Here is a 56,491-nt window from a genome sequence, read left to right as displayed (position 1 = left end):
CCGATGGCCGAGGTCACCTATCACAGCCTGCAGCATCTGAGCGAGGAAGACATCCGCGCGATGGCCGTCTATCTGAAGTCGCTGCCTGACCAGGGCGGCCGCAAGACCGGCCCGAGCGCGACGCCGAACCCGAAGGTGTTCGCGCTCGGCAAGCAGATCTATGCGGACAAGTGCGCGATCTGCCACGGCGACAATGGCGAAGGACAGTTGCCGCACTACCCGCCGCTCGCGGGCAACCAGTCGATCGAAATGGACTCGGCCGTCAATCCGATCCGCATCGTGCTGAACGGCGGCTTCCCGCCAGGCACGAAACGCAATCCGCAGCCGTTCGGCATGCCGCCGTTCGGCCAGGAGCTGAACGACGCCGAAGCGGCCGCCGTCGTCACGTTCATCCGCACCGCGTGGGGCAATCACGGGCTGCCGGTGTCGGCCCGCGAGGTCAACGAGCTGCGCAAGGCGCCGCTGCATTGAGTTGCCGTCCCGACAGCGCTATACGAAAGCGCCGCATAGGAGAACCATCGACATGAAAGCGAACGACCCGCCCAGCGCCGCCCCGCCGACCGACGACGAAGTCGAACACGTCGTCGCGGCCGGTCCGCGCGGCGCGATCGCGCTGGCCGGCGTCGCCACCGTCATCGTGATGCTGATCTGGTTCGCCTTCTACTTTTTCGCGTTTCTGCCGCGCGGCATCATCCACTGACCATGTCGACCGACTCTTCTCATCAACCGGGTAGCGGCCACGCGGTCGCATTGCGCGCCGAGCGGCGCTGGGCCATCTTCGCGGTCGCGATGATCGTGCTGATGCTAGCCGTTGTCGTGTTCGTGGGCGTGCATTGGTCGATGATGCCGCCGTCGCGCGTCGAGACGATCGATCCGTCGCGCCTGCAGCTATCCGGCGAATTCGCCGAGGACAATCTCGGCAGCGCGGTGCAGCCGGACGGCTCGGTGATCGTGCGCTTCGTCGCGCAGCAGTACTCGTTCACGCCGCAATGTCTGCTGGTGCCCGCCGATACGCCGATCACGATCCGCACCACCAGCGCCGACGTCGTGCACGGCCTGCTCGTCACCGACACCAACATCAACACGATGATCGTGCCCGGCTACGTCGCGACGCTGAACACGCAGTTCGACCATCCCGCCGATCACGCGATGCCGTGCCACGAATTCTGCGGCTTCGGCCATCAGACGATGTGGGCGCACGTGAAGGTGATCGACAAAGCCGCCTTCTTCGAGCAGGCACGACAATCACGGAGACTGAGCTGTGTTCCACGCTAAGCGACTCGTACTCGCGCATTTCTGGCTCGCCTTCATCACGTTCGCGATCGCGCTATGCCTCGGCGCATGGCAGATGCTGGTGCGCAGTCCCCTGTTGCCGTGGATCGGCGATCCAGAGCTGTACTACCGTTCGGTGACCGCGCACGGCACCGTGATGGCCTACGTGATGCCGACGCTGATCGCGATGGCCTTCGGCTACGCAATCGTCGAACTCTCGCTTGGGCAGCGCCTCGTCGGCCTCAAATGGGCGTGGGCCGCCTTCATCATGCTGGGGGTCGGCGCCGTGATGGCGATGGTGCCGGTCGCGCTCGGCAAGGCGTCGGTGCTCTACACGTTCTATCCGCCGATGATCGGCAGCCCGTTCTACTATCTCGGCGTCGTGCTCGTGGTGGTCGGCTCGTGGATCTGGGTCGCGCTGATGCATGTGAACCTGCGGATCTGGAAGCGTGCGAACCCGGGCAAGCCTGTGCCGCTCGCGATGTTCGCGAACGTCGCGGGAGCGTACCTGTGGGCCTGGACCGCGGTCGGCGCGGCGCTCGAGATCCTGTTCCAGATCCTGCCCGTCGCACTCGGTTTCGCCCATACGATCGACGCCGGCCTCGCGCGCGTGCTGTTCTCGTGGACGCTGCACGCGATCGTCTACTTCTGGCTGTTTCCGGCTTACATCGCGTTCTACACGCTGGTGCCACGCTCGATCGGCGGACGGCTCTACAGCGACTCGATGGCACGCGTGTCGTTCATCCTGTTCCTCGTGTTCGCGATGCCGATCGGCATCCATCACCTGTTCGTCGACCCGCAGGTCGGCGCTGGCTTCAAGTTCCTGCATGCGGTATTCACCGGCATGGTGTCGGTGCCGACGCTGCTGACCGTGTTCACGATCTGCGCGTCGGTGGAAATCGCCGGCCGGCTGCACGGCGGCAAGGGCGCGCTCGGCTGGCTGACCGCGTTGCCGTGGAGCAACCCGATCATGCTGGCGGTCGCGTTCTCATTCGTGATGCTCGGCTTCGGCGGCGCGGGCGGCCTCATCAACATGAGCTATCAGCTGAACTCGACCGTGCATAACACGCAGTGGGTGACCGGCCACTTCCACCTGATTTTCGGCGGCGCGATCGTCATCATGTACTTCGTGATCGCATACGAACTGTGGCCGCAACTGACCGGCCGCGCGATCGGGTCGGCGAAACTGATGCGCACGCAATTGTGGCTGTGGTTCATCGGCATGATGGTGGTCACGATACCGTGGCATTGGGTCGGCCTGCTCGGCGCGCCGCGCCGCATGGCCTATTACGACTACGCGATGCCCGGCGTGCAGGGACAGGGCGTGTGGGTCGTCATGTCGGCGGTGGGCGGCCTGATCCTGCTGGTGTCCGGCCTGCAGTTCGTCTATATCCTCGCGAAATCGCAGTTCGGCCCCGTGGAAGAACCGCCGGCGTTCCGCTTCGCGGTCGCGGCGCACCCGGTCGAGCGCGTGCCGGTCGCGCTCAACGGCTTCGGCCTGTGGGTCGCGCTGATGATCGGGCTCACGGTCGTCAATTACAGCTTCCCGATCTTCCAGTTGCTCGGACTGCCGCAGACTTCGGTGCCGGCAGTCGTCGTCGGAGCGTCGCGATGAACGAAGAACGCCTGTTCACCCTGCGCAATCCGTGGTTCGTGTGGAGCGTCGGCGGCACGCTCGGGGTTGCGATCGTCGGCATTCTGATCGGCTTCGTATGGCTGCCGTCCGCGAGTAGCGCGTTCGGCGACCTCAGTCTGTGGGCGAGGATTTGCGGCGCCGCCGGCGTGCCGTCGAGCTGGTACAGCGGCAATGAGAAGAGCCAGGTACCGAGTGACGTCGTCGTCTTACCGCCTTCCGGCGCGAATCACCCGTTGGCGGATTCGATCGGCCGCGGTGCGACGCTTGCGAATCAGCACTGCTCGATGTGCCACGGCGTGCTCGCTACCGTGCAGGTCACCGCGCCTCCGCTAGCCGGACAGTACGCCGACGTGATCTACAAGGAAATGCGCGACTTTCAGAGCGGCCAGCGGCCAAGCGCGGTCATGCAGCCGATCGTCGCGGGACGCAGCGATCAGGATCTGAACGATCTTGCGGCCTACTACGCGTCGCTCCCGCGCGCTCCTGCGGCCGAGAAAACCCGGGCCGGCGAAGCACCCGATCCGATTGCAGTCAGGCTCGTGATGCAGGGCGATCCGCAACGCAATATCGCGCCGTGCGCGGCGTGCCATGGCCAGCTAGACCGCAAAGGCGCGGCACCGTGGCTCGGCGGACTGTCGGCGGCCTATCTGACCGCGCAGTTGCAAGCGTTCGCTTCGGGCGCTCGGCACAACGACATCAACGAGCAGATGCGCCATGTCGCGCGGCAGATGACGCCCGAGGAAATGGACGCCGTGTCGAGGTATTACGCGGCCATGCAGTAGTGGGAAGATGCGCGGTGACGCAGCGCAACGGCTCGCGTCACGCCGTGACCTATTCGCTATCGCGGTCGGGCTCGTGATGCAGGGCCACCCGCGACGCAATATCGGACCTTGCGCCGCGCGTCACGGCCAACTCGATCTCAAGAACCCGGCGCCGTGGCTGGGCGACAATCAACGGCTTATCTGACCGCGCAGTTGCAGGCGTTCGCTGCGGGCGCGGCGCAACAACATCGACTCGCAGATGCGCAACCTCGCGCGGCTGATGGCGTCCTAGCAAGTCGACGCCGTGGTGAGGTATTAGGTAGCCATCCAGTAGAGAGACTGTGAGAAGTTGCGCGGTGATCCCGCGCAACGGCTCGCATCACGCCGCGACGAACTCGCTCTCCAGGCTCCGCTCGCGGGCAACCCCGGCCAGCTTCGCGCCTGGCGCCGAAACACCGCCGCGCGACTCGCTGCCAGTCCGGAACACCGCCACCGCCGCCGACAGGCGCCGAGCCTGATCTTCCAGCGAACTCGCCGCTGCGGCCGCCTGCTCGACGAGCGCCGCATTCTGTTGCGTGACCTCGTCCATCTGACCGACCGCGCGATTGACCTGATCGATGCCGGTGCTCTGTTCGAGCGCTGCCGCCGCGATCTCGTTCATGATCGAACTGACGCGCGCGATCGCGCCGACGATGTCGTTCATCGTCCTACCCGAGCGTTCGACGAGCTGCGAGCCCTGCTCCACGCGCGCGGTCGACGCATCGATCAAGCCCTTGATCTCCTTGGCCGCCGCCGCGCTGCGCTGTGCGAGCGAGCGCACTTCGCTCGCGACGACCGCGAAGCCGCGTCCCTGCTCGCCGGCGCGCGCCGCCTCGACTGCGGCGTTCAGCGCGAGGATGTTGGTCTGGAACGCGATCCCCTCGATCACACCGACGATATCGGCAATCCGCCGCGAATCGTCGACGATGCCGTGCATCGTGCCGACCACCTGCTCGGTCAACTCGCCGCCCTGCGCGGCCAGCGTCGAGGCGCCCTGTGCGAGCGTGCTTGCCTGCTTCGCGTTGTCGGCCGTCTGCTTGACCGTCGAGGTCAGCTCTTCGATGCTCGCGGCCGTTTCCTCGAGCGCCGCGGCCTGCTCCTCGGTGCGTTGCGACAGATCGGCGTTGCCCGCCGCGATCTCGCTGACGCCGGTATCAATCGATTCGGTGCCTTGACGAACCGCGTTGACGGTCGCGATCAGCGACTCCTGCATCTTGCGCAGCGCAGCCGCGAGACGCCCCATTTCGTTGCCGCCGAGCACTTCGACGCGGCCGCTGAGGTCGCCGTTGGCGATACGCTGGAACTGAGCGATCGTCGCATCGACCGGCGTGACGATCGCGCGCACGAGCACGAAGCGGGCGAGCAAGCCGCCGACCAGCGACAGCCCAATGCCGATCGCCACCGCGGTGCTGATCGCGTAAAACAGGTCCTGCGCATCCTTATAGCGCTGCGCGCCATGATCGAGCTGCAACTGCTCGAGCGCGAGCATCGCCTTCTCGTACGCGCTGTACAGCGACGGCAGCTTATGCGCCTGCAATTGCTGGAAGGCGTTGGTGTCGCTCGACTTCAGCGCGGCGAGCGTCGGATCGACGCCATCGCGCAGAAACGCGTCGCGCTTTTGCTGCATGTCGGCGATCAGACGCTGCTCATCGGCATCCGTGCCCGCATGGCTCAAATAGTGGGCAAGCCGCTCGTCAGAAGCTTTGCGGTACTGGTCGAAGCGCTTGAGCACGGCGCTCGCGCCGTCCTGATCGTTCAGAGCCACGAGCGACGCATAGGTCGCGAGCGCCAGACGCAGGCGCAGCAACTGGCCGGAGCTGCCTTCCAGGTCGGCGACGGCGGGCGTGTCGACCGTGTACATCTGTTGCAGCGACGCGTTCGACGAGCGCAGCGACAACAATCCCGCGGCCGCGCCGAGCAGCAGCGTGATGCCGAAGAACACGATCATCAGGGTGAGGCTGGTGCGAATCGACAGTTTTTTCAACATCGGACTGCTCTCCTTGGGCTGCCCGGCCGATGGTTCCGTATCGCTAACGATAGCTGCATGGCCACGCAGGCTGCGCCCACGCCGTTCGGCCCGGTCCGCAACTTGTCTGAAAATTAAGCAAACAGCACATTGAGGACAACGGCGTATCGGTCGAAAACTTTATGGTTGATCGCTCGCCCGGCTTGCGTTACATCAATAGAGTTTCGAAGCCCGTTTGCTGCAGCTCGTCTGTCGAAGCCCCTTCCAGCCCGGAGCGCGCCCATGTCGGAAATCGGTTCGGCCGTACTCGTATTCGCGCTGCTGCTGATCGCCACCGGTCTCGGCGTCGGGGTGCGGCCGCTGCTGCCCGAGGAGCACAAGGCGCATGAGACCGTACAGCTCGTGCAACTCGTGATCGGCATGCTGGTGACGTTCGCCGCGCTGGTGCTGGGTTTGATGACGGCATCGGCGAAATCGAGCTTCGACACCGCGTCGAACGATATGCGCAGCTATGCGGCCGAACTGATCGAGTTCGACACGACGCTGCGCGAGCTCGGCAGCTCAGCCGACGAGTCGAGGCGCCTGTTGCGCCAGTACACGGCGGCGGCGATCGCGTCGACGTGGCCGCGCGAGCCCGCGCCAAGCGGCGACTATCCACGCGATCTCGGCCCGCCCGACAATTCGCAGCGACTCGAAAACGTGCGTCTGGGCGACATGCTCACCACGGTGGGGCGGCAATTGCGACAACTGCGCACGCAGGACGCGTTGCAGCAACGCGCGCTCGATGACGCGTTGATACAGTACCGGCGCGTCATCGACGCGCGCTGGAAAATCATCGAGGAAGGGCACAGCTCGATTTCGCAGCCGTTCTTCAAGACGCTGACGTTCTGGCTAGGCGTGATCTTTCTGAGCTTCGGGTTGATCGCGCCGCGTAATGCGTTGGCGCTGGTGACGATCACGCTGGGGGCGGTGTCGATTGCTTCGGCGGTTTATGTGATCGTCGATCTGGACTCGCCGTTCACTGGGCCGATCGTGATTTCGAGTCTGCCGTTGCGCGATACGTTGGAGCATTTGAGCAGGTGAGCTTTGGAGGGAAGGCTCCGTGCGCACGTGCGGCGTAAAAGATGCCGGCAAACAGAAAGGCCCGCTCTGCTGGCAGAAGGCGGGCCTTTCTCGTTGTGTCGATCAGCGGGACGCTGGCCGGTTTGGCATGGAGCCGGAACGGTCAGAACGGGATATCGTCGTCCATCTCGTCGAAGCCGCCGCCAGCCGGCGCGCTCGGACGGCTCGCGCCGCCACCGCCGCTGCCGCCACGCGAGCCGCCGCCCGACGACATGCCGCGACCACCGCCGCCGCCGCTACGCTCCGACGGTTCGCCACGGCTGTAACCGCCTTCATCGCCGCCACCCATCGACGCGCCGCCACGGCCGCCGAGCATCTGCATTTGTTCCGCGACGATTTCGGTCGAGTAACGATCGGTGCCGTCCTGCGCTTGCCACTTGCGCGTGCGGATGCGCCCTTCCAGGTACACCGACGAGCCCTTCTTCAGATATTCCGCCACGATTTCCGCGAGGCGGCCGAAGAACGCGACGCGGTGCCACTCGGTGGCTTCCTTCATCTCGCCCGACGCCTTGTCCTTGTAGCGGTCCGTCGTTGCAAGGCGGATGTTCGCCACTGCGTCACCGCTCGGAAGATAGCGGACTTCCGGATCGGCGCCGAGGTTGCCGACCAGAATGACCTTGTTCACGGATGCCATGAATTTCTCCTGTTGATTCCTGTTGCAGGCGGCGCGGCACTACGCGGTTCGCGTCCCATGGCCGGCAGGCCCGAGACCAGAAGAGCGCCTCTGCCCGCCGCCGGGTGAGTTCTGGATGATTCGGGAAGTGCCCCGAGTACGCTGTGTTACGCCTTGCGCGGCGGCTGTTTCATCTTTGCGGCGATTATAAGCCAGCAAAATACCAGCCCGGAGCAGGCGAAGAATACCGCGCTCTGGCCGTTCGCCTTCAGCAGCCAGCCGCCGATCATCCCGCCCAGCGCAAGACCGATCGACTGGGTGGTGTTGTACACGCCGGCCGCGGCGCCTTTACGGGTGCCCGGCGCGAGCTTAGACACCAACGAAGGCTGCGAGGCCTCGAGAATATTGAAGCCGAGAAAGTACACGAACAGGATCGCCGCCACACTCAGAATCGTATGCGGGGCAACGCCCAATAACAACTGGCCGATCAGGATAAGAGCGATCGCCGACAGCAGCACGATCTTCATCTTGCCGCGCTTCTCGGCGGCGATGATCGCCGGCACCATCATCACGAACGACAGCCCCATTACCGGCAGATACACCTTCCAGTGCGACGCGACCGGCAGGCCGCCCGCTTCGAGAATACGCGGCACGACGAGGAACAGCGCGGTTTGCGTCGCGTGCAGCACCAGCACGCCGAAATTCAAGCGCAGCAGCTCGACGTTGTGCAGCACTTCGGCGAACGGTGCGCGCACGTGCACCGGCTTCGGCGCATCGGGTACGACCCACAGCACGACACCGACCGCGAGGATCGCGAACACGCCGACCAGCGTGAAGAGCCCGCTCATGCCGAGCCAGTGGAACACGATCGGCGCACCGACGATCGCGACCGCGAACGACACGCCGATGCTGCCGCCGACCATCGCCATCGCCTTCGTGCGGTGCTCCTCCGCGGTCAAATCGGCGATGAACGCGATCACCGCCGACGACACCGCGCCCATCCCCTGAATCACCCGGCCGACGATGATCCACGTCATGTCGTGCGCGGCCGCCGCGACGAAGCTGCCGATCGCGAAGATCAGCAGGCCCGTCGCGATCACCGGCTTGCGGCCGACCTTGTCGGAGATCCAGCCGTAGAAGATGTAGAGCATCGACTGCGTGACGCCGTACGCGCCAAGCGCGATGCCGACGAGCAGCACGTTCTCGCCGCCCGGGATGGTCTTCGCGTAGATCGAGAACACCGGCATGATCATGAAGAGACCCAGCATGCGCAGCGCGAAGATGGCGGCAAGCGACACGGTCGCGCGCAATTCGGGCGCGCTCATGCGTGTGGAGATGGCGGACGGATTGGACATCGAAGCGTTGTTTGAATGAACCGGGCGGTGAGCCCGTGGGGACAGCCTTTACCGCCGGCGCAGTGGAGCAGGACGAACAGGTGGGCGGCCAGCCCCGGCATATCGGCAGGTCCGCGCCGACGCGACGCGCAAAGCCCGTGCCCTACCGCGCCCGCCGACGCTCGCCCCTCGCGGCATCTTGTACTCACGGAAAACGGCCCCAGCTACGCCTCTTTCCCGCTGTAAGCACGCCGTAACGGCGGTCTGGAAAAGTCGTTATAGTAGCAGGTTTGGCCTCTTTCCCTTTCCGCAGTTCATGGAATAGATCCGTGGAACAAATCCGTATTCGTGGGGCTCGCACCCACAACCTGAAGAACGTCAATCTCGACCTACCGCGTCACAAGCTCGTCGTTATCACGGGGCTTTCGGGCTCCGGCAAATCGTCGCTGGCGTTCGATACGCTGTATGCGGAAGGACAGCGGCGCTACGTCGAAAGTCTGTCGGCCTACGCGCGGCAGTTCCTGCAACTGATGGAAAAGCCGGACGTCGACCTGATCGAAGGGTTGTCGCCAGCCATCTCGATCGAACAGAAGGCGACCTCGCACAATCCGCGGTCGACGGTCGGCACCGTCACCGAAATCCACGACTATCTGCGTCTGCTATTCGCGCGCGTCGGCACGCCCTACTGCCCCGATCACGAGATTCCGCTCGAAGCGCAAAGCGTGTCGCAGATGGTCGACGCGGCGCTCGCGCTGCCTGAAGAAACGCGCGTGATGATCCTCGCGCCCGTCGTCAGCGATCGCAAGGGCGAGCACACGGATCTGTTCGAAGACATGCAGGCGCAAGGCTTCGTGCGCTTTCGCGTGCGCTCGGGCGGCGGCACCGCCAACGAAGGCACCGCGAAAATCTACGAAGTCGACTCGCTGCCGAAGCTGAAGAAGAACGACAAGCACACAATCGACGTCGTGATCGACCGTCTGCGCGTGCGTCCCGACATGAAGCAGCGTCTCGCCGAATCGTTCGAAACGGCGCTGCGTCTCGCCGACGGCCGCGCGATCGCGCTCGAAATGGATACGGACAAGGAGCATCTGTTCAGCTCGAAGTTCGCCTGCCCGATCTGCTCGTATTCGCTGCAGGAGCTCGAGCCGCGGCTGTTCTCGTTCAACAACCCGATGGGTGCGTGCCCCGAGTGCGACGGCCTCGGCCAGATCACGTTCTTCGATCCGAAGCGGGTGGTCGCGCATCCGTCGCTGTCGCTCGCGGCGGGCGCGGTGAAGGGCTGGGACCGGCGCAACCAGTTCTACTTCCAGATGCTGCAGAGCCTCGCGGCGTTCTACGACTTCGACATCGACACCGCGTTCGAAGACCTGCCGGAGAAAGTCCGCAAGATCCTGCTGTACGGTTCGGGCAAGCAGGAGATTCCGTTCTCGTACATCAACGAGCGCGGCCGCACGTCGGTGCGCGAGCACGTGTTCGAAGGGATCATCCCGAATCTGGAGCGGCGCTACCGCGAAACCGATTCGTCCGCGGTGCGCGAAGAGCTCGCCAAGTATCAGAACAACCAGCCTTGCCCGGCGTGCGCGGGCACGCGACTGCGTCGCGAGGCGCGCTTCGTGCGCATCGGCGCCGACAGCGACGCGCGCGGCATCTTCGAGATCAGCGGCTGGCCGTTGCGCGATGCGCTCGGCTACTTTCAGACGCTGCGCCTCGAAGGCTCGAAGCGCGAGATCGCCGACAAGGTCGTCAAGGAGATCGTCGCGCGACTGATGTTCCTGAACAACGTCGGGCTCGACTACCTGTCGCTGGAACGCAGCGCGGAAACGCTGTCGGGCGGCGAAGCGCAGCGCATTCGCCTCGCCTCGCAGATCGGCTCGGGGCTGACCGGCGTGATGTACGTGCTCGATGAACCGTCGATCGGCCTGCATCAGCGCGACAACGACCGGCTGATCTCGACGCTCAAGCATCTGCGCGATCTCGGCAATTCGGTGATCGTCGTCGAGCACGACGAGGACATGATCCGCATGGCCGACTACGTGGTCGACATGGGCCCGGGCGCCGGCGAGCACGGCGGCATGGTGATCGCCGAGGGCACGCCCAAAGAGATACAGAAGAACGCGGCGTCCCTGACGGGACAGTACATGTCGGGCGCGCGCACGATCGAATACCCGGACGAGCGCAAGGAACCCGACGAGCGGCACCTGCGCATCGTCGAGGCGCACGGCAACAATCTGCACAACGTGACGCTCGATCTGCCCGTGGGTCTTTTGACCTGCGTGACCGGCGTGTCCGGCTCGGGCAAGTCGACGCTGATCAACGACACGCTGTATCACGCGGTCGCGCATCATCTGTACGGCTCGGCCACGGAGCCGGCGCCGTACGAGTCGATCGAGGGCCTCGAGCACTTCGACAAGGTGATCAACGTCGACCAGTCGCCGATCGGCCGCACGCCGCGCTCGAATCCGGCAACCTACACGGGCCTTTTCACGCCGATCCGCGAGCTGTTCGCGGGCGTGCCGGCCGCCAAGGAGCGCGGCTACGATCCGGGCCGCTTTTCGTTCAACGTGAAGGGCGGGCGCTGCGAATCGTGCCAGGGCGACGGCGTGCTGAAAGTGGAAATGCACTTCCTGCCCGACGTGTACGTGCCGTGCGACGTATGCCACGGCAAGCGCTACAACCGCGAAACGCTCGATATCCAGTACAAGGGCAGCAACATCAGCGAAGTGCTCGACATGACGGTCGAGCACGCGTACGAGTTCTTCAAGGCCGTGCCGGTCGTCGCGCGCAAGCTGAAAACCCTACTGGACGTCGGTCTCGGCTATATTCGCCTTGGTCAGTCGGCCACCACGCTGTCGGGCGGCGAGGCACAGCGGGTGAAACTGTCGCTGGAACTGAGCAAGCGTGATACCGGTCGCACGCTATACATCCTTGACGAACCGACCACCGGCCTGCACTTTCACGATATCGCGCTGTTGCTGGAAGTCATACACCGGTTACGTGACCAGGGTAATACCGTCGTGATCATCGAACATAATCTCGATGTAATCAAAACCGCGGACTGGGTCATCGATCTTGGCCCCGAAGGCGGCGCCGGCGGCGGGCAGATCATCGCCCAAGGCACGCCCGAGCAGATCGCGAAGTCGAAGGCCAGTTTTACCGGAAAATATCTGGCGCCGCTGCTCAAGCGCGCCGCCAGTACAAAATAACGCTGCACTATCGAGGTTGGAGACGGGATAAGCCATGACCAAGCGTAATCAGGCGCGCGAAGAAGATCGGGTGCAGGACCTGCGCCCGCGCCCGGTCAGGCTGACCAGCGACATGAGTCTGCCGAAGCTGTCGGCGGTCGAGATCGGCAGCTACGTCGTGATGCTGTTCGGCATGTGGGCGGTCATCGAACTGAAGCTGCTCGGCGCGCTGCTCGCCGGGCTGCTGGTGTTTCAGCTCGTGCAAATGATCGCGCCGCGCATCGAGCGTCACATGTCGAGCAGGCGGGCGCGCTGGCTCGCGGTGGTGCTCCTGTCGACGGTGATCGTCGGAGCGCTGACGGGGCTCACGCTCGGCATCATCTCGCATTTCGAGAACGACGTGCCCAGCGTGCAGGCACTGCTCGATCAGGCTATGCAACTGATCGACCAGGCGCGCGGCAGGATTCCGCAATTCGTCGCGAACTATCTGCCGGTGGACACCGAGCAAATGAAGACGAAGGCGGCGGAACTGATGCACACGCACGCGAACATGCTGCAGCAAAGCGGCACGACCGCGGCACGCGCGTTCACGCACGTGCTGCTCGGCATGATCATCGGCGCGATCATCGCGGTCGGCGCGCAGAAGCATATCCAGCGGCTGCCGCTGTCCACCGCGTTCGTCACGCGCGTCACGCGTTTTGCCGACGCGTTTCGCCGCATCGTGTTCGCGCAGGTGAAGATTTCCGCGCTCAACGCGGTATTCACGGCGATCTTCCTGCTCGTGGTCCTGCCGACCTTCCACGACCGGCTGCCGCTGTCGAAGACGCTGGTGCTCGTCACGTTCATCGTGGGCCTGCTGCCGGTGATCGGCAATCTGATCTCGAACACGATCATTGTCGCCGTCGCGCTGTCGGTGAGTTTTCCGGCGGCGATCATGTCGCTCGTGTTCCTGATCCTGATTCACAAGCTCGAGTACTTCCTGAACGCGCGGATCGTCGGCGGCCAAATTGAGGCGCGCGCGTGGGAGTTGCTGATCGCGATGCTGGTGATGGAAGCGGCGTTCGGTATCGCCGGGGTCATCGCGGCGCCGATTTTTTATGCGTACATCAAGCGGGAGCTGATTTATTTGCGGTTGGTGTGAGCGGGATTAGCGAGCCTCAAAGTCAGCACTCACTAGCGCCCACCGGCATTAAACCCGGCGGTCCGCACCGGCGACGAAAGCGAAAGCGGCACTTCGGTGCCGCTTTTTTTTGCTTCTCGCGAGACGGCAATGACGCCAATTGCTGACAGAAAACTTGCAGCCGATGGCGCCACCCCCTAAGATGCGAACAATTCCTATTTACGCTCAGTCCGCATCGTGATGTTTCACCTGATCTCCCGTCCGCGTTTCCGCGCGGGTCCCTGCCACGCGCTGCCAGCTCGCGCATGAGACGCCAGCTTGTCCGCCTGCACCGCTGGTTCGGCGTCGCGACCGCACTGTTTCTGTTCGTCGCGGGACTGACTGGCGCGATCATCGCGTGGGACCACGAGCTCGATGCCGCGCTGAACCCGTCGTTCTACCAGGCTCGCACGACCGGGCCGACGCTGTCCGGCCTCGAACTGGCGAATCGCGTCGAAGCCGCCGATCCGCGTCTTCTGGTGACCTATCTGCCGCTCGCGGTCGAACCCGGCCACACGTTGCAGATGATGGTGCTGCCGCGCACCGACCCGGTGACGAAGCGGCCCTACCCGCTCGACTTCAACCAGATCGCCGTCGATCCCGTCACCGGCGAGATCCAGGGGCGCCGCGAATGGGGCGCCGTGTCGCTCGCGCGGCTCAACCTGATTCCGTTCATCTACAAGCTGCACTACACGCTGCAGCTGCCGTTCACCGGCGGTGTCGACATTGGCACGTGGCTGATGGGAATTGTCGGCATCATGTGGCTATTTGATAGCGTGATTGCGCTGTGCCTGTCGTTTCCGAGCCTGAAGGCGTGGCGCAAGTCGTTCGCGTTCCGCCTGAAACGCGGCGGCTATGCGTTGACGTTCGATCTGCACCGCTCCGGCGGCGTATGGATCTGGGGCCTGCTGGCAATCGTCGCGCTGACGTCGATTTCGATGAATCTGTCGTCACAGGTGGTGCAGCCGATCGTGTCACGACTGTCGACGCTGACGCCCGATCCGTTCAGCAACCCCGAAATCCTGCGCGCGCCGCAACCGGGCGATCAGGTGCTGAGCCGCGAGCGCATCGTCGAACTCGCCGAGCGGGCCGGCAAGGAAATGCATGTCGCCGCGCCGCCGGGCGGGCTCTACTACGCCGAGTTCGTGCATACGTATGGCGTCGGCTTCTACACGCCAGGCAACTACCACGGAGACGCCGGCCTCGGTAACCCGTGGATGTATTGGGACGCCGCCACCGGCAAGCGGCTCGCCACGCGGATTCCCGGCCAGGGCACGGCCGGCGACATCTTCCTGCAGGTGCAGTATCCGCTGCACTCGGGGCGCATTCTCGGACTCGGCGGGCGGATTCTGATCAGCGCGGTGGGGGTAGCGGTGGCCGTGCTGAGCGTCACGGGCCTGCTGATCTGGCTGAAGAAGCTGAGCGCGCGCCGCCGTTCCGCGCAAAACGCGAATCTCGGGAAAAGCACGGGCGGCGCGGCAGCGCGTTCGTAACGTAAGCCGGGAAAGGACCGCGCCGACCTCGACCGGCGCGGTGTTACCGGCGCAATTCCTAGCGGAACACCACCGTCTTGCTGCCGTTCAGCACGACGCGATGCTCGACGTGCCACTTCACCGCGCGCGCGAGCGTCACGCACTCGACGTCGCGGCCGATCGCCGTCAGTTGTTCCGGCGTCATGCTGTGGTCCACGCGCTCGACTTCCTGCTCGATGATCGGGCCTTCGTCGAGATCGGTCGTCACATAGTGAGCCGTCGCGCCGATCAGCTTCACGCCGCGGTCGAACGCCTGGTAGTACGGCTTCGCGCCCTTGAAGCTCGGCAGGAACGAGTGGTGGATGTTGATCGCGCGGCCGGCGAGCGACTCGCACAGGTTCGGCGACAGAATCTGCATGTAGCGCGCCAGCACCACGAGATCAGCCTGATGCTCGTTGATCACTTCGAGCACGCGCGCTTCCTGCGCGGTTTTCGCTTCGGGCGTGCCGCCGAGCAGCGGGAAGTGATGGAACGGGATGTCGTAGCTCGCGGCGAGCTGGTAGAACTCCTTGTGGTTCGAAATGATCGCCGGAATGTCGATGTTCAGCTGACCGGTGCGGTAGCGGAACAGCAGATCGTTCAGGCAGTGGCCGATCTTCGACACCATGATCACGACGCGCGGCTTCACGTTCGCGTCGTGCAATTCCCAGCTCATGCCGAACTGCTCGGCGAGCGCCACGAACGACGCGCGCAGCGCGTCGAGTCCAGGATCGCCGCCCACCTGCTGAAAATGCACGCGCATGAAGAACTCGCCGGTGCGGCTGTCGCCGAACTGCGCGGAGTCGAGAATATTGCTGCCCCGCTCGAACAGAAAGCCCGACACGGCGTGAACGATGCCGGGCCGGTCGGCGCACGACAGTTTGAGGATAAAGCTGTGATCGGTCGACATGACCTCGGTGACTCCCTTCTTCAATGCGTGGTTTGTTTCAGTGGGTACTGGCTGCGCGGGGCGAGCCTGACCGATGAGCGTCGGTTAGCCCAGCGCCGGCGGCGCGAACAGCGCGTCGATGCCCTCGCACGCGTCCTCGTCGATCCAGCGGCGGCGCAGCAGGCAATCGAGCGTCGCGAGGCTGGCGTCGACGGTCAGTGCGCCTTCCTCGATCCAGCGCGCGACTTCGTCGATGCGCGCGAGCCGGTGTTCGCCCACTTCGCCGTCCTGGTTGCGCGGCGCGAAGTCGGCGGGCAGCGCGAGGTCGTAGATGAAGATCTGCTCGGCCTGCGTGCCTTCCGGCAGCGATTGCAGCACGTGCGCGGTGCGGCCCGCGACCGCGCTCGCCGCGATCTCCGCTGGAATGCCCGCTTCTTCCCAGCACTCCTTGACGATCGTTTCGGCGATGCCGAAGCCCCAGCCGATCCCGCCCGCGACGACGTTATCGAGCATGCCGGGATCGGTGGCCTTCGTGTCGCTGCGGCGCGCGATCCACAATTGCGGCGCGCCGCGGGGCGCCCCACCTTCCGCATATTCTACGACGCCGTTCAGATGCACCGCGTACGTCATCGTGCCGAAGAAACGCGACGCCGCGCGCTCGATATACGCGAGCGGCGGCGCGTCGAACGCATTGCGGATCGCGTAGGTTTCGTTGCGCCAGCCGGGGATGCGGCCGTCGGCGGCGAGCGCGCCAATCACGGAAGCGAGCGCCGCGCTGCGCAGATCGACGGTGTCGAAGGTGGCGGAGAGCGTCACGCCGTCGTTCGTGATTTCGAACACGTCTGGCCAGCGCGCGAGCAGCGGCATGTCGCGCTCGCGAATCCAGCCGACCTGTTCGGCGCCGATCAGAAACGGCCGATGCGCGTTCGCGTCGAAGCGGCGCGCGGCGGTGATGCAAGGCAAAGTCATCGAAAACTCCAAACTGTCCGCCGTCGTGGCGAACCGGGGCAAAGCGAAGCGGACGGGCTGTGTGAGGCGCGTCAATCGCGCAGCGCGACGCGAATGCCGATCGCGATGAACGTCGCGCCGGCCACGCGATCGAGCCACAGGCCCACACGCGGCCGCCGTCTGAGCCAGCCACCGATGATCCCGGCGCACACGCCGAACAGCGAAAACACCACGACGGTCTGCAGCATGAACAACGCGCCGAGCTCCAGCATCTGCACAGTCACGCTCTGCGCGCCGCCGGGCTGCACGAACTGCGGCAGAAACACGACGAAGAACAGCGTGACCTTCGGATTCATCAGATTGCCGAGCACGCTCTGGCGAAACACCGCCGAAAGCGGCTGCGGCGCACGCTCGTGCGCGGTCGCGAGCCCCTGGCTGCGCAGCGCCTTGATGCCGATCCACACCAGATACGCGGCGCCGGCGAGCTTGATCGCTTCGAACGCGAGCGGCGATGACCGCAGCAGCGCGGCGACGCCGAGCGCCGCGAGGGTCGTATGAAACGTGATGCCGGCGGCAAAGCCGAGCGCGGCGACGAGGCCGGCCGCGCGGCCCTGCGAAATGCCGCGCGCGAGCACCTGCAGATTGTCCGGGCCGGGCGCCACGGTGATCGCAATCGAGGTGGCGAGAAACAGCAGGAAGTTGGGCATCGTGGTGGCCTTCTGGTTGGGCGGCTGGTGAGCCCTGGTGGGAGCCATGTCGTTGAGCCCGGTTGCCCTTGCGCGGCCAACAGGGCTTGTGCGGCTCTAACTGCTAGTACGGCGAGAAACTAAACTCCGCGTCACGGCGCGCGCCGCGACGGCTTGCCGGCTCAGTGACCGCCGAAACTCGTCACGGTATAGAGCGCAAGGCCGCCCTCGCACAGCAGCTTCGAGCCGCCCAGGTCCGGCAGATCGACGATCGCCGCGCCTTCCACGACGACCGCGCCCAGCCGCTCGAGCAGCAGCTTGCCGGCCATCATCGTGCCGCCGGTCGCGATCAGGTCGTCGATGATCACGACGCGGTCGCCCGGTTCGCACGCATCCTCGTGAATCTCTACGGTCGCGGTGCCGTACTCCAGTTCATACGATTGCGAGATCCGCTTGTAGGGCAGCTTGCCCGCCTTGCGAATCGGGATGAAGCCGATGCTCAGCTCGTGCGCGACGATCGGCCCGATGATGAAGCCGCGCGCATCGAGCCCGGCAATGTAGTCGAGCTTCGCGTCGATATAGCGCTGCACGAACAGGTCGATCAGCACGCGCAGCGACTTCGGCTCGCGCAACAGCGGCGTGATGTCGCGGAACTGCACGCCCGGCTGCGGCCAGTCGGGCACCGTGCGAATGTGACTTCTGATGTAGTCGGCCGCATCGAGCGGCGCGCTCGCGAGCGCGTTGGACATGATGTCTCCGGATGGACCACGACAGGTCCGGTGAAAAGCTTGAATCAGGGTCGCCCGCCAGAACGGGCCAGGTTCATGGGTTCAGGCCGCCGCGGCGCGGCGATGCTTCGACAGCCGCTCCTCGGCTTGCGCCAGTTGCTCGGGCAGACCGCGCAGCACGACGATGTCGCTCGCGCGCAATTTCGTCGACGGGTCCGGTTCGACACCGCGGATGCCGTGCCGGCGGATCGCGGTCACTTCGACACCGAGTTCGTACAGGCCCACCTCGGCGAGCGTCCGGCCCACCGCGTCGGCGCTCTCGTCGACCGGCACCGATTGTAGCCGCACCTGCTCGTGGCCGTCGTCGTCGTCGATGTCGTCGGCGCCGTGGAAATAGCCGCGCAACAGCGAGTAGCGTTCGTCGCGCATCTCCTCGACGCGCCGCACCACGCGCCGCATCGGTACGCCCATCACGACCAGCGTATGCGACGCGAGCATCAGGCTGCCCTCGACGATCTCCGGGATCACCTCGGTCGCGCCGGCGGCGAGCAGCTTCTCCAGATCGGCGTCGTCGACGGTACGCACGATGACCGGCAGCGTCGGCTCCATCTCGTGAATGTTGTGCAGCACGCGCAGTGCCGACGGCGTGTTCGCGTACGTGATCGCGATCGCGGCCGCGCGATGCAGGCCCGCCGCCAGCAGCGACTCGCGCCGCCCCGCGTCGCCGAACACGACCGATTCACCGGCCGCCGCGGCCGCCGCGACACGGTCGGGATCGAGGTCGAGCGCCACATAAGAGAGTCCTTCATGCTCGAGCATCCGCGCGAGGTTCTGCCCGGCGCGGCCATAGCCGCAGATGATCACGTGGCCGCTCTGCTTCAGGCTTTGCGTCGCGATGCGCGTCATCTGCAACGACTGCATCATCCATTCGGTCGACGACAGCCGCAGCACGACGCGGTCCGCGTTCTGGATCATGAACGGCGCGGCGAGCATCGACAGCAGCATCGCGGCGAGAATCGTCTGCAACAGCGTCGCGTCGACCAGATGCCGGTCGAGGATCAGGTTCAGCAGCACGAAGCCGAACTCGCCCGCCTGCGCGAGACCGATACCGGTGCGCATCGCGACGCCCGGCGTCGCGCCGAAAAGCCGCGCGAGGCCGGTAATCATGACCATCTTCAGCAGCACCGGGCCGATGAAAAACGCCAGCACGACGAGCGGATGCTCCCAGATCACGCGCGGATTGAGCAGCATGCCGGTGGTCACGAAGAAGAGCCCGAGCAGCACGTCGCGAAACGGCTTGATGTCCTCTTCCACCTGATGCCGGTACGGTGTCTCGGCGATCAGCATGCCGGCGATGAACGCGCCGAGCGCGAGCGACAGCCCGAATTTATCGGTGATAAACGCGGCGCCGAGCGTCACCAGCAGCAGATTGAGGATGAACAGCTCCTGCGAGCGGCGCCGCGCGACCACGTTGAACCAGCGCGTCATGAAGCGCTGGCCGACGATCAGCAGCAGCGCGAGGGCCACGACGATCTTGATCGCCGCGATGCCGAGCGCGCTGGCCAGATTCTCCGAGCGGCCGCCGAGCGCCGAAATGATGATCAGCAACGGCACCACCGCCAGATCCTGGAACAGCAGCACGCCGAAGATGTTGCGGCCGTGCTCGGTTTCGATCTCGAGCCGCTCCGCGAGCATCTTGCTGACGATCGCCGTCGACGACATCGCCAGCGCGCCGCCCAGCGCGACGCACGCCTGCCACGTGATATGCACCCAGCGCTCCAGCACGAAGCCGAGCGACACCGCCACCGCGACCGTGCCGATCACCTGCAGCAAGCCGAGTCCGAACACGAGCCGGCGCATCGTGCGCAACTTGGCCAGCGAAAACTCCAGCCCGATCGAGAACATCAGGAACACGACGCCGAATTCCGCGAGGTTTTGCGCCCCCGCAGAATCGGGAATCAGCCCGAACGCATGCGGCCCGACGACGATGCCGACCGTCAGATAGCCGAGCATCGGCGGCAGATTCAGGAAGCGAAAGATCACCACGCCCGCCACCGATGCCAGCAGCAGAAACAGCGTCATTTCGAGCGGGGAAATCATCGGCAAAAACGCATGGGTGAAGCGTCCTCGTTCGTCAGCGGAACCGCGCACGAGAACCCCGTGCGACATGATGGATGGGGCCGGCAAAAAGCTGCTAAAGAACGGCAAAGCAGCTGCAAATGAGACTATCGACAGGCCGACGAAGACAGCAGCCCGGCACAGCAGGCCCGGCGCGGCGAACAGGCGCCTTTGCTATACTCCGCGCATGATAGCGAAAATCAATGGCGACAGGGCACTCACGCTTGCTCGCGACGTACTCGACATCGAAGCGGACGCCGTGCGCGCGCTTCGCGACCAGCTCGACGGCAGTTTTGTCGGCGCGGTCGATTTCATCCTGGGTTGCCGTGGACGCGTGGTCGTCTCCGGCATCGGCAAATCAGGCCACATAGCCCGCAAGCTTGCGGCCACGCTGGCAAGCACCGGCACTCCCGCGTTCTTCGTGCATCCGGCGGAAGCGAGCCATGGCGACCTCGGCATGGTCACCGCCGACGACGTCTTCCTCGCGCTGTCCAATTCGGGCGAAACCGAAGAATTGATGGCGATCCTGCCGCTCATCAAGCGGATCGGCGCGAAGCTGATCGCGATGACGGGCCGGCCTAGCTCCAGCCTCGCGCAACTCGCGGACGTGCATCTGAATTCCGGCGTCGCCAAGGAAGCCTGCCCGATGAATCTCGCGCCCACCGCCAGCACGACGGCCGCGCTCGCGCTCGGCGACGCGCTCGCGGTCGCGGTGCTCGACGCTCGCGGCTTCGGCCGTGACGACTTCGCGCGCTCGCATCCGGGCGGCGCGCTCGGCCGACGCCTGCTCACCTACGTGCGCGACGTGATGCGCACCGGCGACCAGTTGCCGCAGGTCACACCCGAGGCGACCGTCAGCGATGCCCTCTTCCAGCTGACCGCAAAACGCATGGGCATGACCTCGGTCGTCGACCACGAAGGCCGTGTGACGGGCATCTTCACGGATGGCGACCTGCGCCGAGTGCTCGAACGCGACGGCGATTTTCGCCAGTTGCCGATCGGTTCGGTGATGACCGCGGGCCCGCGCACGATCGGGCCAGATCAACTCGCGGTCGAAGCCGTGGAACTGATGGAGCGCTATCGTATCAATCAGATGCTGGTCGTCGACGAATCGGGCAAGCTAATCGGCGCGCTCAACATGCACGACCTGTTTTCGAAGAAGGTGATCTGATGGCCGTTGCTCCCCCTACCGCTACCGAACGCGCAAGCCGCGTGAAGCTGATGATTTTCGACGTCGACGGCGTACTGACCGACGGCGGACTGCTGTTCACGGCGGAAGGCGACACGATGAAAGGCTTCAACTCGATGGACGGCCACGGCATGAAGCTGCTGCGCCAGGCCGGCATCGACACGGCCATCATCACCGGGCGCCAGTCCGGCATCGTGGCGGCGCGGGTGAAAGAATTGAACATCACGCACGTCTATCAGGGCGTGCAGGACAAGCCTGCGGCGTTCGCCGACCTGCTGCAGAAAACCGGCCTCGCCGCCGAGGACTGCGGCTACATGGGCGACGACTGGGTCGATCTCGCGGTGATGCTGCGGGTCGGCTTCGCGGCCGCGCCGGCCAATTCGCATCCCGAAGTGATCGCGCGCGCGCATTGGGTCAGCGAGGCGCGCGGCGGCCACGGCGCGGCACGCGAAGTTGTCGACACGCTGCTGCGCGCGCAGCACAAATATGAAGCACTGCTTGCGGCGGCGTGCAGCGGCGAGCAACGGGGCCTCGTGGGATGAACCAGTTTCGCCTGACTTCGCTGATCCCGCTCATCGCGATGGCGGCGCTCGCCGGCATCACGTGGTGGCTGCTGCAAGCCACGTTGCCGCGCAAGACCGACAACGAGGTGCGCCCGAAAGAGCACACGCCGGATTACTTCGCGGACAACTTCTCGGTGTCCGAGCTCGATCAGTCGGGCGCGACGCAGTACCGGCTGACCGCGCAGTCGCTGATCCATTACGAGGACGACGAAATGAGCGACCTCGTCAAGCCGGCCATGCGCGCGTTCCAACCCGGCAAGCCGATCGTCACCGCGACCGGCGATACCGGCACGGTCAACGCGGATGCGTCGATCGTCAACCTGTACCAGAACGCCCGCATCCTGCGCGCGCCCGGCGGAGGCGATCCGCAGATGCAGGCTGATTCCGAACATTTCAGGGTCCTCGTCAACGACGATGTGATCGAGACTGAAAAGCCAGTTAAACTTCAGCGCGGCATGTCGGTGATGACTGCCAGCGGCATGAAATACAACAATGTCACCCGGTTTATGCAGCTGTTCGGCAATGTAAGAGGCGCAATCGCCGCGTCCGATTCCGGCCACTAAGCCAACGCATACCGGGTAATCCATTCCAGGCATGACTGCATGAACGAATCGCACCCCCGTTTTGATACCGGCCGTTCGCGCGCGCTGTCCGCGTGCCGCGCCGCACTCGCTGCGCTCGTCGTCGCGCTGCCGCTCGTCGGCTTCGCGCCGCTCGCGCACGCGGACCGCGCCGACAAGGACAAGCCGCTGAACATCGAAGCTGACAACATGACTTACGACGACCTGCGGCAGGTCAGCATCTTTACCGGCCACGTAGTGGCGACCAAAGGGACGATCCTGATCAAGGCCGATCGCGTCGAAGTGTCGCAAGACCCGCAAGGCTACCAGTTCGCGACCGGCACCTCGAGCGGCAACAATCTGTCGTATTTCCGCCAGAAGCGCGAAGGGCTCGACGAATACATCGAGGGTACGGCCATCCGTATCGACTACGACGGCAAGCAGGATCTGACCACACTGACCACCAACGCGACGGTGCGCCGCCTGCAGAGCATGACGACGCTGCTCGACCAGGTGCACGGCAGCGTGATCACCTACGACGGCCAGAACGACTTCTACACGGCCAAGGCGGGCAAGGACGTCGCAGGTCCGGGCAACCCAACCGGCCGCGTGCGCGCAATGCTGGCGCCGCGCAACGCCGGCGCCGCGCCGCTGACCGGCGCATCGGCCACGCTCACGCCGTCCAACTCCATTCAGGGAGCGCCGAACCAGTGAGCACCGTAAGCAGCACCATCACGCCGCTCCCCCATCGCAAGCCGGCCGGCACCAGCAGTTCGCTGGTCGTGCGTAATCTGAAGAAGCGCTATGGCTCGCGCACGGTCGTCAAGGACGTGTCGCTCGACGTGAAGAGCGGCGAAGTGGTCGGCCTGCTCGGCCCGAACGGCGCCGGCAAGACCACGTCTTTCTACATGATCGTCGGCCTCGTGCCGCTCGACGCCGGCGAAATCGATCTGGACGGCAAGTCGATCAGCCTGCTGCCCATTCACAAGCGCGCGTCGCTCGGCCTGTCGTATCTGCCGCAGGAAGCGTCGGTATTCCGCAAGTTGACCGTCGAGCAGAATATTCGCGCGGTGCTGGAATTGCAGCACGACGAAAACGGCAAGCGCCTCGGCAAAGACGTGATCACGTCACGCACCGAAGCGCTGCTCGACGAGCTTCAGATCGCGCATCTGCGTGAAAATCCGGCGCTGTCGCTGTCTGGCGGCGAGCGTCGTCGGGTTGAAATTGCGCGCGCGCTGGCAACCAATCCGAGCTTCATTCTGCTCGACGAACCGTTCGCCGGCGTCGACCCGATCGCGGTGCTGGAAATCCAGAAAATCGTCAAGTTCTTGAAGCAGCGCAATATCGGCGTCCTGATTACCGACCACAACGTGCGCGAAACGCTCGGCATCTGCGATCACGCGTACATCATCAGCGACGGCAGCGTGCTAGCCGCCGGCGCGCCTAGCGACATCATCGAAAACGAAAGCGTGCGGCGCGTCTATCTGGGCGAGCACTTCCGCATGTAAGCACTCACGGCGTCCCCGGCCATGCGAGCGCGCGCGGCCGGCCGCGGCGCCAAAATTTGCGGCACCCGCACATTCGTTGTCAGGCGGCGCTGGCTGGCGCCGCGCGGCGCGCCAATTCGGCGTACCCAAAAATTGCGTGTGCCGCAAGGTATCGCGGTCGTGGCAAACTCTCTACAATGAATCTCAACTTGCCATGAAAGCCAGCCTCCAACTCCGCCTATCGCAGCATCTTGCGCTGACGCCGCAACTGCAACAGTCCATCCGGCTGCTTCAGTTGTCGACGCTCGAATTGCAGCAGGAAGTCGCCATGGCGATCTCGCAGAATCCACTCCTCGAAAACGAAGACGAGTGGATCGCGAGCCCATTGCGGGTTGCGGCCGACGGTTCCGTGATCGCCCAGACGCCGGGCTCCTCGGCGCCGGCCGATCCGATGGCCGGCAACGGTTCGACGTCGTCCGAAGGCAACGGCGAGCGCGCCGAGAGCGGCGAACCGCAGGGTGTCGATGAATACAACGGCCTTTCGGGCGACGGCGGCGGCGACACGTCGCAGTGGAACCTCGACGACTACGGCCGCTCCGGCAACGCGTCGGACGACGACGACCTGCCCCCGCTGCAAATCCACGAATCGAGCACGTCTCTTCGCGACCACCTGATGGCGCAACTACGCGTCACCCAGGCGAGCCCGCGCGACCGCGCGCTCATCACATTCCTGATCGAATCTCTGGACGACGACGGCTATCTCGCCGCCACGCTCGAAGAAGTGCTGGCCGACCTGCCCGAAGAACTCGAAGTCGATGTCGACGAACTGAACGCCGCGCTTGCGCTGCTGCATAGCTTCGACCCGCCCGGTGTCGGCGCGCGCTCCGCGTCCGAATGTCTGAAGCTGCAGTTGCTGCGGCTCGAGCCGTCGCCCACGCGCACGCTTGCGCTAGACATTGTCGGCCATTACCTGGAGTTGCTCGCCGCGCGCGATTTCACGCGGCTGCGCAAGCACCTGAAAGCCAGCGACGACGATCTGCGCGACGCGCATGTGCTGATCCGCTCGCTCGAACCATTTCCGGGTGCCGCCTACGGCAAGGCCGAAGCGGACTACGTTGTGCCCGACATCATGGTGCGCAAAACGGCACAGGGCTGGCAGGCGGAGCTGAATCCCGAGGTAGTTCCGAAGCTGCGGATTAACCATCTGTACGCGAATATTCTGCGCAACAACCGCGGCGATCCGGGCAGTGGTTCGTTGCGGCAGCAACTGCAGGAAGCTCGGTGGCTGATCAAAAATATCCAACAGCGTTTCGAGACGATCCTGCGAGTTGCGCAGGCAATTGTCGAGCGTCAAAAGAGCTTTTTTGTGCACGGCGAAATCGCCATGCGCCCCTTGGTTTTGCGGGAAATAGCTGATACGCTGGGCTTACACGAGTCGACTGTCTCGCGTGTGACAACCGGTAAATACATGCTGACCCCTTTCGGGACGCTGGAATTCAAGTACTTTTTCGGCTCACACGTTTCGACGGACACCGGCGGCGCGGCCTCCTCCACGGCCATTCGCGCGCTGATCAAACAACTGATAGGAGCGGAAAACCCGAAATCGCCACTTTCAGACAGTCGCATAGCCGAACTGCTGGCGGAACAGGGCTTCGTGGTCGCACGACGTACCGTTGCGAAATACCGTGAGGCGCTCAAAATCCCGGCAGTCAACCTGCGCAAGTCTCTGTAGCCCGCCGCGTTTTGCAGCGGGCATTTACCGGCCGCTCCGCACCTGGCGGACAGGCCGGCCGCTGCGACCTGCCAGATGTCCGTCACCGGGGGGCGACACAGGCAAGCCGTCAGATCGACCGGACCTTTGTCATTGTGCGGACCAAGCGGCCATTAGCTTGGAGAAGCACTATGAATCTCAAGATCAGTGGACACCACCTCGAAGTAACGCCTGCGTTGCGCGAATACGTGATCACCAAACTGGACAGGGTGCTAAGACATTTCGATCAGGTCATCGACGGCAGTGTGGTCCTCTCGGTCGACAACCATAAGGAAAAGGAGAAGCGTCAAAAGGTGGAAATCAACCTCCACCTGAAGGGCAAGGATATTTTCGTCGAGAGTTGTGACAGTGATTTGTACGCTGCGATCGATCTAATGATCGACAAGCTCGACAGACAGGTGATACGCCACAAGGACCGCCTGCAAGGCCATCAGCACGAAGCGATCAAGTATCAGCCGGCGCCGCAACTAGACGTGCCGCCGCAATAGGAGAAATTAGAGGAAATTCCTGATTTCTCTGAAACCCGTCAAGCCGCCCGCAACCGGGCGGTTTTTCGTTTCAGCGCCCGGCTTGCGTTCGACGCCGGCGCGCCCTCGCCGAGGCCAGGCTCGACCATTCCCGCAGACGCTTGCGCAGCGCGACATGTTCCGCGCCGCAAGCGGTGAAAAACCTGATATGCATAGATGGCGCGCCGCACCATCGGCTGTCACCCTGTTCTATAATGTTCCGGTTACCATCGGGGTCAAGCCAGTTCTGATGAAGTACGGCCGGTCGGAATCTCACGCTTTCGCGATCGACTCTCACTGTCCGTCTTCGCCAGCATCGAACGAATGGAACGTCACTCAACCGCCCCGTTGGGGAGAACTCAGGCCACGTTTTCGCCTGTCAACATGAATCGTTTAGCCAAATTTCTTCCCCTCGAGAACGTCGTCATCGGACTATCGGTCACCAGCAAGAAACGCGTGTTCGAGCAAGCGGGCCTGATCTTCGAGAACCAGAACGGCATCGCCCGAAGTACCGTCACAGACAATCTTTTTGCGCGAGAACGACTCGGCTCGACCGGGCTCGGCGAAGGCGTCGCGATTCCGCATGGGCGGATCAAGGGCCTCAAGCAACCGCTCGCCGCATTCGTCAGACTCGCGGAACCCATCCCGTTCGAAGCGCCGGACGGCCAGCCGGTCTCGCTGCTGATCTTCCTGCTCGTCCCCGAACAGGCCACTCAACAGCACCTCGAAATTCTTTCCGAAATCGCGCAATTGCTGTCCGATCGCGACGCCCGCGAGCGGCTGCACACTGAAGAAGATCGCGAATCGTTGCATCGCCTGCTCACTCAGTGGCAACCTTGATGCAACGGCGGCGGTAGTTCATACGCGCGCACACACGCAGGTAAGGCCCGGCAAGCGGCTAACACTGGAGTCACTGACTCATGGATACGTCCAGCATCAACGCCCAGAGCATTTTCGACGACAACGCCGCCATGCTGAAGCTCAGCTGGCTCACGGGGCATGAGGGCTGGGAGCGCGGCTTTTCTTCGGAATCGGTCGCCAATGCCACGTCGAGCGCCGACCTCGTCGGCCACCTGAACTTGATCCACCCTAACCGGATCCAGGTGCTCGGCGATGCAGAAATCGACTACTACAAACGTCAGACCGATGAAGACCGCTCGCGCCATATGGCCGAGTTGATCGCGCTGGAGCCACCGTTTCTCGTCGTCGCGGGCGGTGTCGCGGCGCCGCCCGAGCTTGTGCTGCGCTGCACGCGTTCGTCGACGCCGCTGTTCACGACGCCGACCTCGGCGGCCGCGGTGATCGATAGTCTGCGTCTCTATATGTCGCGCATTCTCGCGCCGCGCGCGACGCTGCACGGCGTGTTTCTCGACATCCTCGGCATGGGCGTGCTGCTGACCGGCGACTCGGGTCTCGGCAAGAGCGAGCTCGGTCTCGAACTGATCAGCCGCGGCCATGGTCTCGTCGCCGACGACGCGGTCGACTTCGTGCGCCTCGGCCCGGACTTCGTCGAAGGACGCTGTCCGCCGCTGCTGCAGAACCTGCTCGAAGTGCGCGGCCTCGGTCTGCTCGACATCAAGACGATCTTCGGCGAAACGGCCGTGCGCCGCAAAATGAAACTGAAGCTAATCGTGCAACTGGTGCGCCGCCCTGACGGCGAATTCCAGCGACTGCCGCTGGAAAGCCAGACCGTCGACGTGCTCGGCCTGCCGATCAGCAAGGTGACGATCCAGGTGGCCGCGGGCCGCAACCTGGCGGTGCTGGTCGAAGCGGCCGTCCGCAATACGATCCTGCAGTTGCGCGGGATCGACACGCTGCGCGATTTCATGGATCGGCAGCGTCTTGCCATGCAGGATCCCGATAGCCAGTTTCCCGGCAAGCTGATCTGAAGCCGGCCACAGCGCCATGAAGCGCCCGCAGAAGGCAGGACGCGGGCACGCGCATGGAGGCCAGATGCTATGATGAAATCTACGCTTTCGACGACTCCATGCGCATAATCCTGATCACCGGTATCTCCGGCTCCGGCAAATCGGTTGCCCTGAACGCGCTCGAAGACGCGGGTTATTACTGCGTCGACAATCTGCCGCCGCGTTTTCTGCAGCAACTCGCCACCTACCTCGCCGCGGACGGCCAGGACCGTCTCGCGGTCGCGATCGACGCGCGCTCCGGTTCATCGCTCGACGAAATGCCCGCGATGATTCGCGACCTCAAGCGCTCGCACGACGTGCGCGTGCTGTTCCTGAGCGCGAGCACGCAGTCGCTGATTCAACGCTTTTCCGAAACACGTCGCCGCCATCCGTTGTCCGGCTCGCCCGCGCACGACGCGGACGTTGGCCTGCTCACGTCGCTCGCCGAAGCGATCGAACGCGAGCGCGACCTGGTCGCGGGACTTGCCGAATTCGGCCATCAGATCGACACGAGCAATCTGCGCGCGAACGTACTGCGCGCTTGGGTCAAGCGCTTCATCGAGCAAGAGGACGCGGGGCTCGTGCTGATGTTCGAGTCGTTCGGCTTCAAGCGCGGCGTACCGCTCGACGCGGATTTCGTATTCGACGTACGCACGCTGCCGAACCCATATTACGATCATGAATTGAGGCCGCTCACCGGCCTCGACAAACCGGTGATGGATTTTCTCGATGCACAGCCGGTCGTCCACGAGATGATCGACGACATCGAAAAGTATCTGTCCAAGTGGCTGCCGCATTTCCGCGACGACAATCGCAGCTATCTGACCGTGGCAATCGGTTGCACGGGCGGCCAGCACCGCTCGGTATTCATCGCGGAGACGCTTGCCGCGCGTCTCGCAACGTCGGCGAATGTGATTGTGCGGCATCGCGATGCGCCGGTCGACGTCGGCGAATCATCGAAGCTGGTGGCTTAACCGGCCGCATCGCGCGGCCTTAACCCGAAGCGTTGCGCCATGTCCTCTACGCCTACTGTGTACGCCGATTTGCCGCTGTTTCCGCTGCATACGGTGCTATTTCCCGATGGCTTGCTGCCGCTAAAGATATTCGAAGCGCGCTACCTCGACATGGCGCGTGACTGCCTGCGCGAAAAAACCCCGTTCGGCGTGTGCATGCTGAAAAGCGGCGCCGAAGTCGCACGCGAGGAAGAACCTTCGGTGCCCGAAACGATCGGCTGTCTCGCCGAAATCGACGAGTGCGACGTCGAGGCATTCGGCATGTTGCTGATTCGCGCACGCGGCACGAAGCGCTTTCGTCTGTTGTCGCATCGCGTCGAAGCAAGCGGCCTGCTGGTCGGCATGGCCGAACCGCTCGCTGATGACCTCCCGCTAGAAGGCAATGAGCTGTTGGCTAAATTCGGCGCGTGCGCGGAAGTGCTCGAGCGGATCATCGCGACGATCCGCGAACGCGATCCGGACAGCCTGCCGTTCGCGGAGCCGTTCCGGCTCGACGATCCGTCGTGGGTGTCCAACCGTCTCGCCGAGGTGCTGCCAATTGCGTTGCGTGCGCGGCAAAAGCTGATGGAACTGACCGACGCCGGCGCGCGCATCGACATCGTGCATCACTACATGCAGCAGCATCAGTTGCTGTGAAATCCTGAAGTCGTCCTTCCGCTAGATCAACGAACCATGCAGGCTGGCGAGCAGCTTACGCACCGGCGCCGGCACGCCGAACGAATCCAGATCGCTGAGCGCAACCCAGGCGGTGTCCGCATCGTTGAGCGCGGCCAGAGCGCCGACTCCGCGATCGAGCTCGGCAAGCCGCGGTTCGATATCGAGCTTGAAATGCGTGAACACATGCGAGAACGACGCCAGCGTTGACACCTCGCCGTCGCTGCCGAACGCGCGCGCCCGCTCGGCGAGCGTCGCTTCGTCGGCCGCCTCGGGCAGACTCCACAGACCGCCCCAGATGCCCGACGGCGGACGCCGCTCGAGCATCACCGAGTTGCCGTCGCGCAGCACCAGCATCCACGTGCGGCGCGTCGGCACCGCTTTCTTCGGGCGAGCGGTCGGCAATTCGCGCTGACGTCCGGTGACGTTGGCGACGCAGTCGGGCGCGAACGGACAGCGAGTGCAATCGGGTTTGCCGCGCACGCACAACGTCGCGCCGAGATCCATCAAGCCCTGCGTGTAGGCGCTGACCTCCGCGTTCGACGCATTCGACGGCAATAGTGATTCCGCGAGCGTCCACATCGCGTTCTCGACCTTCTTCTCCCCCGGAAAACCTTCTACGCCGAACACGCGCGCGAGCACGCGCTTGACGTTGCCATCGAGAATCGTCGCGCGCGCGCCGAACGCGAACGACGCGATCGCCGCGGCCGTCGAGCGGCCAATGCCGGGCAGTTCGGCGAGTTCATCGACTGAGGCCGGAAACGCGCCGCCATGCCGCTCGACGACGACCTGGGCGCAGCGATGCAGATTGCGCGCGCGCGTGTAGTAGCCGAGGCCGGCCCACAGCGCCATCACGTCATCGGACGGCGCCGCGGCGAGCGCGGCGACATCCGGGAATCGCCCGAGAAATTTTGCGTAGTAGGGAATTACCGTCGAGACCTGGGTCTGCTGCAGCATGATTTCGGACAGCCAGATCCGATACGGGTCACGCGTGTTCTGCCACGGCAGATCGTGGCGGCCATGCTGGCGCTGCCACGCGATCAGGCGCGCGGAAAAATCGGGCATCGGCGTGAATGCGCGCGTGGCGTCGGACGCGCTGGAGCGCGCGGCGGTCGTTGGAGTGAGGCGGGAAGGCATCGAGAATCTAGCGCTGGCAAGTGGGACAGAAGTACGTGGAGCGTTGTCCCTGCACGATCTGTTTGATTGGCGTTCCACACACGCGGCATGGTAGGCCCGCGCGATCATAGACGAAGTAGTCGAGCTGGAAGTAGCCGCTTTCGCCGTTGCTGCCGACGAAATCGCGCAGCGTGCTGCCGCCTTTGTCGATCGCGGCGGCGAGCGTCACACGCACGGCATCGGCGAGCAGCTCATAACGCACGAGCGACACCCGCCCCGCCGCGGTGGTCGGCCGGATGCCCGCGCGAAAGAGACTCTCCGACGCGTAGATATTGCCCACGCCGACCACGATGTCGCCCGCCAGCAAAGCCTGCTTCACCGACACCTTGCGCCCGCGCGTCAACCGATGCATCAGCGCGCCCGAAAACGCCGGCGAGAAAGGCTCGACGCCAAGGCTCGCGAGCAGCGGATGTTCGAGGATGTCGCCTTCTTCACGGGGATGCCACAGCACCGCGCCGAAGCGGCGCGGATCACGATAGCGCAAGATGAAGTCGTCGAAGATCCAATCGACATGATCGTGCTTCGCCGCGGCCGGCGGATGCGGCACATGACGCAGAACGCGCAACGTGCCCGTCATGCCCAGGTGCACGATGAACCACCCTGCGTCGATTTCGAACAGCAGATACTTGCCGCGTCGCTCGACTTTGCGCACCACATGGCCACGCAAGGTTTTCGCAAGGTCGGCCGGAATTGGCCAGCGCAACGTAGCCGTCCGCACGTCGACGCGCTCAACCTTGCGCCCGGACACATACGGTTCGATCCCTCGTCGGGTAACCTCGACTTCTGGCAACTCTGGCATGGCTGATTGGTCTGCTACTTGCGTGAGTGGTTGTGCGCGTATTGTAGCGAGCGCGTTACAATCGACTGAAACATTGAACGGATTTCCATGAACGTGTCCTTCGTGAAGCTGCTTTCAAAGCGCCGCGCGCGCGTGTCCAACGTGCCGCTCGCCGTGTCCGCTCGCCGGATGCTTGGCGCAGCTGCGCTCGCATTGTGGGCGCTGGCCGCCGTGCCCGCGCATGCGCAGGACACGTCGCCAGATTCCGACGACACGTCGGTCACGATGCCGGACCCGCTGGGTCCGTCAAGCCCTGAAGACGAAAAGGCGCTGCCCGGAGTGCCGCTGTCGAGCCAGATCGTCTTCCAGGTGCTGGCCGCCGAGATCGCGTTGCAGCGCGATCAGCCGGCCCCGGCTTATCAGACCTACCTCGCGCTCGCGCGCGACACGCACGACCCGCGCATGGCGCAACGCGCCACCGAAATTGCGCTGGCCGCGCAGAGCCCGTCAGACGCGCTCGCCGCCGCGCAACTGTGGCAACAGTACGCACCCGGTTCGGAACGCGCCGCACAGCTCGACGCGTCGCTGCTCGTGCTGTCCGGCAAGCCCGACGATGCTGCGCCGATCCTGTCGCAGGAACTCGCGAAGGTACCGGAGGAAAATCGCGGCAGCGCGATCCTCGCGCTGCAATTGCTGTTGTCGCGCGGCCCGAACCGCGTCGGTGGACTGCACGTGTTGCAGGAGCTGCTGAAGAACGACATGAACCGGCCGGAAGCACAACTGGCCGTCGCACGCCAGCAGTTGCTGGCCGACGACGCGCCGGGTGCGCGCAAGTCGCTCGAGCAGGCGCTCACGATCAAGCCCGACTATCTGCCCGCGGCGTTGGTTCTGTCGCAAATGGGCCCGGAGGAGCGCAAGGAGGGCATCGCGTCGCTCGAAAAGTATGTGCAGCAGAATCCGAAATCGCATGACGCGCGGCTCGCGCTCGCGCAGATGTATCTCGCGAGCGACCGTCTAGACGACGCGCAGAAGCAGTTCGAGATCATGCGCAAGGCAAACGCCAACGACTTGACGCCGTTGATGGCGCTCGCGCTGATCAAGATCCAGCAGAAGAATCTCCCCGAAGCGCAGACCTATCTGATTCAATACGCGCAGCAGGCCGAGAAGACGCCGGGCGCCGATGCGGGCCAGGCCTACATCTATCTCGCGCAGCTAGCGCTCGAACAGAAGAATGAGGCGGCCGCGGGTGACTGGCTGAACAAGATCTCGCCGGCGAGTCAGCAATACCTGGCCGCGCAGATCACGCGCGCGCAACTGCTCGCCAAGCAGGGCAAGACCGACGAGGCGCGCCAGCTGCTCGCCAACTTGCAGACCGCCGATCCGCGTGACGTGGCGCTGATCGCGCGCACCGATGCAGCGATCCTGTTCGACGCGAAGCGCTACCCGGAGGCCGAAGCGCGTCTGCAGCAAGCCACGGCGAACTTTCCCGACGACCCCGACCTCACCTACGACTATGCGATGGCCGCCGAGAAAACCGGCCATTACGACGTCATGGAAGCGCAGTTGCGCAAGCTGATCCAGACGCAGCCGGACAATCCGCAGGCGTATAACGCGCTCGGCTATTCGCTCGCCGATCGCAACCAGCGCCTGCCGGAGGCGGACAAGCTGGTCGAGAAGGCCTCGGCCCTTGCACCGAACGATGCGTTCATCATGGACAGCGTCGGCTGGGTCAAGTACCGGATGGGTAACACGGCCGATGCGATCAAGCTGCTGCGCAAGGCATACAGCCTCCAGCCGAACGCCGAGATCGGCGCGCACCTCGGCGAAGTGCTGTGGAAGTCCGGCGAGCAGGAACAGGCGCGCGCCGCGTTCCGCGAGGCGCGCAAGCTCGAACCCAACAACGAGACTCTCGTCAAAACGTTGCAACGTCTTCAGGTAAACGATCTTTGATGCGTCTTTCCCGTTTGATTTCTTTTTCCATGGCGCCGCGCGGCATCGCGCTTGGTTGCGCGGCGGCAGCAGTTGTCGCGTTGGCGGGCTGCGCGTCGGTAAAGCCGCAGGGGCCGTCCACGTCGAATGCCGCGACCGAAGTCACCGCGCAGACGAGTCGCTCGTATCAGGGCCGCTTCGCGGTTCAGTACAACGACCAGAACGGCCAGCAGCGCAACGCCTACGGCAATTTCTCGTGGCAGGAAACCGGCGACACCGTCACGCTGCAATTGCGCAACCCGCTCGGCCAGACGCTGGCCATCGTGACCTCGTCGCCGGCTTCGGCGACGCTCGAGTTGCCGAACCGCCAGCCGCTCACCGCCGACAACGTGTCGACGCTGATGCAGAACGCGCTCGGCTTCACGCTGCCGGTCGAAGGGTTGCGCTACTGGTTGCAGCCGTCGCCGGCGCCGACCTCCCGCGCGCAGACCGAGAAGGATCCCGAGCAACCGTCACGCCTGAAGCAGATCACCCAGGACGGCTGGACGATCGACTATGTCGCCTATGCCGACGCGCCAGCCACCGGCGTGAAGCGCGTCAATCTGAGCCGCTCGGAGCCGCCGCTCGACATCAAGCTCGTGCTGGATCAGTGAGTCGTTGTTGCTGGGGCGTTTGTCCCGGCATCCGCTCACGTAACCTTGCTACCCGTTTAGCGCCACCATGGCGCATGTAGCCTTCACTCATGATCGAAACGACCGACTCGCTGCGCGACTGTCTCGCGCCAGCGAAACTCAATCTCTTCCTGCACATCACCGGCCGTCGGCTGGATGGTTATCACACATTGCAAACGGTCTTCCAGTTGCTCGACTGGGGCGACACGCTGCACTTCACGCGACGCGACGACGGTCTCATCACGCGCCGCACCGAAATCGCCGCCGTTCCACCCGAGCATGACCTGACCGTACGTGCCGCGACGTTGCTGAAGTCGCATACGGGCTCTCGCGAAGGCGTCGATATCGAAATCGACAAGCGCCTGCCGATGGGCGCTGGCCTTGGCGGCGGCAGTTCCGACGCGGCGACGACGCTGCTCGCGCTCAATCGCCTGTGGAAGCTCGATCTGCCACGTCAGGAGTTGCAGGAACTTGCGTTGAAGCTCGGCGCGGACGTGCCTTTCTTTGTATTTGGAAAAAATGCGTTCGCAGAGGGTGTCGGAGAATCATTAGACGTTGTACAATTGCCGCCGCGTCACTTTCTGGTAGTGACACCGAGGGTGCAGGTTCCAACTGCAGCGATTTTTTCCGAAAAAGCGTTGACAAGAGATACAAAGCCTCTCATAATTACGGACTTTCCTGCAGAACACAGCTGCAACACTGAGTGGCCAGAAAGCTTCGGCCGGAATGACATGCAGCAGGTTGTGGTAGGAAAGTACGCGGAAGTAGCGCAAGTGTTGCGGTGGTTTGAGAACGTCGCACCAGCGCGGATGTCCGGATCGGGTGCCAGTGTTTTTGCAGCGTTCCGTAGCAAAGCTGAAGCAGTAGCGGCGCAAGCCAAACTGCCCGGCGAATGGAATAGCGCAGTAGCAGCGGGCTTGGATCAGCATCCACTCTTTGCTTTCGCGTCATAAGTTTTGCATCGTCGAACGCAACTCCACGTTCGGCGGAGCTCAAAGTTAGTGTAGGGGAGTCGCCAAGCTGGTTAAGGCACCGGATTTTGATTCCGGCATGCAAAGGTTCGAATCCTTTCTCCCCTGCCAAAAATTCTCGTAGTTCGCTGTAGTTCGCCGCAGTAATTCACATTCTCCCGCCCCAGCCTGAAGTAGGTGCATGATGAGCAGCCATGACGGCCTGATGGTTTTTACTGGCAACGCAAATCCCGCGCTTGCACAGGAAGTCGTCAAAAACCTCGGTATTCCCCTCGGCAAAGCAATGGTTAGCCGTTTCTCCGACGGTGAAATCCAGGTCGAGATTCAGGAAAACGTGCGCGGCAAGGATGTCTTCGTCCTGCAATCCACGTGCGCGCCGACTAACGACAATCTGATGGAACTGATGATCATGGTCGATGCGCTCAAGCGCGCATCCGCAGGCCGGATCACCGCAGCCATCCCCTACTTCGGTTATGCCCGTCAAGATCGTCGCCCGCGTTCGGCGCGCGTCGCCATCTCGGCGAAGGTCGTGGCGAACATGCTGGAAATCGCCGGCGTCGAGCGGATCATCACGATGGATCTGCACGCCGACCAGATTCAAGGCTTCTTCGACATCCCGGTCGACAACATCTACGCAACGCCCGTGCTGCTCGGCGATCTGCGCAAGCAGAACTACGACAACCTGATGGTCGTTTCGCCGGACGTCGGCGGTGTGGTCCGCGCCCGTGCGTTGGCGAAGCAACTCAATTGCGATCTCGCGATTATCGACAAGCGTCGTCCGAAGGCGAACGTCGCCGAAGTGATGAACATCATCGGTGAAGTCGAAGGCCGCACCTGCGTGATCATGGACGACATGGTCGACACCGCAGGCACGCTGTGCAAGGCCGCGCAGGTACTGAAGGAACGCGGCGCGAAGCAGGTGTTCGCGTACGCCACCCACCCGGTTCTGTCGGGCGGCGCGGGCGAACGTATCGCCGCCTCCGCACTCGACGAACTCGTAGTCACGGACACGATCCCGCTCGGCGAAGAAGCCCGTTCGTGCGCGAAGATCCGTTCGCTGACGAGCGCCGGTTTGCTGGCCGAAACGTTCTCGCGCATCCGCCGCGGCGATTCGGTGATGTCGCTGTTCGCTGAAAGTTAAGCATTTGCGAAGACGCCGCGTACCGCTTCATGCGACACGCGGCGTTTTCGCACAATCGGCATGAACGAACGAAGGTTCTTGCCGCTTTCCTGGGCCTCAGCCAATACGGCTTCGAGGCCCTGTTTTTACTGCCTGGTCGCGGGCAGTGCATTGGAGATTCAACATGAAAGTAGTCGCTTTCGAGCGTTCCCAGCAAGGTACGGGTGCGAGCCGCCGCCTGCGTAACTCGGGCAAGACTCCGGGTATCGTTTATGGCGCTGGTGCTGACACGCAACTGATCGAACTCGATCACAACGCCCTGTGGCACGCGCTGAAGAAAGAAGTTTTCCACTCGTCGATCCTCGACCTGGAAGTGGCAGGCAAGTCGCAACAGGTTCTGCTGCGCGACGTGCAATACCATCCGTTCCGTCAGCTCGTGCTGCACGTGGACTTCCAGCGCGTCGACGCGTCGAAGAAGCTGCACACCAAGGTGCCGCTGCACTTCCTGAACCAGGAAACCAACCCGGCAGTGAAGCTGTCGAGCGCGGTGATCTCGCACGTCATCAACGAAATCGAAATCGAGTGCCTTCCGTCGGCACTGCCGGAATTCATCGAAGTTGACCTCGCGAAGATCGAAGCAGGTCAATCGGTTCACGCGAAGGACATCCCGCTGCCGGCAGGTGTGGCGCTCGTCGCCCACGTCGACGCGGAAAACCCGGTGGTCGCTGCTGCAACGATCCCGGCTGGCGCAATCGCTGAAGACGCTGCTGCTGCTGAAGGCGGCGAAACGCCGGCTGCTTAAGAGCCTTTCGGTTCGAAGCAAGCAATCCTCTCGATCCGTTTCGGATGAAACGGTCGATGTGACCCGCCGAGGTTCGCCCTGGCGGGTTTTTTTTCGGCTTTTTAGTCCGGTGCGTTTCGCTTCCGGACCTGGTGGACTCACGCAATCATGATCAAGCTGATCGTCGGGCTCGGCAATCCGGGCGCCGAATACACCGCGACGCGTCACAACGCCGGCTTCTGGCTGGTCGATCAACTCGCGCGCGAGGCAGGCACGACGCTGCGCGACGAGCGGCGCTTTCATGGCTTTTACGCGAAGGCGCGGCTGCATGGCGAGGAAGTTCATCTGCTTCAGCCGCAGACCTATATGAACCGCTCCGGTCAATCGGTTGTCGCGCTCGCGCAATTCTTCAAGATTCTTCCCGACGAGATCCTCGTCGCGCACGACGAGCTCGACATGCCGCCCGGCAGCGTCAAGCTGAAGCTCGGCGGCGGCAGCGGCGGGCATAATGGCCTGAAGGACATCAGCGCGCATCTGTCGTCGCAGCAATACTGGCGGCTGCGGATCGGCATCGGTCATCCGCGCGATCTGATTCACGAAAGCGCGCGCGCCGGCGTGAAGCCCGACGTCGCGAACTATGTGCTGAAGCCGCCACGGCGAGAAGAGCAAGAGGTCATCGACGCGTCGATCGAGCGCGCGCTCGCGGTGATGCCGCAGATCATCAAGGGCGAGCTCGAACGCGCAATGATGCAACTGCATCGCAACAACAGCTGACGCGCGCCACATCCATCGAAACCCGCAATCGACCCCGTGAGGAGAATCGCTTGAGCCGCTACTGGAGCGACATCGTTCACCGTCTGACGCCTTACGTGCCGGGCGAGCAGCCCGCGCTCGCGCATCCGGTGAAGCTGAACACCAATGAGAATCCGTATCCGCCGTCGCCGCGCGTGCTCGACGCGATCCGCCGCGAGCTTGGCGACACGGCCGACGCACTGCGCCGCTATCCCGATCCGAGCGCACGCAAGCTCCGCGAAACGGTCGCCGCGTATCACGGCATCCTCGCCGATCAGGTATTCGCGGGCAACGGCTCGGACGAAGTGCTCGCGCTAACATTCCAGGCCTTGCTGAAGCACGACAAGCCGCTGCTGTTTCCCGACATCACCTACAGCTTCTATCCGACCTACGCGAAGCTGTTCGAGGTCGACTACCGTACCGTCCCGCTCGACGAGAGCTTCGCAATCAACGTCGACGACTACGCGGTGCCCAATGGCGCAATCCTGTTTCCGAATCCGAACGCGCCGACCGGCCGGCCGTTGCCGCTGGCGGAAATCGAACGCCTCGTCGCGAGCCATCCTGATTCGGTCGTGGTGATCGACGAAGCCTATGTCGACTTCGGCGCCGAGTCGGCGATTGCGCTGATCGACCGCTATCCGAATCTGCTTGTCGTGCAGACCGTGTCGAAGTCACGTTCGCTCGCCGGCATGCGCGTCGGCTTTGCGTTCGGCGATGCGGCGCTGATCGATGCGCTCAATCGCGTGAAGGACAGCTTCAATTCGTACCCGCTCGACCGTCTCGCGCAAGCCGCGGCCACCGCCGCGTACGAAGACGACGCCTGGTTTCGCGAATGCTGCGCGAAGGTGATCGCGAGCCGTGAACGGCTCGCGGCGGAATTGACCGCGCTCGGCTTCGAGGTGGTGCCGTCGGCCGCGAATCTGCTGTTCGCGCGGCATCAAGGGTACGACGCGGCGACGCTCGCGTCGCGGCTGCGGGAAAAGGAAATTTTCGTGCGGCATTTCAACGCACCGCGGATTGACCAGCATCTGCGGATCTCCGTCGGCACCGACACCGAATGCGACGTCCTGCTCGACGCGTTGCGCGGTATTTTCAGCGCTTACGTCGGATAACGGAAACGCCTCCGCAAAAAAAACCGGCGAAGGCCCGCTGGCCTTCGCCGTTTCGTTTTGCGCGTCCCCCGCGAACGTCAGGTGCCTTTGGCGGCCTGCAACGCGTGGTATTTCGCCATCAAACCTTCGCGCGTTTCCGGGTGGTTCGGGTCACGCGGAATGCACTCGACCGGGCACACCTGAATGCACTGCGGCTCGTCGAAATGACCGACGCACTCGGTGCACTTCTTCGGATCGATCACGTAGATTTCCGGACCCATCGAAATCGCGTCGTTCGGGCACTCGGGCTCGCAGACGTCGCAATTGATGCACTCGTCGGTAATCATCAGGGCCATGCTGCCACCAACTTTGCTAGATAAAACAATACATTATAGCTTTTCCGCCCCCGCACGGTCGTGCAATCCCGCGCGAGGATCATGGACTGCCGCGCTTCTCGGTCAGGTCGGCTTCGTTGCTAACTGATTGGCGTATGCGCTGTTCAACGCCAACTGGATGCTGAACATGCCATTCGACATGCGTGAATTGCCGGGCTGTTTCGGCAACAAGGCCAGCAATCCCTTCATCACATACAGCATGATCAGCGCGCCGGTCAGATCGCCCACGAACATCGTGAAGAAGCTCTCGAACCAGTTCTTCGTCGTGCCGGTCAGCGCGAACCACAGGTGATGAAACAGCGGATTTACCACCGAATAGGCGACAGCCAGAACAAGAAGCCGCTTCGGCGTCAGGTTCATCAACGATGCGCGCAGATCGTAATACTCGAGCGCAATTCGGTACACCAGATACGGTGCCAAAGACCCAAGCAAAGCGCCGGCTGTTGCACGCACCGGATCATGCGGAAACCAGTACAGAAAGTCGGTAACCAGTCCGGCAAGCAGCAGGCCGATTGCACCATCGAATCCAAGCAGCAACGTGCTCAGTAGCCGAACACCAGAAGGCAGAAAAACCCAGTTGACTCCTCGCACGAACGACGTGTGCGCAAACACCTCCTGATTGATCCACAGCGACACCAGAAACGCGACCACGGTCCCAGCGATCGACCAAAAATGCAAACGTAAGCTAGACATTGCGGTTAGCCATCCTCGGTTGCCTTTGTGGAATGCATCATAGCGTGCATGTATGGCGTTCCGCGAGGACAAGCAGCAGGCTTCCGGTTCGAGCCATCGCGACGCTCCCGGAAAAATTTCGTGGGACCCTCAAGTTCGGCGCAACGCGACCGAAAACCCATCTATAGCTTTATGCCGGGCTCGACGAGAATATAGAGCCACGCCCATATTGATATGTTTTTTATAGCAATGAACCTGAGAGAACAGGCGGGAACGGAACGCGCTAACCGGCCGAACCGGTGGGCATCGGCACGCCGACCAGTGGGCTGCGCGCCTGCTCCATGGCTCGCGTGCTATTCCGTCTTTCAAGATGCGTTGCGCGGCAGCGAAACGACGTTGGGGGCGCTTCCTGACTTCGTCAGCCGCGCTGCGTTGGAAAGACTGGGGGACTCCAACTATTCGCGTGTGCCCAGTTCAGCACTCGATGAAATCCGTGCCTCTTACCTGGAGCTTCGCAGCACACGCGTAGCGGAAGAAGTGCGTCGATACTTGTCCGACACCGAGGACAGTCTGCCGGCGTCACGCGAATCGTCGGACGCTCTTGAAATCCTGGCGGCGGGAACGCCGCGGATACTGGTTCCGCCCGTCGCTCGCCCTCCGTGTCTGCTGAGTTCTGGCGAAGGAATATTCCTCGGGGGCTGGGCGCGGTTTGTTGCGTACTGGTGCCGGAAAGACCCAACGATTCCGCTACTCGCGGTCGATTGGCCGATCCTCTACGAGCACGTAGCGCCGTACGGCCTTCGTCACCTGATCGACGACCATCGTGTTATACGGACTCCGTAGAGCTGCGATTCGAGCGTAGTTCCATCGCGTCCCTGCAGTTCCCTTAACGGCCGCCAAAGCTGGACATGGAGATAAAATAAGGAAGCCCGTTTGCCGCTGGGCAGCATCAAGGTTCGCTTTCCGCGCTCGGGTGAGCGGCGTTTTCATTGGAGCGATGGTCATGACCCGCCCTGCTGATATCTATCTTCGATTTCTTCAATTGACCGAAGCACTGCGAGGTCTTCCCTCACTTCCCGCGCTCGATCCGCTCGAAGAAAAGATCCTGGAGTTCGTTGCTCGCATGAGGCAAAAAAACGAACGCCTGTCAGTTCGAGACATGATGGCCCAAAGTGCGCTTGGGTCTCCGGCCACCTTGCATGCCCGCATCACGTCAATGCGCGAAAAGGGCTGGCTCCTGCTCAACGACACCGAAGATGCTCGCCGCAAACAGGTCGAGCTCACACCCGCGGCGCTCCGACACTTCGACAAACTGGCCGAGGCGTTCACCAAGGCCGCGAAGGGTAGCTGACATTGCGCTGCGTCGGTTAAGTGATCCGCCAAAACCGGCCGTTCGCGCGATTCAGGCTCACGTCCCCTGCGCGCCGCCCTGTGGGTCCAGCGAAGCGACCTTCTCCTTCAGCCATTTTTCGACCGACGGGAACACGAACTTGCTGACGTCGCCGCCCAACTGCGCGATCTCGCGCACGATCGTGCCCGAGATGAACTGATACTGATCGGATGGCGTCATGAACATTGTCTCGACGTCGGGCAGCAGATAGCGGTTCATGCCCGCCATCTGGAACTCGTACTCGAAGTCCGACACCGCGCGCAGACCCCTGACGATCACTCGCGCGTTGTTGGTCCGCACGAAGTCCTTCAGCAGTCCCTTGAAGCTCATCACCTGGACGTTTGGGTAGTGGCCGAGCACCTCATGCGCAATTGCGAGGCGCTCCTGGAGAGTGAAAAACGGCTTCTTGGCACGGCTGTCGGCGACACCCACCACCAGCGTATCGAAGATGCTCGACGCGCGCCGAACGAGGTCTTCGTGACCGCGCGTCAGCGGGTCGAACGTGCCCGGGTACACGGCGACTACCATGAGACTTCTCCTCTTTTCAGACAAAAGGGCACGTCCAAGCGACGTATTTCGCACCGGCGCGGATGACGATAAACCGCCCGGCCCTTTTTTGGAACGCGCATTATTCCTTATTTTCGCGCTGCAGCAAATGAAAGTGCACTGCGCCCGCCTTGCCCTGCCGCACGACCTCCCAGCCCGCGAGCGGCTCATGTGCGGTCGGTTCGAGCGCTTCGCCGGCCTCGACATAAAGATAACCGTCGGCGCGCACGAGCGGCACGGCCACCGCGAGCGCCTTGCCGAGCAGATCGGCATCGAACGGCGGATCGAGGAACACGACGTCGAACGAGCCTGGCGCGAGACTCGCCGCAAGACGCAGGCCGTCCGCCTCGGCGATTTCGATCATGCGTGCATCGAGCCGCTGCTGGTTCGCGCGCAACTGGCCGGCAGCGCGCGCATGACGCTCCACCATCAGCACGCGCGCCGCGCCACGCGACGCGGCCTCGAAGCCGAGCGCGCCGCTACCGGCGAACAGATCGAGGCAGTGCTGGCCGTCCAGGCGCTGGCCGAGCCAGTTGAACAGCGTTTCGCGGACGCGGTCGGGCGTCGGGCGCAAGCCGTCCAGATCGAGCACGGGCAGCGGCGTGCGTTTCCAGTCGCCGCCGATGATGCGAATGGCATGCGGCTTACCGCCTTTGGACGAAGCGCCAGCGGCGCGTGAAGGTGCTAAACGAGGCATGCAGTATCGTGCAGTTTCAGCTAGGTGGTGAATACGCCCGCGACGCCGATGCGCGCGGGGCCGGAGCGCCCACGTTACCACAGGGGCAGCGCGCGTCCAGCCTGCCCGGGCGGCCACTACGACGCACCGCGGCACGCCTGATAAAATGTGCGGCTGCCAGCGCCCCGCCTTTTCGCATCCCGGCGCTGCCCACCGCTTCGCCGGTCCCGTGCCGGCTGCGCGCATCGGCGCGCTCTCCCATACGTCAGATCATGTTCAGCTTTTTCAAACGATTCAAGGGTTCGAAAGAGTCCGATACCGCCGCAGACGAATCGCTGGCGGCGCAAGACGGCGCGACGCCTGAGGCCGAGGCCGTCGAGCCGGTTGCGCCCGCCGAACCCGTCGCGCCTGCCGCGCCCCCCGTTCCCCCTCTGGCCACGACCATCATCGAGCCGCAGCCCGAGCCGCAAGACACCGGGCTCGACAGCGTCGAAATCGTTCCGCCGCCCGTGCAGGACGCCGGCGCGAAGCGCTCGTGGCTCACACGCCTGAAGAGCGGCCTGGCGAAAACCAGTTCGAACCTGACCGGCATTTTCGTCGGCACGAAGATCGACGAGGACCTGTACGAGGAACTCGAAACCGCGCTGCTGATGTCGGACGCCGGCGTCGAGGCGACCGAATTCCTGCTCGAATCGCTGCGCGAGAAAGTGCGCAGCGAACGCCTGACGGACCCGCAGCAGGTGAAGATCGCGCTGCGCACGCTGCTCGTCGAGTTGCTGAAGCCGCTCGAAAAATCGTTGATGCTCGGCCGCGCGCAGCCGCTCGTGATGATGATCGCCGGCGTTAACGGCGCGGGCAAAACCACCAGCATCGGCAAGCTCGCGAAGCATCTGCAGAGCTTTCACCAGTCGGTGCTGCTCGCCGCCGGCGATACGTTCCGCGCCGCCGCGCGCGAGCAGCTCGCCGTCTGGGGCCAGCGCAACAATGTGACCGTGGTCGCGCAGGAAAGCGGCGATCCGGCCGCGGTGATCTTCGACGCGGTCGGCGCCGCACGCGCGCGCAAGATCGACGTGATGATGGCCGACACGGCCGGCCGCCTGCCCACGCAGCTGCATCTGATGGAAGAGCTGCGCAAAGTGAAGCGCGTGATCGGCAAGGCGCAGGACGGCGCGCCGCACGAAGTGCTGCTCGTGATCGATGCCAACACGGGACAGAACGCGCTTACGCAGGTCAAGGCGTTCGACGACGCGCTCGGCCTCACCGGCCTGATCGTCACCAAGCTCGACGGCACCGCGAAGGGCGGCATTCTCGCGGCGATCGCGCGGCAGCGCCCGATTCCGGTGTATTTCATCGGCGTCGGCGAAAAGGTCGAGGATCTGCAGCCGTTCAGCGCAGAGGAGTTTTCGGACGCGCTGCTGGGCGGCTAATCGCGTGATCGCTGCGGCGCTCGCCGCTTGAGGCGCGCAAAAGGAAAAGGGCACTCCGCGGAGTGCCCTTTTTCGTTTCAAGCCGTCGTCAACACTTCAAGCGATCCTGTGCTCACTCCGCGTCCGGCTGCGCACCCGGCGCCGCGCGCGCGAACGCATCGAGTTGCATCGCGTAGTCGCAGATGCGCTGGATCGTCGGAAACTTTGCGGTGTCGACCTTGAAGCGCTGTGCGTTGAAAACCTGCGGAATCAGGCACGCATCGGCGAGCGTAGGTGTGTCGCCGAAACACAGTTTGCCGGTGCGCGCGTCGCCGGCGAGATGCGTCTCCAGCGTCGTGAAACCCGCGTCGATCCAGTGCCGGTACCACGCGTCCTTCGCGTCGTCGTCGACTCGCAGCGTGTGCTTCAGATAGCGCAGCACGCGCAGATTGTTCAGCGGATGAATCTCGCACGCGACCTGCAACGCCAACGAGCGCACATAAGCGCGATCGAGCGGCGCCTTCGGCAGCAGCGGCGGCTCCGGATGCGTCTCCTCGAGATACTCGATGATCGCGAGCGACTGCGGCAGCAAATGACTGCCGTCGGCGAGCGTCGGCACGATACCGTCCGGGTTGATCTTGCGATACTCGGGCTTCAGCTGCTCGCCGCCTTCGCGCACGAGGTGCACGGGCACATAGTCGTACGACAGGTTCTTCACGTTCAGCGCAATGCGCACGCGATACGACGCCGAGCTACGGAAATAGCTGTAGAGCTTCATGTTGTCTGCCTCCTCCAACTGCTCGCAAGCCGTCTCAGACGACGCGTACGCTGAACTCGCCGAGTCCCTCCACGCCGCCCTTCATCAGGTCACCCTTCACGACCGCGCCGACGCCTTCCGGCGTGCCGGTGAAAATCAGGTCGCCGGGCCGCAGTTCGAACAGCGTCGACAGATACGCGATCGTCTCCGCGACCGACCAGATCAGCTGCGACACGTCCGCGCGCTGCTTGTCCTCGCCGTTTACCGACAGCCAGATCGCGCCCTTGCCGATGTGACCAACTGCTGAAGCCGGATGAATCGGGCCGAGCGGCGCCGAGTGATCGAAGCCCTTGGCGGTGTCCCACGGACGCCCCATTTTCTTCGCTTCGCCTTGCAGGTCGCGACGCGTCATGTCGAGACCGAGCGCGTAGCCGTAGACGTGGTCGAGCGCGCGCTCGACGGGGATGTCTTTGCCGCCCTCGCCGATCGCCGCGACCATTTCCATTTCGAAATTGACGTTCTTCGTCTGCGACGGATACGGAAATTCGCCGGTCGTGCCCGGTGCGACGTAGACGACCGCATCGGCCGGCTTCGAGAAGAAGAACGGCGGTTCGCGGTCCGGGTCGTGGCCCATTTCACGCGCATGCGCTTCGTAGTTGCGCCCCACGCAGTAGATGCGGCGCACCGCGAACTGCTCGCTCGACCCCACGACCGGCACCGCGACCTGCGGTGCGGGTGCAAACACGTAACTCATCCCGTTCTCCGTTTTTCGATGGGCGCCGCCGAGGCGGCGAGAAACATCGAGTTTAACGCGCGGCACGGCGCGGGTGCATGTCCGGCGGGTCGTCGCGCGTCACCACGTGCCTGCTTCGCCGCTATTCGCCCGCTCGCCATAGATGCGATACTCACACCGAATAGCTCCCCGAATGCCGTGGCCGACGCCCAGGCGCGGCGCGCCACCCGCCTCTTGCGCATGATGACCGACTCGACCAATACCACCTCTCCTTTCCCCTGCGCCCGCTTCATCAAGGAAATCGGCCGCGGCCCGAACGGCGCCCGCGCGCTGACTGGCGACGACACCCGCGCGCTCTACACCGCGATGCTCGACGGCCGCGTCGACGATCTCGAACTCGGCGCGGTGCTGCTCGCGTATCGCGTGAAAGGCGAAACCGCCGACGAACTCGCCGCGATGCTGGCTGCCGCGCATACGTCGTTCGAGCCGGTGCGGCTGCCGCACGGCGCGTTTCGGCCGGTATCGATTCCGTCGTACAACGGCGCGCGCAAGCAGCCGAACCTCGTGCCGCTGCTCGCGCTGCTGCTCGCACGCGAAGGGGTGCCGGTGCTCGTGCATGGCGTCACCGAAGATCCGGGCCGCGTGACGAGCGCGGAAATCTTCACGCAGCTGCGCATCGCCCAGGCGCAGTCGCACGCGCAGATCGAAGCGGGTCTCGCCGAGCGTCGCGTCGCGTTCGCGTCGATCGACGTACTCGCGCCCAAGCTCGCTCGCCTGCTCGCGCTGCGCCGGCGCATGGGCGTGCGCAACTCGACGCATACGCTCGTGAAGCTGCTGCAGCCTTTCGCGCCCGCGGGGCTGCGGCTCGTGAATTACACGCATCCGCCATATCGCGACAGTCTCACGCAGCTGTTCATCACGCATCCCGATGCTGCCGTCGGCGGTGCGCTGCTCGCGCGCGGAACCGAAGGCGAGGCGGTCGCCGATACGCGCCGCCAGGTGCAAGTCGACTGGCTGCATGACGGCATCTGCGAGACGCGGCTGCCGCACGAGCGCTCGTCGCCCGATGCGCCCGAAGTCGAACTGCCCGAAGCGCGCGACGCGGCGACCACGGCCGCCTGGATCGACGCCGTGCTGCGCGGCGAAGCGCCGGTGCCGGGCGCGATCGAGCGGCAAGTCGAACTGATCGCCGACATCGCGAAGACGGCGGCCTGACGGTCGCGGGTTGACAGGCCGGCGCCCGCCGTCATACATTTGGCCCCATGCGTTCCCTCCCCAACACCCTCCGAATTATCTCCGGCCGCCTAGCGCGGCCCCTATCGCTACGCCTGGCGTAAGTCACGCGTAGCGCCGCGCGCTGGCAGCTCCGGTTGCCGTCGGCGGTCCTCCCGGTAGTTCCCGCAGTTTCGCTTCACCCCCGTCGTAGTTCTCCACAACCTGTCGTCGTTTGTATTCGTCCGTTTACCGCGCGGACGAAGCGAGAGGATCAAATGCACGTTGCCTGGGGCATCCGCATCGTGCATGCGTGACAGTCGGCCAACAGCTCGACGTCAGCACCCTTCGCCGGCGACACCACGAATGAGGCACCTCACCATGTTGCGCAATCCCGCCGAAAAGTACCGCCCCTTTCCCGCCGTGTGCCTGACCGGACGCAAATGGCCGAGTCGCACGATCGACGCCGCGCCCGTCTGGATGAGCACCGACCTGCGCGACGGCAACCAGGCGCTGATCGAACCGATGAACGCCGCGCAGAAGCTCGAATACTTCGAGATGCTGGTCGCGATCGGATTCAAGGAAATCGAAGTTGGCTTTCCGTCGGCGTCGCAGACTGATTTCGACTTCGTGCGCAAGCTGATCGACGAGCGGCGCATTCCCGACGATGTCACGATCGAAGTCTTCGTGCCGTCGCGCGCGGAGCTGATCGCACGCACGTTCGACGCGCTCGAAGGCGCGCCGCGCGCGATCGTGCATCTGTACAACGCGATCTGTCCGTCGTTCCGGCGCATCGTGTTTCAGCAGTCGAAGGACGAGATCAAGGCGCTCGCCGTCGAAGGTACGCGCGTCATCAAGGAATATGCGCAGGCGCGGCCGGGTACGCGTTGGACCTTCCAGTACTCGCCCGAGACCTTCAACACGACCGAGTTGCCATTCGCACGCGAGGTGTGCGACGCGGTCGCGCAAACGTGGCAGCCGACGCGCAATCACAAGATGATCGTCAATCTGCCGGCGAGCGTCGAAGCGGCCACGCCGAACGTGTTCGCCGACCAGATCGAATGGATGCACCGCAACCTCGGCTACCGCGACAGCATCGTGCTGTCGGTGCATCCGCACAACGATCGCGGCACCGCCGTCGCTGCGGCGCAGCTCGCGCTGATGGCGGGGGCGGATCGCATCGAAGGCTGTCTGTTCGGCAATGGCGAACGTACCGGCAACGTCGATCTCGTCACGCTCGCGATGAATCTCGACGCGATGGGTATCGACATCGGTTTGGATTTCTCGGATCTCGCGGCGATCCGGCGCGTGGCGGAGCGCTGCACTCGGCTTCCGGTGGCCGCGCGGCATCCGTATGCGGGAGAAGTGGCGATGCGTGGCACGCGCGCGGCGCGCGACGCGGATGCCGACGGGGATCAATGCGGCGCGAGCAGCCGCGATAGAGCTGAAGATTGCGTGACCGCGTGAATCTGGCTTGAGCCTCGACCCTGCTGCAATGGAGTGCGCACCCCGCATTCCGCTGCCGCCACGGACGCGCTCACGAGGCGCGTCCGCGCGATGAAATCTCACTCCAGCGCGCAACGCGTCGCCTGCCATGCGATCAGCCGCCACTGCCCGTCTTCGTGCGTGTGAATCGCGGTATACGCAATCGGGAACAGCAGCGCGCCGTTGTTCGCTTCCATCTCGATCAGCGCGCGGCCCGTAACCACATAGGTTTCGCGCCCGGCCGGCAAGACTTCCTGCGACTGCACCTCGATCTGCCGATAACGACGGCGCCCCGCGGTGATCCCGTCGATGAACTGTCGCTTCGTTTCGCGCTTGCCGTTCGTGTGGACGTAGCTCACGTTGTCCGCGAGCAGCGTGTCGAGCGACTGCCCATCGCCGTCGACCATCGCGCGAAATCGCTCTCGCTCGAGCCCGCGAATCGCTTCGATCATCTTTGCCGCCATTGCAGAGCCCCTCGAACACCGCGAGCCGCAAGGGGCCACGGTCAGAAGTGATATTGCAAATATAGCTGGCTGAAATTTATACCAGGATTCGGCTCTTTGATACCGCCATTGGAAACATGCTGGAAGCGATAGCCTGCGACATACTGCTGATGAGCGCCGAACTGCAGACCGACGCCCGCCATCTCGGCGAACTGGAACGCGGTGCCCAACGTGAAGTCGGAAGAAATGCGCGGGCTGGTCAGCAACCCGACACCGGCACCCACCTCGACGAAAGGCCGCACCAAGCCCGACGACTTGATGAAGCGAATCACCGGCGTCACGCCGATCTCGCCGATGTCGTCGTGAACGTTTCCTTCATTGGTGTGCCACCACGCGACGTGCGCCTCGCCGATCAACGCGAAATGCCAGTCGCCGATCTGCCACCAGGTGAGGTTCGGGTCCCAGACCACGCCGAGATCGAGCCTCTTCACGTGATGATCGCCGACGCCGGCAGCCACCTGCACGCCGAACTGGTCAGCCTGGGACGCGCCCGCCGCACCCAATAGGAGAACGGCCAACGCGCTTTTTAGAGTAAGTCCACGGACCACAAGATTCTTGTTGTTCATCCGGCCCCCATACAGCGGTTATTAGTCGAGCGCCCCCTTTATTCTAAGCATGAATTCCGGAGCAAGTATCTTCCCGATAATGCGTCCGAGCAGCAATTATTCTCTTTAAAACAGGCTGTTGTCAGTCAATCGTAAGTCTGCAACCGCCCCGAACGGTGATTTGTACAGGCTCAGCGCACGAGCCAAATAGAGCGTATGATGGCTATTAGAAATCGAGATTCAATAGGATTTTGAGGAACTTGGATACCCCTGCGACCTCTAAGTATTAGCACTCGGCAGATCTGAGTGCTAACATCCATCGCTGGAGTCGTTTACTGAGTACGCTATTGTCTGATTCCAAAGGAGCTTCACACGTGAGCCATGCAATGACCCTTCCGAGTACTTTGAGCCCGTCGTCGGCTAAGGCCGCTCCGGCAGGTGCACTGGCGCTCTCGCATTCCTCGCTGCTGTCCGGTCAACTGGGCAACATCGACGCCTACATTCAGGCGGTCAACCGGATTCCGATGCTGACGCCGGCGGAAGAACGCAAGTTCGCCACCGAATTGCGCGAACACGACAATCTGGAGGCCGCGCGCCGCCTGGTGCTGTCGCACCTGCGACTCGTCGTGTCGATCGCGCGTAATTACCTCGGTTACGGGTTGCCGCACGCCGACCTGATCCAGGAAGGCAACATCGGCCTGATGAAAGCGGTCAAGCGCTTCGATCCCGAGCAAAACGTGCGCCTCGTGTCGTACGCGATGCACTGGATCAAGGCCGAGATCCACGAATACATCCTGCGCAACTGGCGCATGGTGAAGGTCGCCACCACGAAGGCGCAGCGCAAGCTGTTCTTCAACCTGCGCAGCCACAAGCAGGGCCTCGGCGCGTTCACCCCTGACGAGATCGAGGGTCTCGCGAAGGAACTGAACGTGAAGCGCGAAGAGGTCGCGGAGATGGAAACGCGTCTGTCGGGCGGCGATATCGCGCTCGAAGGTCAGGTCGAAGACGGTGAAGAGTCGTACGCGCCGATCGCCTATCTGGCCGACTCGCATAGCGAGCCGACCGCCGTGCTGGCTTCGCGTCAGCGTGACCGGCTGCAAAGCGACGGCATCGCAAGCGCGCTCGACGCGCTCGATCCGCGCAGCCGCCGCATCATCGAAGCGCGCTGGCTGAAGGTGGCCGACGACGGCTCGGGCGGCTCCACGTTGCATGAGCTGGCCGACGAGTTCGGCGTGTCGGCCGAACGTATCCGTCAAATCGAAGCCAGCGCGATGAAGAAAATGCGCGGCGCACTGACCGAATACGCGTAAAAGCATCGAAGCCATGCGCGCGTCAATTGTGTCCCGGCCACGACATGGGTAAAAGCGACACACGGTAGCTGGTCGCGTACCATTTAGCGACCACCGCGCTCAAGCCCCGCCCTCGCATGACGGCGGGGCTTTTTCATTCCTGTCGTCCATTCGTGCGTCCCCCGGCCGGCGTGCATCCGCGGAGGCCAATTCCCAAGCCCGCCTGTCGAGGCCGGTAAGCCTTTCTTGACGTATCGCAAGTCCGGTAGCAATACTGGACAGACGCGGCAAGTTTCGCGACGTGATGCCGCATGGCTAACCCTGAGCGCGCGAGGTTCCCCCTCCTACAATCGGCATGCATTCGCCAGACTGCCTGACGGCCAGGGCGGTCTGGATCCAGCCGGACTCACCGGCGTGAAGTCGTCTTCGACCGATCATGACCATAGCCCTCAATCGCAGCAGCACTGTCCGGTCACGCGTGCGCGGCCGGTTCATCAGGTGGGTGCGCGGTCCAACGCTGGCGCGCGATATCGCCATCATCCTCGCCATCAAGTTCGCTCTGCTGATGGCGCTCAAGTTCACGTTCTTCAATCATCCACAGGCGGAGCACATGATGCTGCCGCCTCAGCAGGTCGCGCAGGCGCTGCTGTCGGTGCCCGCCCCGCATCCGTCCCAAGGTGATCAACATGCCCGTTAGCGAAGTCGTAGAACTGTCGCGGCTCCAGTTCGCCATCACGGCGCTTTATCACTTTCTGTTCGTGCCGCTCACGCTCGGCCTCGCCTGGTTGCTCGTCATCATGGAGTCGGTCTACGTGATGACCGGCAAGCAGATCTACAAGGACATGACGCAGTTCTGGGGCAAGCTGTTCGGCATCAACTTTGCAATGGGCGTCGCGACCGGCCTCACGCTCGAGTTTCAGTTCGGCACCAACTGGGCTTATTACTCGCATTACGTCGGCGATATTTTCGGCGTGCCGCTCGCCGTCGAAGGACTGATGGCGTTCTTCCTCGAATCGACGTTCGTCGGTCTGTTCTTCTTCGGCTGGAACAGATTGTCAAAAGTGCAGCATCTGATCGTCACGTTTTGTGTCGCGCTCGGTTCGAACCTGTCGGCGCTGTGGATTCTGGTCGCCAACGGCTGGATGAACAATCCGGTCGGCGCGAGGTTCAACTACCAGACGATGCGCATGGAGCTCGACAGCATCGGCTCGGTGATCTTCAACCCGGTCGCACAGGTGAAGTTCGTGCACACGGTGTCGGCAGGTTACGTGACCGCGGCGATGTTCGTGCTCGGCGTGTCGTCGTGGTACCTGTTGAAACGCCGCGACACCGAGTTCGCGCTGCGCTCGTTCGCGATCGCCGCCGGTTTCGGCCTCGCGTCGGCGCTGTGCGTGATCGTGCTCGGCGACGAATCCGGCTATCGGACCGGCGAAGTCCAGCAGGTCAAGCTCGCCGCGATCGAGTCCGAATGGGAGACCGCGCCCGCGCCGGCACCGTTCACCATATTTGGCATCCCCAATCAGAAAGAGCAGCGCACCGACTACGCGATCCGCGTGCCGTACGCGCTCGGTATCATCGCGACGCGCTCGCTAAGCGAACCCGTGGTCGGCCTGCGCGACCTGATCGCCGAAAACGAAGGGCGCATCAAGAACGGCATGCTCGCCTTCTCGGCGCTGCAGAAGTTGAAAGGCGGCGACTCGAGCGACGAAGCGCACGCCGCGTTCGACAAGTACAAGGACGATCTCGGCTACGGCCTGCTGCTCAAGCAGTTCACGCCGAACGTCACCGACGCGACGCCCGACCAGATCGCGGCCGCGGCAAAAAGCACGATTCCGCCGGTGCTGCCGCTGTTCTTCTCGTTCCGCATGATGGTCGGCCTCGGCCTGCTGTTCCTCGCGACCTTCGTGCTCGCGTTCTGGTTCTGCGCGCAGCGCACGCTGCTGCTCGAAAAGCGCCGCTGGTTCCTGCGCTGGGCGGTCATCGCGATTCCGCTGCCATGGCTCGCCGCCGAGCTCGGCTGGATCGTCGCTGAAATGGGGCGCCAGCCGTGGAGCATCGCGGGGATTCTGCCGACCAACCTGGCCGCATCGACACTGACGCCGCGCGATCTGTATCTGAGCATCGGCGGCTTCGTGCTGTTCTACACGGGGCTATTCGTCATCGAGATCATGCTGATGTTCAAGTACGCGCGGCTCGGCCCTTCGTCGCTGCATACGGGCCGCTATCACCACGAGATCGAACAGCAGGTGACGCAGCCGCTGTCGAACACGGCCGTGTGACGCGCCGCCAACCGCTTCAGAGGAATAAGCCATATGGACTACGCAGCCCTCAAACTGATCTGGTGGGTATTGATCGGTGTACTGCTGATCGGCTTCGCGCTCACCGACGGCTTCGACATGGGCGCGGCGATGCTGCTGCCGTTCATAGCCAAAACGGACTCCGAGCGGCGCATCGTCGTGAACACGGTCGGCGCGACGTGGGAAGGCAACCAGGTCTGGTTCGTGACCGCAGGCGGCGCGATGTTCGCGGCGTGGCCGCTCGCCTATGCGGCATCGTTCTCGGGCTTCTACTTCGCGATGCTGCTGGTGCTGTTCGCGCTGTTCTTCCGCCCGGTCGGCTTCGACTATCGCGGCAAGCGCGAAGATCCGCGCTGGCGCAACGCGTGGGACTGGGGTCTCTTCATCGGCGGCTTCGTGCCGGCGCTGGTGTTCGGCATCGCGTTCGGCAATCTGCTGCAAGGCGTGCCGTTCTCGTTCGATACCGATCTGCGCGTCACCTATCACGGCAGCTTCTTCGGCCTGCTCAATCCGTTCGCGTTGCTGACGGGTCTCGTCAGCGTGTCGATGCTGGCCGCGCACGGCGCCTCGTTCGTCAAGTGGAAGACCGATGGCGTGGTCCACGAGCGCGCGTCGAAGGCGCTGCGGCTCGCGGCGCTGTGCGCGGTGGTGTTGTTTCTCATCGCGGGTGCGTTCGTCGCGACGATGATCGGCGGCTATCAGATCGTCGACATGCCGCCGCTCGACGCCGTCTCCAATCCGTTGATGAAGACCGTGATCGGCGCGCCGGGTTTGTGGCTGAACAACTACGCGCTCTATCCGTGGATGGCGATCGCGCCGCTCGCGGGTTTTGTCGGCGGGGTGCTCGCGGTGCTGCTCGCACGCTCGCGCTTCGAGGCGACGGCGTTCCTGTCGACCTCGCTGATGGTCGTCGGCGTGATCCTGACCGCGGGCTTCTCGATGTTTCCGTTCATCATGCCTTCGTCACTCGACGGCCGCAGCAGCCTGACCATGTGGGATGCGACGTCGAGCCAGATGACGCTCGAGATCATGCTGTTCGCGGTGATCCTGTTCCTGCCGATCATCCTGCTCTATACGGGCTGGGTGTATCGCGTGATGCGCGGCAAGGTGACCGCCGCGGCGATCAAGGAAAACCATCATTCGATGTATTGAGCGGCACGATGCATCAACCGCAAACCGGAAACAGGAGTTCGTGATGTGGTATTTCAGCTGGATTCTCGGCATTGGCGTCGCGCTGGCGTTCGGCGTCGTCAATGTGATGTGGCTCGAATCGCGCGAATTGGCGCGCCCGGCAAAGCGGGTGCCTCGCTAGGCGCCACGCTCGGGTCGTAAAAGCGAAAGCGGCACCTTGGGACAAGGTGCCGCTTTTTTTTAACTCAACAGCGCCCGACAGCCGTCAACCGATCATGCGGGCACCGGCGCCGCGCCCGCGCCACCGCCTTGCGACGACAGGCGCTCGGCCAGCTTCTGCGCATAGCGCTGCGCGGCCTCGCCGACGACGACATGGAATGTGTCGGTCGACACCCACGCGGTATCGAGCGTCGCGAGGCGCTGACGATCGACCGCCGACGGATCGCGCACGACCACGCGCAGACGGGTCGCCGCGACCGCATCGAGCGACACCACGTTGCCCGCGCCGCCGAACACGGCGAGCCAGCGCAGCGGATCGGGGTCGAGCGGACCGCCTTGCGCGTCATCGGTGTGCCCAGCGTTTCGCGCGACCGGCGCGGCAGCAGCAGGCGCCGATGCAGCAGAAGCCACCTTCACTGCGTCGCCCTGACCCTGCGCGATCGCTGTACGCATCTCATCGGCGATGATGTCCGCTTCCGGTCCGATGATCACCTGCACGTTGTTCGCGCCGCGCTTGAGCACGCCACGCGCGCCGATCGACTTCAGTTCGCTTTCGGAGACCTTGTCCGCATCGACGACCGACAGACGCAGACGCGTCGTGCATGCATCCACGACCGACAGGTTCGCCGCGCCACCGAGCGCCGCGATATAACGCTGCGCGCGCGGCACGGCCGCACCGGCCGCCGGCGCGACGAAACCGCCCGCCGCGAACGACTCGACCTGCTCTTCCGCGGCGGCGGGCTCACGGCCCGGCGTCGCCATGTTGAACTTGCGGATGAAGAAGCGGAACAGACCGTAGTACACGACCGAGTACACGATGCCGAGCGGAATCGCCCACCAGCCCTTCGTCGACAGACCGAAGTTCAGCACGTAGTCGATGAAGCCCGCCGAGAACGTAAAGCCGAGGTGAATGCCGAGCGCCGAGCAGATCGCGAGCGACAGCCCCGTCAGCAGTGCGTGGATCGCATACAGCACCGGCGCAAGGAACATGAAGCTGAACTCGATCGGCTCGGTCACACCGGTCAGGAACGACGTGAGCGCCATCGAGAACAGCAGGCCGCCGGCCACTGCGCGACGCTCCTTCGGCACCTCGTGGAACATCGCGAGACACGCGGCCGGCAGGCCGAACATCATCACCGGGAAGAAGCCGGTCATGAAAGTGCCCGCGGTCGGGTCGCCGGCGAAGAAGCGGTGCAGGTCGCCCGTGACCGCCGCGCCGCCGGCCGGCGTGAAGCTGCCGAACACGAACCACGTCAGCGAGTTCAGGATGTGATGCAGGCCCGTGACGAGCAGCAAGCGGTTCAGCACGCCGAACACGAAGGCGCCGAGCGCGCCGGCCGTCGTGAGCCAGTGGCCGGCCAGATCGATCGCGCTCTGCACCGGCGCCCACACGTGGCCGAATATGATGCCTAGCACCACGCAGACCACGCCTGTCACGATCGGCACGAAGCGTTTGCCGCCGAAGAATGCCAGGTAGTCGGGCAGCTTGATGTCCTTGTAGCGGTTGTACAGCAGCCCCGCGACGATCCCCGCGATGATCCCCGACAGCACGCCCATGTTGAGCTTGTCGTTGATGTCCTTCATCACCGCGATCTGCACCAGATAGCCGATTGCGCCAGCCAGACCCGCGACGCCGTTATTGTCTTTGGCGAAGCCGACCGCCACGCCGATCGCGAACAGCAGCGGCAGGTTGTCGAAGATCGCGCCGCCCGCATCGGCGATCATCTTGATGTTGAACACGTCGGGCTGGCCGAGCCGCAGCAGCAGGCCGGCGACCGGTAGCACCGCGATCGGCAGCATCAGCGCGCGTCCCAGGCGCTGTATCTTCAGAAACGGATTTGCATCCATCGGTATCTCCAATTTTGTCTCGAGGGGTACGTCTTCGGTGAGTAGTGCAGCGATGCGGAGAACCGCGCCGCGCGTGAAGGCAGCCGTACTGCCGGACGCACGGCGTGCGGGTTCTCCAATTGATTAATCTTTCAATCGAGCGGCCACGTCGCGCGACTTGCGGCTCGAACCGCCTGCGCCGAGTCGAGCGCGAGCGCATCGCGGGCGCGCTGGCGGCACAACTGATAGTCGAGCGTGCGCACGCGTGCCTTGATGCCGGGCACCGAGACCGGATCGACCGATAGCTCGGTCACACCCAGGCCCACCAGCAGCGGCATCGCGAGCGGGTCGCCAGCGAGCGCGCCGCACACGCCGACCCATTTGCCGTGCTTCGCGGCACCTTCGACGGTCGCCGCGATCAGCCGCAGCACCGCCGGATGCAGGCCGTCCGCCTGCGCCGCGAGATCGGGCTGGCAGCGGTCCAT

At 63.8% G+C, this 56,491-nt stretch carries 55 protein-coding genes, 1 tRNA gene and 1 pseudogene (2 of these 57 only partly in view); 37 read left to right on the top strand and 20 right to left on the bottom strand.

The window, feature by feature from the left end; translation table 11 throughout:
- The 5 genes in view from GCT19_RS10545 to GCT19_RS10530 are tightly spaced (at most 52 nt apart) and all read left to right on the top strand, a layout consistent with a single transcriptional unit that may run on beyond the window.
- On the top strand, positions 1–471 hold the end of the coding sequence (locus GCT19_RS10545; RefSeq protein WP_152851825.1) for a c-type cytochrome. Its footprint begins 870 nt before the window's first position; the window shows 471 of its 1,341 coding nt (coding positions 871–1,341); its start codon lies beyond the left edge, outside the window; its stop codon occupies positions 469–471.
- A 52-nt stretch (positions 472–523) separates the two neighbouring features.
- Positions 524–700: a hypothetical protein gene (locus tag GCT19_RS42680; protein ID WP_013088348.1), complete on the top strand. Its 177-nt coding sequence runs from the start codon at positions 524–526 to the stop codon at positions 698–700.
- 2 nt (positions 701–702) lie between these two features.
- Complete coding sequence (locus tag GCT19_RS10540) at positions 703–1,275, top strand: cupredoxin domain-containing protein (protein WP_026228523.1); 573 nt, start codon at positions 703–705, stop codon at positions 1,273–1,275.
- Positions 1,262–2,887 (top strand): b(o/a)3-type cytochrome-c oxidase subunit 1, encoded by a 1,626-nt coding sequence (locus GCT19_RS10535; RefSeq protein WP_184249024.1) that lies wholly within the window; start codon positions 1,262–1,264, stop codon positions 2,885–2,887. The genes GCT19_RS10540 and GCT19_RS10535 overlap by 14 nt, the downstream gene beginning before the upstream one ends.
- The gene (locus GCT19_RS10530) at positions 2,884–3,690 is read left to right on the top strand and encodes a c-type cytochrome (protein ID WP_018434663.1); all 807 of its coding nucleotides are present in this window, start codon (positions 2,884–2,886) and stop codon (positions 3,688–3,690) included. Before GCT19_RS10535 ends, GCT19_RS10530 begins: the two co-directional genes overlap by 4 nt.
- 358 nt (positions 3,691–4,048) lie before the next feature.
- Here the strand turns inward: GCT19_RS10530 and GCT19_RS10525 are convergent, their stop codons facing one another.
- A complete protein-coding gene (locus GCT19_RS10525; RefSeq protein ID WP_152851824.1) occupies positions 4,049–5,695 on the bottom strand; it encodes a methyl-accepting chemotaxis protein in 1,647 nt (548 codons plus the stop codon).
- A 261-nt stretch (positions 5,696–5,956) separates the two neighbouring features.
- Between GCT19_RS10525 and GCT19_RS10520 the strand changes: the two genes are divergently transcribed.
- Positions 5,957–6,757, top strand: a complete 801-nt coding sequence (locus GCT19_RS10520) for a bestrophin-like domain (protein ID WP_018434666.1) — start codon at positions 5,957–5,959, stop codon at positions 6,755–6,757.
- A gap of 142 nt (positions 6,758–6,899) precedes the next feature.
- On the opposite strand, the gene GCT19_RS10515 is transcribed toward GCT19_RS10520, so the two are convergent.
- On the bottom strand, positions 6,900–7,430 hold the full coding sequence (locus tag GCT19_RS10515; RefSeq protein ID WP_152851823.1) for a single-stranded DNA-binding protein: 531 nt from the start codon (positions 7,428–7,430) through the stop codon (positions 6,900–6,902).
- 146 nt (positions 7,431–7,576) lie between these two features.
- Complete coding sequence (locus GCT19_RS10510) at positions 7,577–8,764, bottom strand: MFS transporter (RefSeq protein WP_152851822.1); 1,188 nt, start codon at positions 8,762–8,764, stop codon at positions 7,577–7,579.
- A 308-nt stretch (positions 8,765–9,072) separates the two neighbouring features.
- On the opposite strand from GCT19_RS10510, the gene uvrA reads away from it, so the two are divergent.
- The 3 genes from uvrA to GCT19_RS10495 all read left to right on the top strand — a co-directional run bounded on the left by uvrA (position 9,073) and on the right by GCT19_RS10495 (position 14,577).
- Positions 9,073–11,946 (top strand): excinuclease ABC subunit UvrA, encoded by a 2,874-nt coding sequence (gene uvrA / locus GCT19_RS10505; protein WP_176136925.1) that lies wholly within the window; start codon positions 9,073–9,075, stop codon positions 11,944–11,946.
- 34 nt (positions 11,947–11,980) lie between these two features.
- Complete coding sequence (locus GCT19_RS10500; protein ID WP_018434670.1) at positions 11,981–13,066, top strand: AI-2E family transporter; 1,086 nt, start codon at positions 11,981–11,983, stop codon at positions 13,064–13,066.
- Between the two features lie 284 nt (positions 13,067–13,350).
- Positions 13,351–14,577: a PepSY-associated TM helix domain-containing protein gene (locus tag GCT19_RS10495; protein ID WP_152851820.1), complete on the top strand. Its 1,227-nt coding sequence runs from the start codon at positions 13,351–13,353 to the stop codon at positions 14,575–14,577.
- A 58-nt stretch (positions 14,578–14,635) separates the two neighbouring features.
- Here the strand turns inward: GCT19_RS10495 and purU are convergent, their stop codons facing one another.
- From purU to GCT19_RS10470, 5 genes are all read right to left on the bottom strand, one after another.
- A complete protein-coding gene (gene purU / locus GCT19_RS10490) occupies positions 14,636–15,505 on the bottom strand; it encodes a formyltetrahydrofolate deformylase (protein WP_018434672.1) in 870 nt (289 codons plus the stop codon).
- Between the two features lie 84 nt (positions 15,506–15,589).
- Positions 15,590–16,453 (bottom strand): NUDIX hydrolase, encoded by an 864-nt coding sequence (locus GCT19_RS10485; RefSeq protein ID WP_152851819.1) that lies wholly within the window; start codon positions 16,451–16,453, stop codon positions 15,590–15,592.
- A gap of 71 nt (positions 16,454–16,524) precedes the next feature.
- A complete protein-coding gene (locus GCT19_RS10480; protein ID WP_013088335.1) occupies positions 16,525–17,139 on the bottom strand; it encodes a LysE family translocator in 615 nt (204 codons plus the stop codon).
- Between the two features lie 161 nt (positions 17,140–17,300).
- Positions 17,301–17,867 carry an adenine phosphoribosyltransferase gene (locus GCT19_RS10475; RefSeq protein ID WP_018434674.1) on the bottom strand — a complete coding sequence of 189 codons (567 nt, stop codon included), beginning with the start codon at positions 17,865–17,867 and terminating at the stop codon, positions 17,301–17,303.
- 81 nt (positions 17,868–17,948) lie between these two features.
- Positions 17,949–19,946 (bottom strand): cation:proton antiporter domain-containing protein, encoded by a 1,998-nt coding sequence (locus tag GCT19_RS10470; RefSeq protein ID WP_018434675.1) that lies wholly within the window; start codon positions 19,944–19,946, stop codon positions 17,949–17,951.
- Between the two features lie 205 nt (positions 19,947–20,151).
- Here GCT19_RS10470 and kdsD point away from each other — a divergent pair, with 205 nt between their 5' ends.
- The 11 genes from kdsD to GCT19_RS10415 all read left to right on the top strand — a co-directional run bounded on the left by kdsD (position 20,152) and on the right by GCT19_RS10415 (position 29,596).
- Positions 20,152–21,135 carry an arabinose 5-phosphate isomerase KdsD gene (kdsD, locus tag GCT19_RS10465; protein ID WP_018434676.1) on the top strand — a complete coding sequence of 328 codons (984 nt, stop codon included), beginning with the start codon at positions 20,152–20,154 and terminating at the stop codon, positions 21,133–21,135.
- Complete coding sequence (locus GCT19_RS10460; RefSeq protein ID WP_152851818.1) at positions 21,135–21,695, top strand: KdsC family phosphatase; 561 nt, start codon at positions 21,135–21,137, stop codon at positions 21,693–21,695. Before kdsD ends, GCT19_RS10460 begins: the two co-directional genes overlap by 1 nt.
- Entirely contained in the window at positions 21,692–22,279 is a 588-nt protein-coding gene (gene lptC / locus GCT19_RS10455; protein WP_152851817.1) for an LPS export ABC transporter periplasmic protein LptC, read from the top strand. The genes GCT19_RS10460 and lptC overlap by 4 nt, the downstream gene beginning before the upstream one ends.
- 39 nt (positions 22,280–22,318) lie before the next feature.
- Positions 22,319–22,990, top strand: a complete 672-nt coding sequence (gene lptA, locus GCT19_RS10450) for a lipopolysaccharide transport periplasmic protein LptA (protein WP_018434679.1) — start codon at positions 22,319–22,321, stop codon at positions 22,988–22,990.
- A gap of 17 nt (positions 22,991–23,007) precedes the next feature.
- The gene (gene lptB / locus GCT19_RS10445) at positions 23,008–23,784 is read left to right on the top strand and encodes an LPS export ABC transporter ATP-binding protein (RefSeq protein WP_085951680.1); all 777 of its coding nucleotides are present in this window, start codon (positions 23,008–23,010) and stop codon (positions 23,782–23,784) included.
- Positions 23,785–23,977: 193 nt separating this feature from the next.
- Entirely contained in the window at positions 23,978–25,495 is a 1,518-nt protein-coding gene (locus tag GCT19_RS10440; RefSeq protein WP_018434680.1) for an RNA polymerase factor sigma-54, read from the top strand.
- Between the two features lie 170 nt (positions 25,496–25,665).
- The gene (gene hpf / locus GCT19_RS10435) at positions 25,666–26,022 is read left to right on the top strand and encodes a ribosome hibernation-promoting factor, HPF/YfiA family (RefSeq protein WP_008921708.1); all 357 of its coding nucleotides are present in this window, start codon (positions 25,666–25,668) and stop codon (positions 26,020–26,022) included.
- 342 nt (positions 26,023–26,364) lie between these two features.
- A complete protein-coding gene (locus tag GCT19_RS10430) occupies positions 26,365–26,880 on the top strand; it encodes a PTS sugar transporter subunit IIA (protein WP_013088326.1) in 516 nt (171 codons plus the stop codon).
- Between the two features lie 80 nt (positions 26,881–26,960).
- Positions 26,961–27,929, top strand: coding sequence for an HPr(Ser) kinase/phosphatase (hprK, locus tag GCT19_RS10425; RefSeq protein WP_008921706.1), 969 nt, complete (start codon positions 26,961–26,963; stop codon positions 27,927–27,929).
- Between the two features lie 98 nt (positions 27,930–28,027).
- Positions 28,028–28,921 (top strand): RNase adapter RapZ, encoded by an 894-nt coding sequence (gene rapZ / locus GCT19_RS10420; RefSeq protein ID WP_152851816.1) that lies wholly within the window; start codon positions 28,028–28,030, stop codon positions 28,919–28,921.
- A 39-nt stretch (positions 28,922–28,960) separates the two neighbouring features.
- Positions 28,961–29,596 (top strand): LON peptidase substrate-binding domain-containing protein, encoded by a 636-nt coding sequence (locus GCT19_RS10415; RefSeq protein ID WP_026228526.1) that lies wholly within the window; start codon positions 28,961–28,963, stop codon positions 29,594–29,596.
- 21 nt (positions 29,597–29,617) lie between these two features.
- Here the strand turns inward: GCT19_RS10415 and mutY are convergent, their stop codons facing one another.
- Together mutY and mutM are read right to left on the bottom strand one after the other, a co-directional pair.
- Positions 29,618–30,751, bottom strand: a complete 1,134-nt coding sequence (gene mutY, locus GCT19_RS10410; protein ID WP_026228527.1) for an A/G-specific adenine glycosylase — start codon at positions 30,749–30,751, stop codon at positions 29,618–29,620.
- A 7-nt stretch (positions 30,752–30,758) separates the two neighbouring features.
- Positions 30,759–31,589: a bifunctional DNA-formamidopyrimidine glycosylase/DNA-(apurinic or apyrimidinic site) lyase gene (gene mutM, locus GCT19_RS10405; protein WP_026228528.1), complete on the bottom strand. Its 831-nt coding sequence runs from the start codon at positions 31,587–31,589 to the stop codon at positions 30,759–30,761.
- 87 nt (positions 31,590–31,676) lie between these two features.
- Between mutM and GCT19_RS10400 the strand changes: the two genes are divergently transcribed.
- The 8 genes from GCT19_RS10400 to hisC all read left to right on the top strand — a co-directional run bounded on the left by GCT19_RS10400 (position 31,677) and on the right by hisC (position 38,944).
- Entirely contained in the window at positions 31,677–33,518 is a 1,842-nt protein-coding gene (locus GCT19_RS10400) for a tetratricopeptide repeat protein (protein WP_152851815.1), read from the top strand.
- The gene (gene lolB / locus GCT19_RS10395; protein ID WP_152851814.1) at positions 33,518–34,150 is read left to right on the top strand and encodes a lipoprotein insertase outer membrane protein LolB; all 633 of its coding nucleotides are present in this window, start codon (positions 33,518–33,520) and stop codon (positions 34,148–34,150) included. The genes GCT19_RS10400 and lolB overlap by 1 nt, the downstream gene beginning before the upstream one ends.
- 89 nt (positions 34,151–34,239) lie before the next feature.
- Positions 34,240–35,121: a 4-(cytidine 5'-diphospho)-2-C-methyl-D-erythritol kinase gene (gene ispE, locus GCT19_RS10390; RefSeq protein ID WP_152851813.1), complete on the top strand. Its 882-nt coding sequence runs from the start codon at positions 34,240–34,242 to the stop codon at positions 35,119–35,121.
- A 52-nt stretch (positions 35,122–35,173) separates the two neighbouring features.
- Positions 35,174–35,250, top strand: a tRNA-Gln gene (locus GCT19_RS10385).
- Positions 35,251–35,323: 73 nt separating this feature from the next.
- On the top strand, positions 35,324–36,280 hold the full coding sequence (locus GCT19_RS10380; protein ID WP_008921698.1) for a ribose-phosphate pyrophosphokinase: 957 nt from the start codon (positions 35,324–35,326) through the stop codon (positions 36,278–36,280).
- A 163-nt stretch (positions 36,281–36,443) separates the two neighbouring features.
- A complete protein-coding gene (locus GCT19_RS10375) occupies positions 36,444–37,061 on the top strand; it encodes a 50S ribosomal protein L25/general stress protein Ctc (protein WP_013088318.1) in 618 nt (205 codons plus the stop codon).
- A 147-nt stretch (positions 37,062–37,208) separates the two neighbouring features.
- Entirely contained in the window at positions 37,209–37,814 is a 606-nt protein-coding gene (gene pth, locus GCT19_RS10370; RefSeq protein ID WP_152851812.1) for an aminoacyl-tRNA hydrolase, read from the top strand.
- Positions 37,815–37,864: 50 nt separating this feature from the next.
- Entirely contained in the window at positions 37,865–38,944 is a 1,080-nt protein-coding gene (hisC, locus tag GCT19_RS10365) for a histidinol-phosphate transaminase (RefSeq protein WP_018434691.1), read from the top strand.
- A 77-nt stretch (positions 38,945–39,021) separates the two neighbouring features.
- Here hisC and GCT19_RS10360 read toward each other — a convergent pair whose 3' ends face one another.
- Positions 39,022–39,279 (bottom strand): YfhL family 4Fe-4S dicluster ferredoxin, encoded by a 258-nt coding sequence (locus tag GCT19_RS10360; protein ID WP_013088315.1) that lies wholly within the window; start codon positions 39,277–39,279, stop codon positions 39,022–39,024.
- Positions 39,280–39,381: 102 nt separating this feature from the next.
- A complete protein-coding gene (locus tag GCT19_RS10355; RefSeq protein WP_152851867.1) occupies positions 39,382–40,011 on the bottom strand; it encodes a hypothetical protein in 630 nt (209 codons plus the stop codon).
- Between the two features lie 982 nt (positions 40,012–40,993).
- Between GCT19_RS10355 and GCT19_RS10350 the strand changes: the two genes are divergently transcribed.
- A complete protein-coding gene (locus tag GCT19_RS10350; RefSeq protein ID WP_026228530.1) occupies positions 40,994–41,341 on the top strand; it encodes a transcriptional regulator in 348 nt (115 codons plus the stop codon).
- A 57-nt stretch (positions 41,342–41,398) separates the two neighbouring features.
- Here GCT19_RS10350 and coaD read toward each other — a convergent pair whose 3' ends face one another.
- Both coaD and rsmD read right to left on the bottom strand, forming a co-directional pair.
- Complete coding sequence (gene coaD / locus GCT19_RS10345) at positions 41,399–41,908, bottom strand: pantetheine-phosphate adenylyltransferase (RefSeq protein ID WP_013088311.1); 510 nt, start codon at positions 41,906–41,908, stop codon at positions 41,399–41,401.
- Between the two features lie 100 nt (positions 41,909–42,008).
- Positions 42,009–42,623: a 16S rRNA (guanine(966)-N(2))-methyltransferase RsmD gene (gene rsmD, locus GCT19_RS10340; RefSeq protein ID WP_152851811.1), complete on the bottom strand. Its 615-nt coding sequence runs from the start codon at positions 42,621–42,623 to the stop codon at positions 42,009–42,011.
- Positions 42,624–42,874: 251 nt separating this feature from the next.
- Here rsmD and ftsY point away from each other — a divergent pair, with 251 nt between their 5' ends.
- Complete coding sequence (ftsY, locus tag GCT19_RS10335; RefSeq protein WP_152851810.1) at positions 42,875–44,029, top strand: signal recognition particle-docking protein FtsY; 1,155 nt, start codon at positions 42,875–42,877, stop codon at positions 44,027–44,029.
- A gap of 112 nt (positions 44,030–44,141) precedes the next feature.
- Here ftsY and maiA read toward each other — a convergent pair whose 3' ends face one another.
- Entirely contained in the window at positions 44,142–44,786 is a 645-nt protein-coding gene (gene maiA / locus GCT19_RS10330) for a maleylacetoacetate isomerase (RefSeq protein WP_013088308.1), read from the bottom strand.
- Between the two features lie 34 nt (positions 44,787–44,820).
- Positions 44,821–45,519, bottom strand: coding sequence for a fumarylacetoacetate hydrolase family protein (locus GCT19_RS10325; protein WP_018434697.1), 699 nt, complete (start codon positions 45,517–45,519; stop codon positions 44,821–44,823).
- A 222-nt stretch (positions 45,520–45,741) separates the two neighbouring features.
- Here GCT19_RS10325 and ybiB point away from each other — a divergent pair, with 222 nt between their 5' ends.
- Entirely contained in the window at positions 45,742–46,713 is a 972-nt protein-coding gene (gene ybiB, locus GCT19_RS10320) for a DNA-binding protein YbiB (RefSeq protein ID WP_026228531.1), read from the top strand.
- Between the two features lie 378 nt (positions 46,714–47,091).
- Positions 47,092–48,078: pseudogene (locus tag GCT19_RS10315) on the top strand (2-isopropylmalate synthase); the annotation flags it as partial.
- Positions 48,079–48,275: 197 nt separating this feature from the next.
- Here GCT19_RS10315 and GCT19_RS10310 read toward each other — a convergent pair.
- On the bottom strand, positions 48,276–48,659 hold the full coding sequence (locus GCT19_RS10310; RefSeq protein WP_013088304.1) for a nuclear transport factor 2 family protein: 384 nt from the start codon (positions 48,657–48,659) through the stop codon (positions 48,276–48,278).
- A 41-nt stretch (positions 48,660–48,700) separates the two neighbouring features.
- The gene (locus GCT19_RS10305; protein ID WP_152851807.1) at positions 48,701–49,264 is read right to left on the bottom strand and encodes an acyloxyacyl hydrolase; all 564 of its coding nucleotides are present in this window, start codon (positions 49,262–49,264) and stop codon (positions 48,701–48,703) included.
- A 353-nt stretch (positions 49,265–49,617) separates the two neighbouring features.
- Here GCT19_RS10305 and rpoH point away from each other — a divergent pair, with 353 nt between their 5' ends.
- The 5 genes from rpoH to cydX all read left to right on the top strand — a co-directional run bounded on the left by rpoH (position 49,618) and on the right by cydX (position 54,141).
- The gene (gene rpoH, locus GCT19_RS10300; protein ID WP_026228533.1) at positions 49,618–50,553 is read left to right on the top strand and encodes an RNA polymerase sigma factor RpoH; all 936 of its coding nucleotides are present in this window, start codon (positions 49,618–49,620) and stop codon (positions 50,551–50,553) included.
- A 415-nt stretch (positions 50,554–50,968) separates the two neighbouring features.
- A complete protein-coding gene (gene cydP, locus GCT19_RS10295; RefSeq protein ID WP_026228534.1) occupies positions 50,969–51,229 on the top strand; it encodes a cytochrome oxidase putative small subunit CydP in 261 nt (86 codons plus the stop codon).
- A complete protein-coding gene (locus tag GCT19_RS10290; protein ID WP_018434703.1) occupies positions 51,219–52,811 on the top strand; it encodes a cytochrome ubiquinol oxidase subunit I in 1,593 nt (530 codons plus the stop codon). The genes cydP and GCT19_RS10290 overlap by 11 nt, the downstream gene beginning before the upstream one ends.
- Before the next feature lie 33 nt (positions 52,812–52,844).
- Positions 52,845–53,981, top strand: a complete 1,137-nt coding sequence (gene cydB, locus GCT19_RS10285; RefSeq protein ID WP_152851806.1) for a cytochrome d ubiquinol oxidase subunit II — start codon at positions 52,845–52,847, stop codon at positions 53,979–53,981.
- Positions 53,982–54,024: 43 nt separating this feature from the next.
- Positions 54,025–54,141, top strand: a complete 117-nt coding sequence (gene cydX / locus GCT19_RS10280) for a cytochrome bd-I oxidase subunit CydX (protein WP_018434705.1) — start codon at positions 54,025–54,027, stop codon at positions 54,139–54,141.
- A gap of 92 nt (positions 54,142–54,233) precedes the next feature.
- Here cydX and nagE read toward each other — a convergent pair whose 3' ends face one another.
- Both nagE and ptsP read right to left on the bottom strand, forming a co-directional pair.
- Positions 54,234–56,027: an N-acetylglucosamine-specific PTS transporter subunit IIBC gene (nagE, locus tag GCT19_RS10275; protein WP_152851805.1), complete on the bottom strand. Its 1,794-nt coding sequence runs from the start codon at positions 56,025–56,027 to the stop codon at positions 54,234–54,236.
- A 131-nt stretch (positions 56,028–56,158) separates the two neighbouring features.
- On the bottom strand, positions 56,159–56,491 hold the final stretch of the coding sequence (gene ptsP, locus GCT19_RS10270) for a phosphoenolpyruvate--protein phosphotransferase (protein ID WP_152851804.1). The gene runs 2,265 nt beyond the window's last position; the window shows 333 of its 2,598 coding nt (coding positions 2,266–2,598); the start codon falls outside the window, past its right edge; its stop codon occupies positions 56,159–56,161.

It is taken from the genome of Paraburkholderia atlantica (genome assembly GCF_009362785.1).
Taxonomy (GTDB): domain Bacteria; phylum Pseudomonadota; class Gammaproteobacteria; order Burkholderiales; family Burkholderiaceae; genus Paraburkholderia; species Paraburkholderia atlantica.
The sequence above is the reverse complement of the archived record's forward strand: the minus strand, read 5'-3'. Positions and strand labels throughout refer to the sequence as shown.

Coding starts and splice junctions, on each gene's coding strand:
- GCT19_RS42680 (WP_013088348.1), top strand. CDS start 524: ATGAAAGCGAACGACCCGCCCAGCGCCGCCCCGCCGACCGACGACGAA.
- GCT19_RS10540 (WP_026228523.1), top strand. CDS start 703: ATGTCGACCGACTCTTCTCATCAACCGGGTAGCGGCCACGCGGTCGCA.
- GCT19_RS10530 (WP_018434663.1), top strand. CDS start 2,884: ATGAACGAAGAACGCCTGTTCACCCTGCGCAATCCGTGGTTCGTGTGG.
- GCT19_RS10525 (WP_152851824.1), bottom strand. CDS start 5,695: ATGTTGAAAAAACTGTCGATTCGCACCAGCCTCACCCTGATGATCGTG.
- GCT19_RS10520 (WP_018434666.1), top strand. CDS start 5,957: ATGTCGGAAATCGGTTCGGCCGTACTCGTATTCGCGCTGCTGCTGATC.
- GCT19_RS10515 (WP_152851823.1), bottom strand. CDS start 7,430: ATGGCATCCGTGAACAAGGTCATTCTGGTCGGCAACCTCGGCGCCGAT.
- GCT19_RS10510 (WP_152851822.1), bottom strand. CDS start 8,764: ATGTCCAATCCGTCCGCCATCTCCACACGCATGAGCGCGCCCGAATTG.
- GCT19_RS10500 (WP_018434670.1), top strand. CDS start 11,981: ATGACCAAGCGTAATCAGGCGCGCGAAGAAGATCGGGTGCAGGACCTG.
- GCT19_RS10495 (WP_152851820.1), top strand. CDS start 13,351: ATGAGACGCCAGCTTGTCCGCCTGCACCGCTGGTTCGGCGTCGCGACC.
- purU (WP_018434672.1), bottom strand. CDS start 15,505: ATGTCGACCGATCACAGCTTTATCCTCAAACTGTCGTGCGCCGACCGG.
- GCT19_RS10485 (WP_152851819.1), bottom strand. CDS start 16,453: ATGACTTTGCCTTGCATCACCGCCGCGCGCCGCTTCGACGCGAACGCG.
- GCT19_RS10480 (WP_013088335.1), bottom strand. CDS start 17,139: ATGCCCAACTTCCTGCTGTTTCTCGCCACCTCGATTGCGATCACCGTG.
- GCT19_RS10475 (WP_018434674.1), bottom strand. CDS start 17,867: ATGTCCAACGCGCTCGCGAGCGCGCCGCTCGATGCGGCCGACTACATC.
- GCT19_RS10470 (WP_018434675.1), bottom strand. CDS start 19,946: ATGATTTCCCCGCTCGAAATGACGCTGTTTCTGCTGCTGGCATCGGTG.
- kdsD (WP_018434676.1), top strand. CDS start 20,152: ATGATAGCGAAAATCAATGGCGACAGGGCACTCACGCTTGCTCGCGAC.
- GCT19_RS10460 (WP_152851818.1), top strand. CDS start 21,135: ATGGCCGTTGCTCCCCCTACCGCTACCGAACGCGCAAGCCGCGTGAAG.
- lptC (WP_152851817.1), top strand. CDS start 21,692: ATGAACCAGTTTCGCCTGACTTCGCTGATCCCGCTCATCGCGATGGCG.
- lptA (WP_018434679.1), top strand. CDS start 22,319: ATGAACGAATCGCACCCCCGTTTTGATACCGGCCGTTCGCGCGCGCTG.
- GCT19_RS10440 (WP_018434680.1), top strand. CDS start 23,978: ATGAAAGCCAGCCTCCAACTCCGCCTATCGCAGCATCTTGCGCTGACG.
- hpf (WP_008921708.1), top strand. CDS start 25,666: ATGAATCTCAAGATCAGTGGACACCACCTCGAAGTAACGCCTGCGTTG.
- GCT19_RS10430 (WP_013088326.1), top strand. CDS start 26,365: ATGGAACGTCACTCAACCGCCCCGTTGGGGAGAACTCAGGCCACGTTT.
- hprK (WP_008921706.1), top strand. CDS start 26,961: ATGGATACGTCCAGCATCAACGCCCAGAGCATTTTCGACGACAACGCC.
- rapZ (WP_152851816.1), top strand. CDS start 28,028: ATGCGCATAATCCTGATCACCGGTATCTCCGGCTCCGGCAAATCGGTT.
- GCT19_RS10415 (WP_026228526.1), top strand. CDS start 28,961: ATGTCCTCTACGCCTACTGTGTACGCCGATTTGCCGCTGTTTCCGCTG.
- mutY (WP_026228527.1), bottom strand. CDS start 30,751: ATGCCTTCCCGCCTCACTCCAACGACCGCCGCGCGCTCCAGCGCGTCC.
- mutM (WP_026228528.1), bottom strand. CDS start 31,589: ATGCCAGAGTTGCCAGAAGTCGAGGTTACCCGACGAGGGATCGAACCG.
- GCT19_RS10400 (WP_152851815.1), top strand. CDS start 31,677: ATGAACGTGTCCTTCGTGAAGCTGCTTTCAAAGCGCCGCGCGCGCGTG.
- lolB (WP_152851814.1), top strand. CDS start 33,518: ATGCGTCTTTCCCGTTTGATTTCTTTTTCCATGGCGCCGCGCGGCATC.
- ispE (WP_152851813.1), top strand. CDS start 34,240: ATGATCGAAACGACCGACTCGCTGCGCGACTGTCTCGCGCCAGCGAAA.
- GCT19_RS10380 (WP_008921698.1), top strand. CDS start 35,324: ATGAGCAGCCATGACGGCCTGATGGTTTTTACTGGCAACGCAAATCCC.
- GCT19_RS10375 (WP_013088318.1), top strand. CDS start 36,444: ATGAAAGTAGTCGCTTTCGAGCGTTCCCAGCAAGGTACGGGTGCGAGC.
- pth (WP_152851812.1), top strand. CDS start 37,209: ATGATCAAGCTGATCGTCGGGCTCGGCAATCCGGGCGCCGAATACACC.
- GCT19_RS10360 (WP_013088315.1), bottom strand. CDS start 39,279: ATGGCCCTGATGATTACCGACGAGTGCATCAATTGCGACGTCTGCGAG.
- GCT19_RS10355 (WP_152851867.1), bottom strand. CDS start 40,011: ATGTCTAGCTTACGTTTGCATTTTTGGTCGATCGCTGGGACCGTGGTC.
- GCT19_RS10350 (WP_026228530.1), top strand. CDS start 40,994: ATGACCCGCCCTGCTGATATCTATCTTCGATTTCTTCAATTGACCGAA.
- coaD (WP_013088311.1), bottom strand. CDS start 41,908: ATGGTAGTCGCCGTGTACCCGGGCACGTTCGACCCGCTGACGCGCGGT.
- rsmD (WP_152851811.1), bottom strand. CDS start 42,623: ATGCCTCGTTTAGCACCTTCACGCGCCGCTGGCGCTTCGTCCAAAGGC.
- ftsY (WP_152851810.1), top strand. CDS start 42,875: ATGTTCAGCTTTTTCAAACGATTCAAGGGTTCGAAAGAGTCCGATACC.
- maiA (WP_013088308.1), bottom strand. CDS start 44,786: ATGAAGCTCTACAGCTATTTCCGTAGCTCGGCGTCGTATCGCGTGCGC.
- GCT19_RS10325 (WP_018434697.1), bottom strand. CDS start 45,519: ATGAGTTACGTGTTTGCACCCGCACCGCAGGTCGCGGTGCCGGTCGTG.
- ybiB (WP_026228531.1), top strand. CDS start 45,742: ATGACCGACTCGACCAATACCACCTCTCCTTTCCCCTGCGCCCGCTTC.
- GCT19_RS10310 (WP_013088304.1), bottom strand. CDS start 48,659: ATGGCGGCAAAGATGATCGAAGCGATTCGCGGGCTCGAGCGAGAGCGA.
- GCT19_RS10305 (WP_152851807.1), bottom strand. CDS start 49,264: ATGAACAACAAGAATCTTGTGGTCCGTGGACTTACTCTAAAAAGCGCG.
- cydP (WP_026228534.1), top strand. CDS start 50,969: ATGACCATAGCCCTCAATCGCAGCAGCACTGTCCGGTCACGCGTGCGC.
- GCT19_RS10290 (WP_018434703.1), top strand. CDS start 51,219: ATGCCCGTTAGCGAAGTCGTAGAACTGTCGCGGCTCCAGTTCGCCATC.
- cydB (WP_152851806.1), top strand. CDS start 52,845: ATGGACTACGCAGCCCTCAAACTGATCTGGTGGGTATTGATCGGTGTA.
- cydX (WP_018434705.1), top strand. CDS start 54,025: ATGTGGTATTTCAGCTGGATTCTCGGCATTGGCGTCGCGCTGGCGTTC.
- nagE (WP_152851805.1), bottom strand. CDS start 56,027: ATGGATGCAAATCCGTTTCTGAAGATACAGCGCCTGGGACGCGCGCTG.